This is a genomic window from Candidatus Sulfotelmatobacter sp. (assembly GCA_035498555.1).
Classification (GTDB): domain Bacteria; phylum Eisenbacteria; class RBG-16-71-46; order RBG-16-71-46; family RBG-16-71-46; genus DATKAB01.
Genome location: DATKAB010000045.1, coordinates 1 through 57,671 on the forward strand (window position 1 = coordinate 1; position 57,671 = coordinate 57,671).

The 57,671-nt window shown below is 69.2% G+C and carries 39 protein-coding genes and 2 tRNA genes (1 of these 41 running past the window's edge); 27 read left to right on the forward strand and 14 right to left on the reverse strand.

The genetic code is table 11. From position 1 onward, the window contains the following. The 11 genes from VMJ70_03610 to VMJ70_03660 all read right to left on the reverse strand — a co-directional run. Nucleotides 1-1,313 (reverse strand): GH1 family beta-glucosidase (locus VMJ70_03610; GenBank protein HTO90195.1); only part of this gene is annotated, 1,313 nt, incomplete at its 3' end. A 31-nt stretch (nucleotides 1,314-1,344) separates the two neighbouring features. Further along, nucleotides 1,345-3,744 carry a glycosyl hydrolase family 65 protein gene (locus tag VMJ70_03615; protein ID HTO90196.1) on the reverse strand — a complete coding sequence of 800 codons (2,400 nt, stop codon included), beginning with the start codon at nucleotides 3,742-3,744 and terminating at the stop codon, nucleotides 1,345-1,347. A gap of 186 nt (nucleotides 3,745-3,930) precedes the next feature. Further along, entirely contained in the window at nucleotides 3,931-4,764 is an 834-nt protein-coding gene (locus VMJ70_03620; GenBank protein ID HTO90197.1) for a hypothetical protein, read from the reverse strand. A gap of 318 nt (nucleotides 4,765-5,082) precedes the next feature. Then, nucleotides 5,083-8,214, reverse strand: a complete 3,132-nt coding sequence (locus VMJ70_03625) for an efflux RND transporter permease subunit (GenBank protein HTO90198.1) — start codon at nucleotides 8,212-8,214, stop codon at nucleotides 5,083-5,085. Next, nucleotides 8,211-9,263, reverse strand: a complete 1,053-nt coding sequence (locus tag VMJ70_03630; protein ID HTO90199.1) for an efflux RND transporter periplasmic adaptor subunit — start codon at nucleotides 9,261-9,263, stop codon at nucleotides 8,211-8,213. Before VMJ70_03630 ends, VMJ70_03625 begins: the two co-directional genes overlap by 4 nt. A 186-nt stretch (nucleotides 9,264-9,449) precedes the next feature. After that, nucleotides 9,450-10,526, reverse strand: coding sequence for a HupE/UreJ family protein (locus VMJ70_03635; GenBank protein HTO90200.1), 1,077 nt, complete (start codon nucleotides 10,524-10,526; stop codon nucleotides 9,450-9,452). After that, nucleotides 10,523-11,356 carry a methyltransferase domain-containing protein gene (locus tag VMJ70_03640; protein ID HTO90201.1) on the reverse strand — a complete coding sequence of 278 codons (834 nt, stop codon included), beginning with the start codon at nucleotides 11,354-11,356 and terminating at the stop codon, nucleotides 10,523-10,525. The genes VMJ70_03635 and VMJ70_03640 overlap by 4 nt, the downstream gene beginning before the upstream one ends. 9 nt (nucleotides 11,357-11,365) lie before the next feature. Further along, nucleotides 11,366-12,442: an ATP-binding cassette domain-containing protein gene (locus tag VMJ70_03645; protein HTO90202.1), complete on the reverse strand. Its 1,077-nt coding sequence runs from the start codon at nucleotides 12,440-12,442 to the stop codon at nucleotides 11,366-11,368. Nucleotides 12,443-12,449: 7 nt separating this feature from the next. Continuing rightward, a complete protein-coding gene (locus tag VMJ70_03650; protein ID HTO90203.1) occupies nucleotides 12,450-13,583 on the reverse strand; it encodes an FtsX-like permease family protein in 1,134 nt (377 codons plus the stop codon). Next, a complete protein-coding gene (locus VMJ70_03655) occupies nucleotides 13,576-14,781 on the reverse strand; it encodes an ABC transporter permease (GenBank protein HTO90204.1) in 1,206 nt (401 codons plus the stop codon). The genes VMJ70_03650 and VMJ70_03655 overlap by 8 nt, the downstream gene beginning before the upstream one ends. Before the next feature lie 54 nt (nucleotides 14,782-14,835). Then, nucleotides 14,836-16,092 carry a Fe-S-containing protein gene (locus VMJ70_03660; GenBank protein ID HTO90205.1) on the reverse strand — a complete coding sequence of 419 codons (1,257 nt, stop codon included), beginning with the start codon at nucleotides 16,090-16,092 and terminating at the stop codon, nucleotides 14,836-14,838. A 200-nt stretch (nucleotides 16,093-16,292) separates the two neighbouring features. On the opposite strand from VMJ70_03660, the gene VMJ70_03665 reads away from it, so the two are divergent. Both VMJ70_03665 and VMJ70_03670 read left to right on the forward strand, forming a co-directional pair. Next, nucleotides 16,293-18,296, forward strand: a complete 2,004-nt coding sequence (locus VMJ70_03665; GenBank protein HTO90206.1) for a GWxTD domain-containing protein — start codon at nucleotides 16,293-16,295, stop codon at nucleotides 18,294-18,296. Between the two features lie 114 nt (nucleotides 18,297-18,410). Beyond that, nucleotides 18,411-18,806, forward strand: a complete 396-nt coding sequence (locus VMJ70_03670; GenBank protein ID HTO90207.1) for a response regulator — start codon at nucleotides 18,411-18,413, stop codon at nucleotides 18,804-18,806. 172 nt (nucleotides 18,807-18,978) lie between these two features. Here VMJ70_03670 and VMJ70_03675 read toward each other — a convergent pair whose 3' ends face one another. Both VMJ70_03675 and VMJ70_03680 read right to left on the reverse strand, forming a co-directional pair. Further along, entirely contained in the window at nucleotides 18,979-19,794 is an 816-nt protein-coding gene (locus VMJ70_03675; GenBank protein ID HTO90208.1) for an inositol monophosphatase family protein, read from the reverse strand. After that, nucleotides 19,791-22,763 carry an ATP-dependent DNA helicase gene (locus tag VMJ70_03680; protein HTO90209.1) on the reverse strand — a complete coding sequence of 991 codons (2,973 nt, stop codon included), beginning with the start codon at nucleotides 22,761-22,763 and terminating at the stop codon, nucleotides 19,791-19,793. The genes VMJ70_03675 and VMJ70_03680 overlap by 4 nt, the downstream gene beginning before the upstream one ends. Nucleotides 22,764-22,915: 152 nt before the next feature. Between VMJ70_03680 and VMJ70_03685 the strand changes: the two genes are divergently transcribed. From VMJ70_03685 to VMJ70_03705, 5 genes are all read left to right on the forward strand, one after another. After that, a complete protein-coding gene (locus tag VMJ70_03685; GenBank protein ID HTO90210.1) occupies nucleotides 22,916-24,430 on the forward strand; it encodes an ABC transporter substrate-binding protein in 1,515 nt (504 codons plus the stop codon). A 175-nt stretch (nucleotides 24,431-24,605) separates the two neighbouring features. Further along, nucleotides 24,606-29,318 (forward strand): C25 family cysteine peptidase, encoded by a 4,713-nt coding sequence (locus VMJ70_03690; protein ID HTO90211.1) that lies wholly within the window; start codon nucleotides 24,606-24,608, stop codon nucleotides 29,316-29,318. A 78-nt stretch (nucleotides 29,319-29,396) separates the two neighbouring features. Continuing rightward, a complete protein-coding gene (gene gltX, locus VMJ70_03695; GenBank protein ID HTO90212.1) occupies nucleotides 29,397-30,869 on the forward strand; it encodes a glutamate--tRNA ligase in 1,473 nt (490 codons plus the stop codon). A gap of 92 nt (nucleotides 30,870-30,961) precedes the next feature. Next, a tRNA-Gln gene (locus tag VMJ70_03700) sits at nucleotides 30,962-31,035 on the forward strand. A gap of 45 nt (nucleotides 31,036-31,080) precedes the next feature. Continuing rightward, nucleotides 31,081-31,156: transfer RNA gene (locus VMJ70_03705), tRNA-Glu, on the forward strand. Nucleotides 31,157-31,245: 89 nt separating this feature from the next. Here the strand turns inward: VMJ70_03705 and VMJ70_03710 are convergent. Continuing rightward, on the reverse strand, nucleotides 31,246-31,716 hold the full coding sequence (locus VMJ70_03710) for a hypothetical protein (GenBank protein ID HTO90213.1): 471 nt from the start codon (nucleotides 31,714-31,716) through the stop codon (nucleotides 31,246-31,248). Between the two features lie 472 nt (nucleotides 31,717-32,188). On the opposite strand from VMJ70_03710, the gene VMJ70_03715 reads away from it, so the two are divergent. The 20 genes from VMJ70_03715 to VMJ70_03810 form a co-directional block, all read left to right on the forward strand. Next, entirely contained in the window at nucleotides 32,189-34,792 is a 2,604-nt protein-coding gene (locus tag VMJ70_03715) for a polysaccharide biosynthesis protein (GenBank protein ID HTO90214.1), read from the forward strand. Then, nucleotides 34,789-35,748, forward strand: a complete 960-nt coding sequence (locus tag VMJ70_03720; GenBank protein HTO90215.1) for a polysaccharide biosynthesis/export family protein — start codon at nucleotides 34,789-34,791, stop codon at nucleotides 35,746-35,748. Before VMJ70_03715 ends, VMJ70_03720 begins: the two co-directional genes overlap by 4 nt. After that, nucleotides 35,745-38,000 (forward strand): AAA family ATPase, encoded by a 2,256-nt coding sequence (locus VMJ70_03725; protein HTO90216.1) that lies wholly within the window; start codon nucleotides 35,745-35,747, stop codon nucleotides 37,998-38,000. Before VMJ70_03720 ends, VMJ70_03725 begins: the two co-directional genes overlap by 4 nt. 79 nt (nucleotides 38,001-38,079) lie before the next feature. Continuing rightward, entirely contained in the window at nucleotides 38,080-39,660 is a 1,581-nt protein-coding gene (locus tag VMJ70_03730; protein ID HTO90217.1) for an oligosaccharide flippase family protein, read from the forward strand. After that, nucleotides 39,657-40,649, forward strand: a complete 993-nt coding sequence (locus VMJ70_03735) for a glycosyltransferase family 2 protein (protein HTO90218.1) — start codon at nucleotides 39,657-39,659, stop codon at nucleotides 40,647-40,649. Before VMJ70_03730 ends, VMJ70_03735 begins: the two co-directional genes overlap by 4 nt. After that, on the forward strand, nucleotides 40,646-41,659 hold the full coding sequence (locus VMJ70_03740; protein ID HTO90219.1) for a glycosyltransferase family A protein: 1,014 nt from the start codon (nucleotides 40,646-40,648) through the stop codon (nucleotides 41,657-41,659). Before VMJ70_03735 ends, VMJ70_03740 begins: the two co-directional genes overlap by 4 nt. Next, a complete protein-coding gene (locus VMJ70_03745) occupies nucleotides 41,656-43,095 on the forward strand; it encodes an O-antigen ligase family protein (GenBank protein ID HTO90220.1) in 1,440 nt (479 codons plus the stop codon). The genes VMJ70_03740 and VMJ70_03745 overlap by 4 nt, the downstream gene beginning before the upstream one ends. A gap of 71 nt (nucleotides 43,096-43,166) precedes the next feature. Beyond that, entirely contained in the window at nucleotides 43,167-44,102 is a 936-nt protein-coding gene (locus tag VMJ70_03750; GenBank protein ID HTO90221.1) for a polysaccharide deacetylase family protein, read from the forward strand. Continuing rightward, on the forward strand, nucleotides 44,099-45,229 hold the full coding sequence (locus VMJ70_03755; protein ID HTO90222.1) for a glycosyltransferase: 1,131 nt from the start codon (nucleotides 44,099-44,101) through the stop codon (nucleotides 45,227-45,229). The genes VMJ70_03750 and VMJ70_03755 overlap by 4 nt, the downstream gene beginning before the upstream one ends. Further along, complete coding sequence (locus tag VMJ70_03760) at nucleotides 45,226-46,461, forward strand: glycosyltransferase (GenBank protein HTO90223.1); 1,236 nt, start codon at nucleotides 45,226-45,228, stop codon at nucleotides 46,459-46,461. The genes VMJ70_03755 and VMJ70_03760 overlap by 4 nt, the downstream gene beginning before the upstream one ends. Before the next feature lie 5 nt (nucleotides 46,462-46,466). Further along, nucleotides 46,467-47,606: a glycosyltransferase gene (locus VMJ70_03765; GenBank protein HTO90224.1), complete on the forward strand. Its 1,140-nt coding sequence runs from the start codon at nucleotides 46,467-46,469 to the stop codon at nucleotides 47,604-47,606. Then, nucleotides 47,603-48,238 carry a sugar transferase gene (locus tag VMJ70_03770; GenBank protein ID HTO90225.1) on the forward strand — a complete coding sequence of 212 codons (636 nt, stop codon included), beginning with the start codon at nucleotides 47,603-47,605 and terminating at the stop codon, nucleotides 48,236-48,238. The genes VMJ70_03765 and VMJ70_03770 overlap by 4 nt, the downstream gene beginning before the upstream one ends. Nucleotides 48,239-48,243: 5 nt before the next feature. Continuing rightward, nucleotides 48,244-49,155, forward strand: a complete 912-nt coding sequence (locus VMJ70_03775; protein HTO90226.1) for an exosortase/archaeosortase family protein — start codon at nucleotides 48,244-48,246, stop codon at nucleotides 49,153-49,155. Continuing rightward, nucleotides 49,152-49,796 (forward strand): EpsI family protein, encoded by a 645-nt coding sequence (locus VMJ70_03780; GenBank protein HTO90227.1) that lies wholly within the window; start codon nucleotides 49,152-49,154, stop codon nucleotides 49,794-49,796. Before VMJ70_03775 ends, VMJ70_03780 begins: the two co-directional genes overlap by 4 nt. Continuing rightward, on the forward strand, nucleotides 49,793-50,641 hold the full coding sequence (locus VMJ70_03785) for a hypothetical protein (GenBank protein HTO90228.1): 849 nt from the start codon (nucleotides 49,793-49,795) through the stop codon (nucleotides 50,639-50,641). Before VMJ70_03780 ends, VMJ70_03785 begins: the two co-directional genes overlap by 4 nt. Further along, nucleotides 50,638-52,128, forward strand: coding sequence for a tetratricopeptide repeat protein (locus VMJ70_03790; protein HTO90229.1), 1,491 nt, complete (start codon nucleotides 50,638-50,640; stop codon nucleotides 52,126-52,128). The genes VMJ70_03785 and VMJ70_03790 overlap by 4 nt, the downstream gene beginning before the upstream one ends. A 12-nt stretch (nucleotides 52,129-52,140) precedes the next feature. After that, nucleotides 52,141-54,303, forward strand: coding sequence for an XrtA/PEP-CTERM system histidine kinase PrsK (prsK, locus tag VMJ70_03795; GenBank protein HTO90230.1), 2,163 nt, complete (start codon nucleotides 52,141-52,143; stop codon nucleotides 54,301-54,303). After that, nucleotides 54,293-55,696, forward strand: a complete 1,404-nt coding sequence (gene prsR / locus VMJ70_03800) for a PEP-CTERM-box response regulator transcription factor (protein ID HTO90231.1) — start codon at nucleotides 54,293-54,295, stop codon at nucleotides 55,694-55,696. The genes prsK and prsR overlap by 11 nt, the downstream gene beginning before the upstream one ends. Nucleotides 55,697-55,955: 259 nt before the next feature. Next, on the forward strand, nucleotides 55,956-56,672 hold the full coding sequence (locus VMJ70_03805) for a deoxynucleoside kinase (protein HTO90232.1): 717 nt from the start codon (nucleotides 55,956-55,958) through the stop codon (nucleotides 56,670-56,672). Between the two features lie 76 nt (nucleotides 56,673-56,748). Then, nucleotides 56,749-57,671: the 5' portion of a PQQ-dependent sugar dehydrogenase gene (locus VMJ70_03810; GenBank protein HTO90233.1), read on the forward strand. Its footprint extends 247 nt past the window's final position; the window shows 923 of its 1,170 coding nt (coding positions 1-923); its start codon is at nucleotides 56,749-56,751; its stop codon lies beyond the right edge, outside the window.

Below are 57,671 nucleotides of genomic sequence, written 5' to 3' on the forward strand. Positions count from 1 at the left end.
CGGTAGAACCAGCCACTGTCCTTGATGGTGCGCTGCTGGGTCTCGAAGTTGACGTGCACGATGCCGAATCGTTTGGAGTAGCCGCTCGGCCACTCGAAGTTGTCGAGCAGTGACCACACGAAATAGCCGCGCACGTCGACCCCGGCGTCGATCGCCTGCCGCACCACCGCGAGATGCTCGCGCAGGTAGCGAAGGCGGAGCGGATCGCTGATACGGCCGCCGCTCGCGACCGCGGGATCGGCGAACGCCCCGCCATTCTCGGTCACGTAGATCGGGGGGTTGCCGTAGCGATCGCGCACCCAGGAGAGCGTGGTCAGGAGGCTCGGGGCATGCACCTCCCAGCCGGTCTCCATCACCGTTGCGCCGGCCGGCACCACGCGGGCCGCGCAAATCGGGGCGAGCGAGGGCTCGTAACGGGTGAGCGCACGCGTGTACCAGTTGATGCCGAGAAAATCGAAGGGCTCGCCGAGCTTCGCGAAGTCCTCGCTCGGCCATTCCGGCCACGCCGCGCCGAACAGCTCGCGCATCTCTTCCGGATAGCGCCCCAGGTAGACCGGATCGAGATAGAGGCGATTCATGTAGGCGTCGGCGAGGCGCGTGGCGTTCACGTCCTCGGGGCGCTCGCTGGCCGGCTCCTTCGGCTCGAGGTTCACGACCAGCCCGATCTTTCCGGTGCCGGCGGCGCGGCAGGCGCGCACCGCCTCGCCGTGGGCGAGCAGCAGATGGTGGGCAGCGATCGGGGCCTCGTAGAGATTGCGATGTCCCGGCGCGTTCACTCCGTAGAGATAGCCGGCGTCCACGATCACCCAGGGTTCGTTGACCGTGCACCAGAGCCCCACGCGATCGCCAAGGGTCTTGAACGCCAGCGCCGACAGCTCGCCGAACCATTTCGGAGAGTCCGGGTTGAGCCAGCCGCCGCGGTCGTCGAGCGCCGCCGGCAGGTCCCAGTGGAAGAGCGTCGCCATCGGACGGATGCCGGCTTCGAGCAGCGCGTCCACCAGCCGCGAGTAGAAGTCGAGCCCGCGCCGGTTCGCGCGCCCCGTCCCCTCGGGCAGGAGGCGCGTCCAGGCGAGGCTGAAGCGATAGGCGTCGAGGCCGAGCGCGTGCATCAGCGCCACGTCGTCCCTCCACCGGCGGTAGTGATCGCAGGCGACGTCACCGGTCCAGCCGTTGAGCGTCCGACCGGGCGTGTGCGAGAAGCGATGCCAGATCCCGGGCCCGGCGCCGTCAGCCAGGGGAGAGCCCTCGATCTGGTACGACGAGGTCGCGGCGCCCCACAGGAATCCGCGCGGGAATGGGGACCGCGCGTTCAAACGAGGCGGCCCGCGCGGCGACCACGTCCGCTCATCGCGATCCTCTCAAGATCAACGTGACCTGGTGTTCTCGGCCGTCGGCGAGATCGGGGATCCGATCGCCCGCCACCTTCCAGCCGTCCACGCGCAGCTCTTGCTTGCGCCCGCGGCGTACCGAAATCGAATACCGCGCGCCGCGAAACGCCCGCCGCATGGTGAATCCCTTCCAGCCGGGCGGGAGGCAGGGCGCGACCCGCAGGCCGTCCCAGTCGGCCCGGACGCCGAGGATCCAGTCGGAATGGATGCGGAACATCCACGTCGCCGATCCCGTGTACCACGTCCAGCCGCCCCGACCGAAATGTGGCGAATCGGGGCCGTCCACGTTGCCCGGAGTCACGTAGGGCTCGACCTCGTAGAAATCGGGGCGCATGCCGCGATGCACCGGCGAGAACGAGCGGAGCAGGCGCCAGGCCTCGGCCGCGCGCCCCAGCTTGCATTCGGCCTGCACCGCCCACAGGCCGGCGTGCGTGTACAGGCCACCGTTCTCGCGCGCTCCGGGCGCGTAGCGGGTGAGGTAGCCGATGCCGGCGTCGGGAGTGCGATAGGCGGGATAGAGCACGAGCGGCCCGTATTCGCGATAGAGATGGCGCCGCAGCGAATCGAGCAGGGCGGGCAGACGCCGCGGCGGCACGACGTCGCTCAGAATCGCCCAGGTCTGAGCGTTGATGAAGATTCGGCCCTCGTGATTCTGCTTCGAGCCGATCGGCGTCCCGTCATCACGCGTCGCGCGCACGTACCAGCGGCCATCCCAGAAATGCCGGTTCACCGCGCGCCGCATCTTGCCGGCCCCGAGTGCGTAGCGGCGCGACACCGCGGCGTCCCCGCCCGGCCGCCGCCTCTCGAGCTCGACCCAGTCCTCGAGGATCCCGATCAGGAAATGGGCGAGCCACACGCTCTCCGAGCGGCCCTTGGCGCCGATGGCGGACAGGCCGTCGTTCCAGTCGCCGGCGCCCATGCGCGGGATGCCGCGCGGCGACAGCCGCTGCCAGAACGAGTCGATCGCGCGGCGGCAATGCTCGTAGAGCGTGCCGACGTCGCGCGACGGCTTGCCGTCGTCACCCAGGAACGGCACGCGTTCGTCGAGCGATCGCCAGTCGAGCGTCTCGCGCAGGTACTGGAGCGTCAGGAACGGAAGCCACAGCAGATCGTCGTTGAGCGGCTTCTTCGCGCCCTCCTCGGTGAGCGGATGCCACCAGTGCCAGGCGGTGCCGTCGCGGAACTGATGCGCGGCGTGGAGCAGGATCTGGCGCCGCGTGCGCTCGGGCGCGAGCGGGAGCCAGACCTGGCTGTCCTGGAGCTGGTCGCGAAATCCGTAGGCGCCGCCCATCTGAAAGTAGCCGGTACGCCCGAGCAGGCGACACGAGATCGCCTGGTACTTGAGCCAGTGATTGGTGAGCAGGTCGAAGGCCGGATCCGGGGTGTGAACTTCGAGCGGCTCGAGCAGCCGCCGCCAGTGCTCGCGCGTGGCGCGGAGCGCGCGCTCGACCGAAGCCGGCGCGCGGTAGCGGCGAGCCAGCCGCCGCGCCTCGGCGAGCGACTCTCCGATGCCGAGCGTGTACGCGACCTGGCGGGTGCCGCCGGGCGGCAACGTGAGATTGACCTGCAGCGCCGCCATGCCGTCGAGCCACTTGCCGGAGGTGCGGGTGAGGCGCCCCGCCGCGACCGCTTCCGGGCGCGCGGCGCTGCCCCACTGGCCGAAGAACCCGCGCTTGTCGCTCTCCCAGCCGCTCGGGCGCTCGCTCACGGCGTGGAACGCGACGTGCGGCCATTCGACGTTCCAGGGCTGCCCACGTCCGTGCTCGGCAATGGTATTGAGCCGCTTGGTGGCGTAGAGCGCGCGGTCGGCGGCGCGGAAATCGGTCTCGATGAACAGGCGGTGGAATTCCCGGTGGGTGTCGGGCGCCGGGCCGAGGTTCCATTCCAGCGCGCTGGTGAGCGCGAGCCGCCGTCTGCGGCGCGAGCGGTTGGTTAGCGCCACGCGCCAGATCTCGAGCGTCTCCTCGGGCGGGACGAAGATCGTGAGCTCGGCGCGGACGCCATGGATTTCGGATGTGAAGGTGCTGTAGCCGAGACCGTGCCGGCACTCGTAGAAGTCGAACCGGGGCCGCACCGGACTCCAGGCCAGCGACCACAGCTCGCCCGAATCGCGGTCGAGGCAGTAGAGCCACTTGCCCCATTCGTCGCGCACCAGGTCCTGCTCCCAGCGGGTCAGACGATTGAAGGTCGCGTGCGTCATCCACGAATAGCCGGTGCCCGATTGGGTGACGATCGTGCCGTAGCGATCCGGGCAGATGACGTTGGCCCACGGCCGCGGCGTGTCCGGACGCGTGATGACGTACTCGCGGCCGTCCGGGCTGAAATGGCCGTAGCGGGTCTCGAACAGCTTCTTCATCAGGTCTCGCGCGTCTCCCGTCGGGTCCGCGAGCGGCGGCACGCAGGTAACAAACGAAGGCGCGACATTCTAGTCGAGAGTGACGCCGGAGCACACGCCGACATCCGGCCAAGGCACGGCTCCGATGCAAGACGACCGCCTCCGTCCGGCGGAGGCGGTCGTCCGTGTGCGGTGGATACGGGGGAGCTACCGGTACAGCGTCTTCACCTTGCCCCAGGTCGTGGTCTTGGCCGGGGTGACGCCGAGATCTTCGTAGCAGATGTTCATCCAGGTGCACGCCATGCTGTACGGGTTGCCCGAGCCGTCGAGCACCGGCTGGAAGTAGCCGCCCGCATAAGCCGGGACCAACTCGCCCCACAGGCCGTGCGGCGGATCTTCCGCCATGTTGCCGGAGTCGAATGCAATCGGACCGCTCGAATACGGCGTGCCGCCGAGCACCAGGTCGTACTGGATCGTCGCCGGCGAGGCCGAGCTCAGGCCGTTCGGCAGGTAGGTGATCTGCATGTGCGCGATCTGATTGCGGACGTAGTGGATGCCGTAGGCCGCCGTGAAGCTGTAGAACGGAAGCCGCCCGCCGAAGCACGCGATTTCGCCGGTGCCGTAGTTCAGCATGAACTTGCCATCGGCGTCCGGCGACCACCATGGGGCCAGCCGCAGACCGGCCTCGCCCGGCGGGTCGTCGCCGTCGAGCACGACGTCCGCGCAGAAGCGATAGGCGCTGCAGTTCTCGAACTGCGCCTTGGTCGCGCCACCGTCGGTCGAAAAGCTCCAGGTGTGGAGATTCGCGTAGCCGAAGCACGCCAGGTTCTGGTCGTTGATGAAGATCGACGCCGGATAGAGGTTGTTGACGTTGAGCGTTGAAGTCGGGCAGTCGTTGAAGACTCGCGTCGCGATGTTGGCGCCGTTCGGATTCGGGGTCGCGCCCGGACACGAACGACCGTCGCCGGCGTACGCCGCCGAAACGATCGCAAGCGCACAGCCGACGGCGAGAAGCACGGTGGAGTAGCGGATCCGCTGCATACGTTCCTCCTAGAAGGGTGGTGTGGCGATGATGATGCGGATCGAAGTGATGACGACCAGATGCACGGCACGACTCGCGTTCCGCGAGAAGCCCGGCGGCCCGAAGCACCCAGCGCTTCCCTGCTTCATCCCGCGACGGACTCGTGACTTGTCGGAAGTCCGGGGGACGGGGGAGCTGGCGGGCGCCAACGCCCATCGCGGTACATGAAAACGATTACATGGCACCCATCTCCCGTCAAGAAAATGATTTCGAACGGGGGCCGGAGCGAGTTCGATGTCGTCGAACATCGCACGCAGCGCTAAACAAGGCTGCCCGGATCAGTGGCTGAGCTGGGGTGCGGCGGCGGCCCGGGCGAGCTCCGCCGCCCGAGTTTCGGCGGCGCGCCGCACCGGGGAGAAGCGCGCGAGCAGGGTGTAGACCACCGGGACCACCACCAGGGTGAGGAAGGTCGAGAACAGCATGCCCCCGACCACCGCCATGCCGAGCGGCTTCCGGGACTCGGCGCCGGCGCCGAGCCCGAGGGCGATCGGCAGGATGCCGAAGACGGTGGCCAGCGCCGTCATCAGGATCGGGCGCAGCCGGATGCGCGACGCGCCCACCACCGCCTCGACGATCGATTCTCCGCGCGCACGGCGCTGATTGGCGTACTCGACGATCAGGATGGCGTTCTTCGTGACCAGACCGATCAGCATGATCAGTCCGACCTGCGAAAAGATGTTGATGGTCATGCGGAATACGAACAGCGTGAGCAGCGCTCCGAACACCGCCAGCGGCACCGAGAACAGGATGGTCATCGGGTCGATGAAGCTCTCGAACTGGGCGGCCAGCACCAGGAAAATGAACGCCAGCGCGATCACGAACAGGAAGTTGAGTCCGCCGCTCGATTCGGCGTATTCGCGAGAGTCGCCGGCCAGATCGGTGTGCACGCCGGGGGGAAGCACGCGCCGCGCAATGGCGCGAAGATCGTCAAGGGCCTTGCCGATCGTGACCCCCGGCGCGAGGCTGGCGGTGATGGTGGCCGAGCGCACGCGATTGAAGTGATTGAGTTCTCGCGGCGCGACCTTTTCCTCGACCCGCACCACGCTCGAGAGCTGCACCAGCCCCCTGGGCCCGCGTACGTAGAGATCGTTGATGATGCCCGGGCTCGCGCGATCCTCGCGCGGGAGCTGCAGCATGACGTCGTACTGGTGATCGCCCCGCTTGAAGCGGGTCACCTGGCTGCCGCCGAGCAACACCTGCAGCGTGTTGCCGATGTCGGCCACCGACACGCCCAGTTCCGAGGCACGATCGCGATCGATCTGGACCTCGAGCTGCGGCTTGTTGAGCTTGAGGTCGGTGTCCATGTTCACCAGGTATCCGAGCTTCTGCGCCTCGCCCAGCATCCGGGGGACGCTGGCCGCGAGCTGTTCATAGCTCTCGGCCTGCAGTACGAAGTTCACCGGCTGACCGCCGCCGGTCGAGAGGCTCGGCGGATTGAAGGCGAACGCCAGCACCCCGGGAATCCCGAACAGGCGCGGGAACATCTGCTGCGTCAGCGCCTGCGCGGGCGGGCGCTCTCCGTAGGGCTTGAGCCCCACGAACATGAAGGCGTCGGTGACCGGCCCGAACAGCCCGACCGCGGTGAACATGCGGTCCTTGGCCGGGAGCTGGTCGTACATGCCCTCGACCACGCGCACGTAGCGATCGGTGTACTCGAGCGTCGCGCCCTCGGGCGCGCGAATCACGTTGAAGATCCAGCCGCGATCCTCGGTCGGCACCATCTCGCTCGGAAGCAGCTTGAACAAGCCGCCAATCGCGACGATCAGGAGCGCGGTCAGCCCCAGCATCAGCCGCCAGTGGGAGATGGCGAAGCGCACGCTCCACTCGTAGCTCGACGAGACGCGCGCGAACATCGCGTCGAACCAGCGGCGGAATCGCGACTCTCGCCTGGGCTTTGGACCCGCTTCGCCGGCCGGCGGCTCGGCCCCGTGCTCCCCAGCGTCCAGGAAGCGCGAGCAGAGCATGGGCGTGAGCGTGAGCGCCACGAATCCCGAGATCAGCACCGACACCGCGACCGCCACGCCGAACTCGCTGAACAGGCGGCCGACCCGGCCGCGCAGGAACGCCACCGGCACGAACACGGCCACCAGCGTGAAGGTGGTGGCGACGATCGCGAAGCCGATCTCCTTCGCGCCCTCGAGCGCCGCGCGCAGGCGCGGCTTGCCGAGCTCCATGTGGCGATGGATGTTCTCGAGCATGACGATCGCGTCGTCCACCACCAGACCGATCGCCAACACCAGCGCCAGCAGCGTCAGGATGTTGATGCTGTAGCCGAGGAAGTAGGTCACGGTGAAGGTGCCGATGATCGAAACCGGAATCGCCACCGCCGGGATCAAGGTGGCGCGGAGCGAACCGAGGAAGAGGAAGATCACCACGAACACCAGCAGGATCGCGATGATCAGCGACAGCACCACCTCGTGAATGGAATTCTCGATGAAGGTGGCGGAGTCGTAGGCGACGTCGAGATTCATGCCGGCCGGCAGCAGCTCGCGCAACCGGGGCAGGGAGGCGCGCACCACGTCGGCGACATCGACGGTGCTGGCCTTCTGCTGCTTGACGATGCCGAGCCCAACCGCCGGCTGCCGGTTGTAGCGCGCCGCGCTGCGGTCGTCTTCGGCGCCCACCTGCACGTCGGCGACGTCGCCGAGCTTGACCACCTGGTCACCCTGCTGCGCGACGATGATCGAGGCGAACTGCTCGGGCTGGTCGAGGTCGCCGCGGGTGCGCACCGCGAATTCGCGGCCCTTGCCCTCGACGCGCCCGGCAGGGATCTCGGCGTTGCCGCCCCGCAGCGCGCGATCCACGTCGCTCACCGTGAGGCCGTAGGCGGCCAGCCGCTGAGCGTCGAGCCAGATGCGCATCGCGTACTTGCGTTCGCCGCCCACCACCACCGCCCCCACCCCTTCCAGCCGCTGCAACCGCTCGGCCAGCTCGTTCTTCGCGAAGTCCGACAACTCGAGGGTGTTGTAGCGCTCGCCGTACAGCGCGAGCCAGATGATCGGCTGCGCGTTCACGTCCTGCTTCGCGACCACCGGATCGTCGGCGGTGATCGGCAGCTGGCTGCGAACGCGCGCGACCCGGTCGCGGACGTCGTTGGCGGCCTTGTCGACGTCGCGATTGAGATTGAACTCGATGGTGATGTCCGAGCTCTGCTCGGCCGACGACGAGGTCAGCAGCTTGACGCCCTCGATCGTCGAGAGCTGCTCCTCGAGCACGTCGGTGATCTCGGTCTCGACCACCTGCGGGTTGGCGCCGCGGTAAAACGTGCTCACCGAGACGATCGGCGAATCGATGTCCGGGTATTCGCGGACCGGCAGGAACGAGTAGGAGAGCGCACCGAACAACACAATGGCGAGGCTCATTACCGTCGCCAGCACCGGGCGCTCGATCGAGACTTCGCTCAGCTTCATCGCGCCGCGCTTCCGCTCGCCGGTCCGCCGCCCGAGTCGCCCGCCGCGCCGACCGGCATGACGTGCGCGCCGTCGTAGAGCTTCTGGTGTCCGGCGCGGACCACCACCTGCCCGGCCTCGAGGCCGTGCAGGATCTCCACGCGCGCGGAATCGCGGGTGCCGAGGCGCACCGGCGCCTTGCTCACGGTGCTGTCGCGCTTCACCAGGAACACGAAGCTTTGGGTGCCCTCGGCGAACACCGCCTCATCGGGGACGACCAGCGCGCCCGGACGTTCGGCGAACGTCACCGACACGTTCGCCGACATGCCGGGACGCAGGCGTCGCTCGGGGTTGGGGAGCTTCGCCACCAGTTGAACGGTGCGCGTATCGGGATCGATCACGGGATCCACCACCGTGATGCGCCCGGGAAAATGTTGGCTCGGGAACGCCGGCGCCATCGCGTCCACCGCGATGCCCGGGCGCAGCAGCCCGGCGTAGCGCTCGGGGGCCGCGAAGGTCACTTTCATTTCGTCCACGCGCGCGAGGTCGGTGATGACTTCGCCCTCGCGCAGGTAGGCGCCGGGAGAAACCCGGCGGCGCCCGACCAGCCCCGAGAACGGAGCGCGAATCCGCGTCTTGTCGAGCCGAGCCTTGGCCAGCGCTTCGTTGGCGTCGGCGACCTTGAGCGCGGTCTTGGCGTCGTCCATCTCCTGCGGCGAGATGGCGTTCTGCTCGAGCAGCTTCTCGGAACGCTTGAAGTTCGACTCGGCCTGCTCGCGCTGGGCTTCCGCACGTTCGGCATCGGCGCGGATTTCGCGGTCGTCGAGCCGCGCGAGCTGGGTGCCCTTCTCGACCGCCTGGCCTTCGACGAAGGTCAGCTCCTCGACCACCGCGCTCAGCTCGCTCACCACCTCGATCTGCTCGTCCGAGGCGATGCCGCCGAGCGCGTGGAACTGGTCGCGGACGGTGCGCGACTGCACGGTCGCGACCTCGACCGGGGTGGGCGGCATCTGGAAGCCGGTCTTGCCGGCACCGGGGGCGCATCCGGTAAGCAGGAGACCGAAACTCAAGCCTGCCAGGGGCACTCTGCGCGGCTTTGGGATCACCTTCGCCACCATACCTTTCTATTGCACGTCTGGCCACTGGCCCGTTCGAACTTCGAGAGTTGCTCGACGCACGCGGCGAATGGGCGCCCCAGCGCGGGGCGCGCGTCCGGAGTCGGGCCACGGATTCCGGCCTGTGCGACCGCATACGCTTCAGCTCGCAAAGAAGATGCGCTGCACCAGCCAGAAGCTGCCGGCGGCGGTGACCAGCACGGAGCCCCAGACGCTCGCGCGAGCGCCGACCCGCGGCCATCGCCACCGGATTCCGGAGAGCAGCGGCGCCACCGCCAGGACGATCGTGAGCTGGCCGAGCTCGACCCCCAGATTGAACGCGAACAATGCCGTGCCGAGCGCCGCGCGCGGGAGTCCGAAATCCTCGAGCACGCTGGCGAAGCCGAATCCGTGCACCAGGCCGAATGCGAACGCGATCCAGGCACGATGGTCGCCGGAGTTCCGCGCGCGAAGATTCTCGACCCCGACCGCGACGATGCTGAGCGCGATCGCCGGCTCGATCACCCGCGAGGGTGGGTTCACCACGTGCAGCGTGGCCAGGGCCAGGGTCAGACTGTGAGCCACCGTGAACGACGTGACGATCTTCACCAGACGGCGAACGCCGCCACCGAGCAGCAGGAGACCGATGACGAACAGGACGTGATCGGGTCCGATGAAGATGTGGTGGATTCCCGCGCCGGTGAAGGTGCGTAGCACCCGCCACAGACTCTGGCGGCCGCGGGTGAAGTAGGCGGCCTCGGGATTCCCCGCGTCGAGCACCGCCTGATGAGTGAGCGCTTCGCCCTCGTAGACGTCGAGGTAGGTCTGGTGCTCGACCTCATCCGTGAACAGCGGACCGCGCACCTCGACTCGGCCGGCGCTCGCGCCGCGCGCGTGAAACGTGAACAGCAGCAGCGGTCGATCCGGAACGCGCGCGATGCCGCGATCGAAGATCGGCTCGATCGCGCGCCCGTCGAGCCGGACGTTCAGCCGAGCGCGCAGGGCGCGGACCAGCGCCTCGCGGTGCTGATTCGCGAACCGCAGATCGAGCAGCGATTCGGGCGAATCGATGGCCGTGACGCGACCGAGATCCACGACGTGAGCGAGAATCCGGCCGGAGAGCGAGTCGCCGCCCAGGTGAAGGTCGAGCGCGCTGAAGGGCTGATCGTGCGCCACGGCCGCCGGGGCTCCCAGCAGGAGAGCCAGGAATGCGGCCACCGCCGCCCGCTGCAGGCTCAAGCCGGGCGCCTCGCCCACAATCGCGCCGTGATCGGGCCCCGTGACGGGGAAGGCTCCTCGTAGCGCAGCACCTCGAGACCGAGCGACTGGAACGATCGCGCCAGCTCGCCGTCCTCGAGCAGATACTGCGGGCGCTTGGGCCGCCCGAACTTTTCCTGTCCGACGCGGTAGGTCTCGTAGACGAGATGTCCTCCCGGAATCAGCGCTCGCGCCATGGCCGGAAACAGCGGGCGGTGCAGAAAGCGAAAGCACGTGACCAGCGCGTAGCGCGATTCCGGGAGCGTCGGCCGGCCTCGTTCGAGATCGGCGACCACGGTGCGGAGCTCGGCCCCGGCGCGGCGCGCCAGATCCGCGGCGCGCTCGAGCGCTTCGGGCGCCGCGTCCCAGGCCTCGACCGTGAAGCCGCGTTCGGCGAGGAACGCGGCCTCGCGCCCGGAGCCCGCGGCCAGATCCGCGGCCAGGCCGCGTGGGAGCTCGTCGATCCGCTCGACCAGGAATGGCGCCGGCCGCCAGAGTCGAGCCGGCGGACCGGCCTCGAGCTCCAGCGTCGCGGTCGAAGCGAGCGGCGCCGCGAGCCAGCCGACCTCCGCGTAGCCCATGGACTCGAGCGCCTGCGCCGCACGCCGCGCCTGCTCGGCACTCGCGGCGAGCACCGCCACCGCCATGTCGCGCGGCGGCAGCTCGGCGCGCCGCGGCAGCAGCTCGTCGGCGGGCAGGTGGCCGCTGCCGCGAAGATGCCCGGCGGCGAATTCCGATTCGAGGCGCACATCGAGCAGCGCCACCTCGGCCCCGAGCGCGGGCAGGTCGGCGGGAGCGAGCGGTCCGTTCATCCGGCGGGGCTACGAGATGATCGGCAGCTCGCAGCAGTGGCCGGGAGGAATCGGGCGGCCGTGCGGGCAGCGGCGAGGGTGGCCGAGGAAGGTGCAGATGCTGTTGGTGACCTCGCGATCGATGATGTGCTCCATCCGGCAGGCGGCCAGCTCCATCTCTTCGCTGGACAGGCGCATCGCCGAGGAGAACAGCACTTCGGCCAGACGCCGCCGGCGCACCAGATCGCGCGCCGCCGCGCGCCCGCGCTCGGTGAACTCGAGCGAACCGTTCCTCTGGATCACGAGCCCGCTCTCGGTCATGCCCTGAAGCGTGCGGCGGTTGTCGACCACGTCGGGCACCTGCACGCGGCGGGCTTCGGGAAGGCGGCCTTCTTCGGACAACGTCCACATCTGGACCAGCACCTCGTCGTAGCGCCGTTCGATCTCCTGATCGCTGACGGTGAGGTCCACCAGTCGGCCGTGCGACAGCTCGACGCGGCGATCCGCCAGGTTCCCGACCTTCGCCGCGTGAGTCACGGTCACCAGCGTGTGGCCTTCGGCGTGCAGGCCGCGCAACAGTTCGAGCACGCGATCCTCGTTCTCGGCGTCGAGGTTGCCGGTCGGCTCGTCGGCCAGGATCAGGCGCGGCCGATTGATGAGCGCGCGCGCGATGCACACGCGCTGCTGCTCGCCGCCCGAAAGGCGCGAAGCCAGGTGTCCGGCGCGCTCGCGCAGTCCGACGCGCTCGAGCGCGCGCTCGGCTTCGCCGGCGTCGGACACCGAGTGGTAGTGCTGTGCCACCATCACGTTCTCGAGCGCGGTGAGGTAGGGAAAGAGATGGAACTGCTGGAAGATGATGCCGACCTTCTCGCGCCGGAAACGCACGCGCGCCGCCTCGCTCATGCGCGTGAGATCCTCGCCGGCGACCTCGACCCGACCCTCGGTGGGGCGATCGAGCGCGCCGAGCAGGTTGACCAGCGTGCTCTTCCCCGAGCCCGACGGTCCCATCACGGCGAGCCACTCGCCGGCGCGGATCTCGAGATCCACCTGATCGAGCGCGCGCAGGGCACCGTAATGTCGCGACACCCGTTCGAGGCGAACCAGCACGCTCAAGTCATTCCCCCTTCAGCACCCGCGCCGGCTCGACCGCCAGCGCCATCCGAATCGGGCCGAACGAAGCCGCCGCGGCCACCAGCAGCGCGAGCCCCAGCACCATCGGCGGCACCTCCCAGCGAACCGCGATCGAGGCGTGGAACACCTCGCGACCAATCAGTTCGGCGAAGCCGAGCCCGATCAGCCACCCGGCGAGCCCTCCGAGCAAGCCGATGACCGCGGACTCGCCGCACAGCACCCGCACGATGTCGCTGTGAGCCGCGCCCAGCGCCTTCATCAGCGCGATGTCGCGCCGCCGCTCGAACGCCAGGTCCATGAGCGTCCCGAACGCGCACAGCCCGGCCGCCAGCAGTGCCGCCAGCGTCACCATCGCCATGAGTCGCTTCATGCGTGCGAGCAGGCCGGCTTCGGTGTCCGACAAAGCGTGAAGCGGGAGCACCTGGAACTCGCCGGCACGATCGAGCGCGTGTATGGACTCGATCGAGATCCCTTCCGGCAGCCGCGATTGCACGACGCTCGCGCGGCCCTCGAGCCCGGCGAGCGCCTGCGCGTCTTCGAGCGGGACCCACCACGCGTCGTCGTCGGGACCGCCGGCCTCGAGCGTGGGACCCGCGGGGAGCGTCAGGGAGCGAGCGCCCAGCGTCACCGTGAGCGGCTGGCTCGGGGCGATGGCGAGGCGCGAGCGCAGGCGCGCACCCATCAGGGCCGGACCGTCACCCGGCTCGATACGCCACGAAGGATGGAGCGAACGGGCCGTGCCGAGATCGGCGCCGATCACCTGGAGCGGGCCCGATTGGCCGCGCGCCACCACGTAGAGGAGCGGCGCGGCCGCAAGCCCCGCCGCGCTGAGGCGCGCGCGGACCTCGCCGGCGTCGAGATAGCGGCCGGCCGCTTCCTCGCGCTCGAGCCCCGCGCCCTGTGCGACGCGGCGCGGCTCGGGCACGACCAGCAGATTGGGGCCCAGGCTCCGCAGCTCACGATCCAGCTTGTGCGTGAGGTCCCTCGACAGATGAAGGAGCGCCGAGGCCACCGAGACTCCGATCGCGACTGCCGCGATCGCCAGCAGGGCGGTGCCGCGCCGGCGCCACAGCGAGGCGCGAAGCAGCCGTCCTTCCATGCCCCGCCGGTCAGCCATGGAGCACTGTCGCCGGATCCACTCGCTGCGCGACGCGCAGCGGCGCGAGCGTGCCGGCCACCGCCACCAGCATCGCGAGCAGCATCGCTACCGGCAGCATCAAGGGCTGGACGGGGGAGTGAGCTCCAAAGGTCGTGCCCCGCAGCAGCGTCGCGCCGAGCGTGCCGAGCAGGAACCCGCCGAGCCCGCCCGCGCAGGCGACCAGCAGCGACTCCCCGAGCAGGAGTGCCGCGATCTGGCCGGTGCCGGCGCCGAGCGCCCGCAGGAGTCCCAGCTCGACGCTTCGCTCGATGACCGAAGCCATGGTGGTGGAGAGGAGCCCGAGTGTCGCGGCCGCCAGCGCCGCCAGCGCCAACAGCAGCATGAGCAGGCTCAGGCGCCGCACCACCTGCGCTTCGCCCGCCACCACTTCGGACATCGGCAGCACTTCGGCGTCGCCCACCTGCTCGCGCAGCGAACCGGCGACGTTCCCCGGATAGGCGGTGCACATGTAGCGTTCGTAGCCCTGCGGGTCGCGCCGCGCGTCGGGAGGAGGGCCGCCCGGCTGCGGCAGCACCAGCGCGCTGAGCCACACGCGATCCACCTCGCCGCCGCGGCCGCCCAGCTCTTGCACGCGCTCGAGCGGCGCCCAGGCCAGTCCGTCCTCGAGTCCGCCCGCCGCCACCACGCCGCTCACCAGCCAGTGATCCGCGCGGCCACCGCACGACACCTCGACTCGTTCTCCGGGATGCAGCGCGACCCGCGAAGCGAGCGACGCGCCCAGCGCGATCTCGTTCGAGCCCTCGCGCGGCCAGTGGCCGTTCACCCGCCAGTTCGGGCGCAGCGCGGCCAGTCCGGTGCGCCACTCGCCGGATCGAGTCGGCACCGAATGCGCGAACCACGTGCCGAGCAGGGTCACCGGCCGGCCGCCGAGGGTGGCGGCGATCGCGCATTCCGGCGTCGCTTCGAGCAGGTTGTTGCTCCAGAAGGAGCGCTTCAGGCGCGCGACGGCGTCCGAGTCGAGCGCGGCGCCGGCGCGCGCCGGTTGATAGGACGCGCCGCCCAGGTCGAGCGGCCAGCTCGCGCCCTGCGGAAGAACCACGAAGTTGGGGCCCGAGGTGCGCAGCGCACGGGCCAGGTCGTCGCCCACCTGAAGCGCGAGCGTAGCCAGCGCCGTGGCGACCGCGACCCCGACCGTCACCACCAGGAATGCGAGCATGGCGCGGCCTCGGCGGGCGAACAGTGAAGCCAGAAGCAGTCTGCGAAACATCGCTCACCGCCCCTTGAGGTGGGGAAGCTCCGCGCGCAGGTCCTGCGCCGACACGACCAGCCGTCCCGGCTCGGCTCGCGAGGGAAGCGGGATGGGATTGCATCCGCCGCCCTTCTGGAGCGAAGAGATCGCGATCGGCGAGGTGCAGTTGCGGCACACCACGCTGCCGCCGTCGAGGAAATAGCCCTTGTCGCCGCAGATCGAACAGGCGTCGAAGCAGGTGACGGTGCGGTTCCCGGCGCTGAGCGCAAAGAAGCGGACGGTGCCCTCGGGCAGCGCCACTTCGTAGAAATGCATCTTGCCGTCGGCGAGCGGCGCGGTGTCGACGTGCGCCTCGCCGTTCTCGAGCGCGAGCGGCAGCGCCGGCTCCCTGGCCGGAAGGCGCGAGCTGCGCACGAACGCGACGCTCAGAAGGCCCACCACCAGCACCGCGAGGATCCCGGTCCAGCGGCGCCGGCGCGCGTCACGCTCGCGAGCCGCGCGGAGGAGCCGCGCCTCGGGGCCTTCGCCGGCCACCGACGTCTGGGGGGGCAAGCGTCCCGGGCCGAACAGCAGCCATCCGGCGGCCAGCGCGACCGTGAGCGTGAACAGCAGCAGCTCGTTCTTGACGATCGGCCCGATCACCGCCATCTCGACGCGGCTCGACGGCAGGATCTCCGCTTCCGACAATTCGTGGAGCCCGCCCACCAGCAGCTGGATGCCGATCAGCGTGAGCACCGCCGAAGTGAGGGAGAAGAACGGCCTGAGCGGCACGCGCAGCGTGCCGCGCGCGAACAGGATGCCGAAGCCGGCGGCGATCGCGAGGCCGGCGAAGGCGCCGAGCCAGCGGCCGAGCCCGGCGCTATTGAGGCCGGCGGCCGACAGGAACACCGCGGTTTCCGCGCCCTCGCGCAGCACCATCACGAAGGCGAACAGGAAAAGTCCGGGACCGCCGCCGCCGGGCGTCGCGGTCGCGCGCGCCACGCCGCTCTCGATCTCCTGCTTCATGCGCGGAGCGCTGCGCCACATCCAGTACACCAGGCTGAACACCAGCAGGGCGCCCACCAGCATGGCGATGCCTTCGCTCAAATCCTCGTTCCAGGTGAAGCGCGTGGCGAGCCAGGCGAATCCGGCCGAGGCGACCAGCGCCACGCAGGCTCCGGCCAGCAGCCACGAGCCGAGGCGTTCCAGGCCCTGGCGCTTGAGCAGCGTGAAGGCGATGGCCAGCACCAGCGCGGCTTCGACGCCCTCGCGAAGGGTGATGACCAGCGCTTCAAACACGGGGGAGGACCCGACCCGGGGAAGAGTTCATCTCAAGGACGCATGCTGCCCGGACGGTCCACGGGCGTCAAGATCGGTCGATCTTCCCCGGGGGGATGCGGGGTTTCGTCCCGCGAGCACGCCGGCTGGACAAGTCGTTGTTGATCTTTGGCCGCGTCCTTCCGATACTCGATTGTCGCCGGGCTCGCCGAGGACTGTTCGTGCTTCGAACTCGATCGTTCGTCTCCCTGCTGGTGATGCTCCTCTCGCTGCTGTGGGCGCCGGAGCCGGCGCACGCCGTTTCCGCGCGGACCGAGCGCCGCGCCGAGCGACTCGTCGATCGGGCTCGCCGCCATGTCGCCCAGAACACCAACGAGGACCGGCACGCCGCCATCCAGGACCTCGAGGACGCCACCCTGCTCGATCCACGCAGGCCGGAGTGGGATCTGATGCTGGCGCGCCTCTACTACCAGTGCGGGTTCTACGGCCTCGCGCGGCACCGATTCGAGAAGGTCGAGCACTACGAACCCGACGATCCCGACGACCGCTTCGGACTCGGACTCGCCTGGCGGCAGGATTGGCTCAAGTACCAGCTTCCTCAATCGCGCGAGCGGGCGATCGTCAATTTCACCGAGGCCGCCCGGCTCGACCCACACAAGCCCGACGCGTGGATCATGCTGGTCCCTCTGCTGATGGAGAAGTCCGATCCGCGCGCCGCGTGGGTCGCGGCCCGTCATGCGCTGGACGCGGATCCCAACCGCGCCGACGCCATGGTCGCGGAAGCCTATGCATCCTTTCGGCTCGGCAACGTCGCGCACGCCGACAGCGCGTTCGCGGTCGCCGTCCCGCGCCTGCCGCGCAACGTCCGCCTGCGATACGAGGACATTGCGCCGGTCGCGACCGAACGGGACACCTTGCACCTCTCCCGCATGTGGCCCAAGGATCGCGCCGCCTACATCAAGCGCTTCTGGCGCGAGCTGGATCCCGATATCGCCACTCCCGAGAACGAGGCGCAACTCGAGTACTGGTCGAGAGTGACGCACGCCTATCTCCTCTACTACGACGCGAGGCGCGGCATCTGGGATCAGCGCGGCGAGATCTTCGCGCGTTACGGGCCGCCGGCGCTGCAGCGCTTCGATGACGTCGGCGATACGCTCAACTTCGGCAGGCTCACGCAATTTCCGATGAACGTGCTCGATTGGGACTACCCCGATCTCGGCATGCACGTCCGGCTGCAGGATCGCATGCTGAACGGCTTCTACCTGCCCTACATCGACATGGGCATTCTCGAATCCACCATCATCGAGCCCGAGCCCGATCCCGATTCACTGGCGCGACGCTACGATCTGATGGGAGTGAGCGGCGGGCGCGGCGTGTTCCACCGGCTCCCGCCCGGCACGAGACCGATTCCGGTGGAGGGGGCGCTGGCGCGGTTCGAGGGCAGCGCCGGCCCACGGCTGGTCGCCGATTTCGAGGCTCCCGGCGACCCGGGCGACTCGCTGGTCGCGACCTGGGTGGTGCGCGACTCCGCTCAGAACGAGCTGGCGCGAGCCTCGCACACGCTGGTGCCCTCGGCCTGTCTTCCGACTGAGGCGCAGGTCGCCGAGTTCGATTCCTCCCTGCCTCCCGGCCGTTACGAGGTCGGGATCTCGGTGGTGGGGCCCAACGGCCGGCGGGGCGTCTTTCGCGATTCGGTGACGTTGAGGCCGGCCGGCACGCGGTTGTCGCTGAGCGATCTGGTCGTCACCTGCGGCGTGCCGGACGCGGGCACGCTCGACCCGCACGACCCATCGGTGCGCATCGAGCCCAACCCTTACGCGATCATCGATGTCGGCACGCCGCTCACCGCGTACTTCGAGATCTATCACCTGCAGCCGGATGCCGAGGGTCTCGCGCACTTCGAATACCAGTACACCGTGCGCTCGCTCGAGCACGACGAACGCATCTGGGTGCAGCGGCTGTTGGCGCCGCGACCGCTCCCGCCGATCCCGTTGAGCGAATCGCGCGAAGAACAGCAGGTGGGGGGGCTGCGTCGCCAGTTCGTGAGCATACCCCTCGAGGCCATGCCGGTCGGCCACTACCAGCTCTCGATCCGGGTCCGCGACCTGATCGGGGCGCGAGAGGCGACCGTGGCCCGTGACTTCTACCTCCAGAAGCCGATGCCGCCGCAGACCGCAGGAGGCGTCGCGTCGGGCGCGATCAACGGGAGCGAGAGCCAGCGCTGACTCTTCGGCGGCGCGATTCCCAGACGCAGTCGCCGGTCCCGAGAAATGGCTCCAGAAGTGCGGCCAATCTTCCGATAACCCACGCGAACCGGACTCGCCTGCGAGAGGACCCCGATGCCCAACGCCAAGCCGCGCATTCTGATCGTGGACGACGAGCTCGACCTCGTCTCGGTGCTGCGCATGGGCCTGGAAATCGAGGGCTTCGAGGTGATCGAGGCCATGGACGGCGAGGAGGGGCTCCGGCGTGCCCGGCAGGATCGCCCCGACCTGATGGTCCTCGACCTGATGCTGCCCAAGATGGACGGCTACAAGGTGTGTCGCGCGCTCAAGTTCGACGAACGCTTCAAGAGTCTGCCGATCATCATCCTGAGCGCCCGTTCGGGCGAGGCGGATCGCAAGCTGGCGTTCGACATGGGCGCCGACGTGGTGATCCACAAGCCATACGAGATGAGCGAACTGGTGGCGAAGATCCGCCACCGCCTGGAACAGGCCGCCAGGCGCGCGGCCTGAGGATCGTGCGCCGAAGATCGCAGTCGGCGCGTGGCAGCCCTTGGAGCCAGAGGATCCTGGCCAGGTCTTGCGCCGTCGTCGCCGAAACCGACAGAATGGCTTGGACTTCCGCCGGCCAACTGCAATCTTCGGAGCAAGCCCCAATCTTCGGAGTAAGACCCGGCGTGGGCTTTCAGGGCCGTCCGCTCCCGGCGCCCGCGGTTCCCAAGACCGCCAGCATCTCGTCGTGGAGTCTTCCATTGCTGGCGAGGATCTCTCCGCCCTCCAGTTCGAAGCGGCCGCCGCGGTAGTCGGTCACCCGTCCGCCCGCCTCGGTGAGGATCAGGGTCCCGGCCGCCATGTCCCACGGCGAGAGGCGCGCTTCCCAGAACCCGTCGAATCGTCCCATCGCGAGGTAGCAGAGATTGAGCGTCGCCGAGCCGTCGCGGCGCACGCCCTGCGCGACGCGCAGGAAGGCGTGAAATGCCGGGAGCACGCGCTCCGGGCGCTCGCGCACATCGTAGGGGAAGCCGGTGACGAGCAGCGCCTGCTCGAGCCGCTCGATGTCCGAAACGCGGATCGGCGCATCATTGAGAGTCGCGCCCCGGCCGCGCGCCGCCGCGAACCGTTCGTTGCGAACCGGATCGAACACCACGCCGGCCACGCGCTCGCCATCGATCTCGGCGGCGATCGAGACCGCGAAGAACGGATAGTTGTGCGCGAAATTGGTGGTGCCGTCGAGCGGATCTACGATCCAGCGCAGTCCGCCGCCGCGGTTCCCATGGGAGCCCGACTCCTCGGCCAGCACCGCCGCTCCGGGAAATTGCTCGCGAATGCGGGAGAGGATCCGATCTTCCGAGCGCCGGTCGTAGTGGGTCACCAGGTCGATGCGTCCCTTGTGCTCCGGACGATGCGCGCGCCCGTAGCCCTCGAGCAGAATCGCACCGGCCTCCTCGGCCATCGCCAGCGCCGCGTCGCGAAGGCCGGCGGCTTCGGCGGCCGCGCTCACGAGCTGCGACGCACCGCGCTGAAGCGGCAGATCTGGCGGTAGTCGCAGCGGGCGCAGGTCCGCGAATCCGGTTGTGCGTCGAACCTGGCGCGCCGGATCCCGGCCGCCGCGGTCTCGACGCGCTCGCGCGCCCGCTCGAGATGTTCGGGCTCGACTTCGGCGGAACCCACCGTGCCCGAGGCCACGAAACTCAGTTCGACCCGCGCCGGCATCTTCTGCCGGGTTTCGAAATAGGCCAGCGCGTAGAGCCCGAGCTGCCCGTCACGCAAGTCGGACGCGACTCGCTCCTCGGCCTTCTCTTCCTCCTCGACCTGCGACGTCTTGTAATCCACCAGCACCACTCCGTTCTTCCGCTCGTCGATCCGGTCCCAGCGCCCATTCACCTCGTCTCTGCCGATGCGGAAGTTGAACTCGCCTTCCACGAGCACCGGCCTGTCTCGCGAAGCGAGCTCGTTGCGCACGAAGCGCTCGAGGGCCTCGCGACCCTGAGCCTTCATGCGCTCCTCGTGCGCGAGATTGCGGAACCCTTCGCTCAGCCACTCGCTCTCGTAGACCGCCAGCACCTCGTGAATCGTGATGGGAATGCCCCTGAGGCGCGCCTGATTCCAGACCTTGATGCCCTGGTGCACCGCCGAGCCGTACATGAGAGTCGGATTGCTCGGCAGCGGTACGCACGCCACGTATGCGTAGTAGTACTGGAGCGGGCAGTCGAGGAAGCTCCGAATCTGTGAGTGGGAGAGCCTGAGTAGCGCTTCCGCACCAATCGGCGCGGGCTCGGAGGTGGGCGGATCGGGTACCGGCGCGTAACGAGCGATCGATTCGAGCGCCGAGGCGCCCTTCGCCCCCTTTGCCGGTTCGGGCAGCCCGAGCGCTTCGCGCACGAACCGGCTCAGTCGGTCCGCGCGCCTGCCCCCCTGGTCCTGCGCGTGGCATAGCACCAGCCGGTCGCGCGCGCGCGTCATTCCGACATAGAACAGCCGGCGCTCTTCCTCATAGTGCTCGAGCTTCTCGTCCGAACCCGCCGCGTGGCGCAGCTCGCGAGGAAACTCGAGTGGCTCGCCCTTTGGATACTGGGGAAAGCGTTGCTCGGTGAGATCCACCAGGTAGACCACCGGAAATTCGAGCCCCTTCGCGCCGTGCGCCGTGAGCAGGCTCACCGCCTGCTCGTCACCTTCGACGTCGGCGGCGGTGGGGTCGTCGCCCAGCTCGATCAACAGATCGAGATGGGGCATGAACTCGCTCACCAGATCGCGAGTCAACAGCCGCCCGACCCGAGTGGTGATCGCGAACAGCTTGTTGAGGTTCTGCGCGCGTTCGAGATTCTCGGCGCCGGTCTCGGCCAGCGACTGCAGCATGCCGCTGTCGCGCACGAACGCGTACAGAACCTCGGACGTGGGTCGCGAAGTCGCGATCTGCGAGAGCTGGTGATGGAGCGCCGCGAAACGGCGGATCGCGTCACGCGTATGCTCACCGAGGTCGGGATCGCCGTCGACGGCGTCGATCGCGATCCTGAGCAGCGGGCGATGCCGCGCGCGCGCGCGCGCGTTGAGCGAGGCCAGGTCGAGGCCGTCGGCGCCGAACAGCGGATCGCCGAGCGCCATGAACGGCCAGCGCCCATCGTTTGGGTTGGCCACCGAGCGCAGCACGTTGAGACACAGGTTCACTTCCGGCCGCGCGTAGAGCCCACGCATTCCGACGCGCCGGAAGCGGATCCCGCGCGCGCGCAGCGCCTCGGCAACCGGATCGAGATGATGATGGGCGCGCGCCAGCACCGCGAAGTCCGCGGCTGAGGCGCCGGCCGCGATCGCTTCCTCGATCTCCAGGGCGATGGATTCCGACTGGTCGCTCGCCGTCTGGAACGGATGGAATTCGACGCTGCCGGTGGGAGCTTCGCGATCCGAGTCACGCGGCTGAGCGATCAGTCGCTTGTCGAGTCCCAGCCGCGCTTCGAGCCGATCGGGATTGTTGCCCTGGATCAGGCGATGAGCAGCGTCGAGGATCGCCTGCCCGGATCGGTAGTTGCGATTGAGCAGCACGCGCCTCGCGCCGGGGAAGCTGTCGAGGAACCCCATCAGGTTCTCGACCTTCGCTCCCCGGAAGCGATAGATGCTCTGATCGTCGTCGCCAACCACCGTCAGATTGCGAGCGTCGCCCGCCAGCAGGCGGATCAGTTCGAACTGAACGTGATTGGTGTCCTGGAACTCGTCGATCAGGATCCAGCGAAAGCGCTCCTGGAACTCGCGTCGCAGGTACGGGCGCTCGCGCAGCAGGCGAAGCGCGAGGCCGATCTGCGAGCCGAAGTCGACCCTCCCGGCCCGCATCAGCAGATCAGTGAAGCTCCCGTAGGCGCGAGCCAGCTCGAGCTGAGCTTCCGCGCGATCGCGCAGGAGCTCGTCCCGCGCCTGAGCGGCGAGCTGTTCTGCGAACGCCAGGTACTGCCCGGGGCTCACGTCTTCGTTGCGTGCGCGATCGAAGACGCCGAGAAGCGCGTGTAGATGCGAGTCGGGATTGCTGAGCGGGAGATAGCGCTTGAGTCCCAGCTCGAACAGGTGCTCGCGCAGGAACACCAGGATCTCGGCCTGGCTCTCGACCCGCAGCTGCGAGGTGAGCCCCAACTCGATGGCGTGCTCGCGCACCAGCCGGTCGCAGAATGCGTTGAACGTCGCGATGGTCGAGCCGACCAGGCCGATCGGCACCAGCACGTCGACGCGAGACTCCATCTCGGCGGCGGCCCTGTCGGTGAAGGTCAGCGCCAGGATCTGTTCGGGCCGCGCGCGCCTGGTGGCGATCAACCAGGCGATGCGGCGCGTGATCACCTGCGTCTTGCCGGTGCCGGCTCCGGCCACGATCAGCAGCGGCCCTTCGCCGTGAGTGACGGCGCTCCGCTGTTCGTCGTTCAGCCCCTCGAGGATCTCGCCGGCGCCGGGGTTCGCGGAATTCGAGGCGGCGGGCGCGACGCTCGTGCTCATGCTCGAACGCTAGCATCCGGGTAAACGCAGGGCAACGAACCCACCGGCGATCGAGTCGGCCTCCGATCCGGCCGGCTGCTACACTGCGCGCGATGGAGTCGGCCAGGCGTACCAGGGAGGGAGCGACGCGAAGATCGTGCGCCGTGGGTGGCGTGCTCACGACGTTCGCGCTCCTCCTCCTTGGTCTCGCGCTCGGCGGCTGCGGCTCGCGATCGAGCGGCCCTGGCACCGTCTTCCACTGGTGGATGGCCCGTCCCGCGCCGAGCTTCGATCCCGACGGTCCCTGGGACCCCGCGCGCGCCGCGATCGAGCGCCTGCTCACCCGTGCGCTGGTGGAGGAGGATTCGCTCGGCCGCCCGCAGCTCTCGGCCGCGCAGCGCCTGACCATCTCTCCCGATCGGCTGCGCTACACGTTCGAGCTGCGCGAGGACCTGCGCTTCACCGACGGCTCGCCATGCGGCAGCGGGAATTTCCGCGAAGCCCTGCAGGCCGGGCTCGCCCGGCGCGACCACTCGACGCGAGTCTGGGAGCTGGGGGAAGTGCGCGGCCTCGAGGCGGTGCGCGCCGGGCGGCCGCTGCCGGCGCTCGGGATCGAGACGCCCGACCCCCGGACGCTGGTGATCCAACTCGCGCGGCCCGACTCGATGCTGCTCGGCCGACTGGCCGTCCCCGGCGCCTGTTCCGCATGGGCTCACCGCGACTCGGCCGACAGCTGGTCGCACGCGATTGGGCTCGGCCCCTATCGCGTGCTGCGCTCCGACGGCCTCCGCCTCGTGATGCTCGGCGATGGCGGCTCCGGGCCCGATACCATCGCCATCCGTTTCGGACTCGGCGGCGCTCGAGCGCGCGCGCAGCTCCGCGGAAAGGACGTGGATCTCATGTGGCCCTGCCCGCCCCGACTGCTCGACGAGCCCGCGCCCGCCGGCTACCGCGCGGTTTCCCGCCCGGCTTCGCCTTCCCGCTGGCTGGCCCTGGTGATGCGCGCCGACGTGCCGCCCACCACTCGGCTTCCCGCGCGCCGAGCGCTCGCCCACGGTTTTCCGCGCGGTGAACTGCCACGGCAGGCCGGCTACGGCGCTCGCGAAGTGAACGAATGGATGCCGGGAAGCGGGCCGGCGCAGCTGCCGAACCTGGATCTGGGCCAGCTCCAGAGCTGGCTGGAGCGCGGCAAGCTCGGCCGATCCTTCCACATCACCATGGCGTTCGATGCCGACGCGCCGACCTCCGACCTCGCGCGCACCCTGCAGGGGGAGTGGGCGCGCCATGGCCTGTACGTGGACCTGAAGCCTCTGCGCGGCCAGGCGTTTCGCGACGAGGCTTTGTCCGGCCAGGCCCAGGCCTTGCTGGTCGAATACCAGGCGCTGACCGCGGGCGCGCTCGGGAACCTGGCGCCGCTGGTCATGCCGCTGCGCGGTCCGGCGGTCGGGACTTTCCGGACCGGCTGGCGGACCCGCGAGTTCGACCCGTGGCTGGCGCCCCGGCGAGCCGCGCCGCCCTTCAGCCCGGGGTACGCGGAGCGGCGCCTCGAGGAGGAAACCATCGTGCTTCCGCTGGCGCAGCTGTCCTGGGCCTGGTTGAGCCGGGAAGGCGGGCCGGTCGTGTCATTTCACCCGCGCTTCGGGCCTTCCGGCGCAACGCCTGTGCTGGTTCCAAACGTCAAGCGTTAGACCGTTGACCCGGGTTCAGACGCTCTCTTATCTTTGATCCGACTCAAGTCTCAGCCGTCCCTCAGTTCCGGTCTCTGCAGCCTGAGATGCTCCTCCCGGTGACCGCCGCCACGGGAGCGCCTCCACCGGGCCGCGCACCCTACAGCTCTTGGATCCGACACCCGGGGAGCAAACCATGAAGTATCGCCGTCTGGCGTTCGCGACCATCCTGTTCGCAGGATGGGGACTGACGGCTCCCGCCCTGGGAGCCACGCTGCTCGAGCATGAAGTTCGATTTGGTCCCGATCGCGTGCGCCTCGAGAACCGCGATGGCCACGTGGGGCTCGTGACGCCGGGGGCCGTGCCCGAGCCGCGCGCCGGACGTCCCGATCTGCCCTGGTTCGGGGAGCGCGTGGATCTCCCGGCCGGCGTGAAGGTCGCGAGCGTCGAGCTGGTCTCGATCGAGACCGAGCCGGTCGCCGAGCACGTGACGATCGAGAGCGCGCGGATTCCGCAGGCCGGCTCCCAGGCGGTGGTGCGCAGCGCGCCCGACCCGGCGGTGTTCGCGTCTGCTCAGGCTCAGCCCGAGGTGCCGGTCGAGCTCGGCTATCAGGGCTACCGGCGCGGGCGTCACGAGGCCTGGCTCCGGGTCTCGCCGGTGCGCTGGACGCCGAGTTCCGGGCACCTCGAACGCGTGACCCGGATGGTGGTCCGGCTCACGCTGGTGGACGACTCGCATCCCGACATGGTTCCACGCGAGCGCGTGGTGAGCGAGTGGGAAGCGGCGGTGCCCGGCCAGTCCGCTCCGATCCTCGCCAAGAACGCGATCACCTCGCTGGCCCCGATCAAGGGCCACCCGCGCCGCTTCCAGGCCACGCAGATTCCATCGCTGCTCGGCAGTCCGGTCGAGTACGTGATCATCACCAACCAGGCGATGTCGGCACAGTTCCAGCAGCTGGCCGACTGGAAGACCCAGTCGGGAATTCCCGCGGTGGTCCGCACCATCGAGTTCATCCGCCAGCAGTATCCGGGCGCGGCCGACGACGCCGAACGCATGCGGATGTTCATTCGTGACGCCTATTCGCGCTGGGGAACGAAGTGGGTGCTGCTCGGCGGCGACACCGACGTGCTGCCGACTCGTTATGGCTACACCACGTTCTATGGCGGCAACTACATCGCGACCGATCTCTACTTCGCGTGTCTCGACGGCAACTGGAATGCCGACGGCGACAGCATCTACGGCGAGGGGTATTTCTCGTCGGACACGCCCGGCGACAGCTGCGACCTACTGCCCGACGTGTTCGTGGGACGGGCGCCGGCCAGCACGCCGGCGGATGCGCAGCAGTTCGTCAACAAGGTCTTCCAGTACAGTCGCACTCCGGTCGGCGACTACGAGAACACGATTCTGTTCTTCGCCGAGGTTCTGTTCCCGCAGGACTTCCATCCCGGGGACTTCATCACGCTCGACGGTGCCGAGCTGGTGGAGGAGGTCTTGCCCTATCTCGATCCCCATCCCGAGCTTCACTTCGGCCGGATGTACGAAAACTACGCCGACACCAGCTATCGCGCCGGCGCGCTCCCCGAGACCCGCGTCGCGGTGCTCGATTCGCTGGATCGCGGCTACAACCTGGCGGTCCACGTCGGTCACGGGTATCGCAACGTGATGTCGGTGGGCGACGCCACCATCGACAATGGCGATGCCGGCAGCGTGACCAACGGCAACCGCCTGTTCAATCTCTACGCGATCGATTGCACTTCGAACGCCATCGACTTCCCCTGCATTGGCGAGGCGTTCATCAAGGCCACCAACGGCGGGGCGGTCAGCAACATCGGCTCCACCAATTTCGATTTCCCGACCGCGGGGCGCGTCTATCAGGACGCCTACTTCCAGCTGGTGTTCGACGACAGCGTCACCTCGATCGGCGAGGCGGAGGCCGATCAGAAGCTGGCCTACGTGCCGTACTCGGTCTACGACGGCGTCAACCGCTGGACGCAGTTCACCCTGCTCCTGCTCGGCGATCCCGAAATGCACATCTGGACGAACAAGCCGCGAACACTGACCGTCTCTCACAATCCGGGCATGGCGGTGAGCGACAGTCAGTTCACGGTGCACGTCCAGATCGGGGCCACGCCGCTGTACGGAGCCAGCGTGACGCTCTACAAGGCCAACGAGGATCTCGAGACCGCCACCACCGATGGCGCGGGCAACGTCACGGTGCCCTTCCGGCCCGACAGTCTCGGCCAGATGACGGTGACCGTCACCGCGTTCAACTGCAGGCCGTATCAGGCCACGATTACGGTCGGCGCGAGCTCGCTGCCGCTGGTGGCCGATCCCACCTTCACGATCGACGACGACAACTCGGGTGGGACCTCCGGAAACGGCAACGGCATTCTGGATGGCGGCGAGACCGCGGACGTGCACATCCCGCTTCGCAATAACGGCGGAAGCACCGCCCCGTCAGTGACGGCGACCCTGTCGACCACCGATCCCTACGTCACGATCGTGACGCCAACCCTGAACTATGGGGCGATCGCGTCGGGCGCGATGGTCAATCCGAGCTCGGGATTCCGCTTGAGCACGCCCTACAGCATTCCGGATCAGCGCGAGATTCCTTTCAGGCTGACGGTGCTGGACGGTGCGGGACATTCGCGAATCGAGAATCTCCAGATCACGGTGCATGGGCCCGAGATCGAGCATTTCCGGCACACCGTGCTGGACGTGGGCGGGAATTCGAATGGGGTTCCCGATCCGGGCGAGACCGTGAGCTACTACCTGGTGCTCCGGAACACCGGAACCGGCATCGCCCCCGGCGTCACGGTCAAGCTGCGGAATTACGATGGGCTGGCGCCCGTGCTCGACAGCACCGCGACCTTCGGCGACATTGCGCCGGCGACCGACGTGTCGGGCGACGCGGTGACGTTCCATCTCAACAGCTCGGCCGCGAAGCTCGAACTCCGGATTTCCGACGCCTACGGGCTGCTTTCCACGCAGACCCTCGACATGGGGATCCCGGTGGTGCCGCTCCAGCCGGCCGCGGTGGGTTCGGCGACCAGCATCGCGCTCCAGTGGCAGCTCAGTTCGTCTCCCGACCTGCTCGGCTACAACGTCTATCGCGCCACCGCCAGCGGCGGGCCCTACAGTCGCGTCAACCCGGTGCCGACGGGGCGCACCGCGTATTACAACGACGAGGGATTGAACCCGCTCACGCCCTACTTCTACAAGGTGAGCGCGGTCGATTCATCAGGGAACGAATCGGGGATGTCGGCGATCTCGTCGGCCAGCACCAATCCCCCGACTCACGCCATCTTCCCGATCCCGATGGGGCAGACCACGCCGTCGTCGGTGGCGATCGAGCACGTCTATTCCGGCTATCCGCAGGACATTTTCGCGGGCGCCGATGTGCTGTACGCCTGGCATCCCGACGGCAGCAGTCCGGTGGACGCCGACGGCCAGGGCACGACCTCGGGAGATTTCACCAAGCTCGGCAAGTACTACGCCGCCGGGCCCTCGATCGCCGACCTGGATGGTGACGGCATTCCCGAGATCATCGCGCCGACCTGGACGGACACCAGCCTCTACGTCTTCACGCCGGCGGGCGCATTGAAGCCCGGCTGGCCGGTGCACTTCCACGATCCGATCTGGTCGTCGGTGGCGGTGGGCGATCTCAACAACGACGGCCAGCTGGAAATGGCGTTCGGGTCGAACGGCTACAACTTCTACGTGATGAAGGCCAACGGCACCGAGTGGCTGAACGGCGATGGAAATCCGGCCACCACCGGCATCTTCAAGGTGCTGGGCCAGCCCTACAACTACGGCACCCCGGCGATCGCCGACATCAACGGCGACGGCTATCCGGAAATCATCTACGGCAGCACCGACGGCAACCTCTACGTGTGGGATCGCTTCGGCAACAATCTGCCCGGCTTCCCGGTCAACCTGGGCGCGGGCATCACGGCCTCGGTGGCGGTCGGACCGCTCGATGGGCCCGGCGACACCCAGCTCGAGATGGTGGTGCCGACCACCGGCAATCAAATGTACGTGGTGGAGCCCAACGGCTCGATCCGGCCGGGCTTCCCGTTCTTCTTCAAGGCCTCGGGCAGCAGCAAGAGCCCATCGCCGGCGCTGGCCGACATGAACGGGGATGGCTTCCTCGACATCGTGGCTGCTTCGACCAACGGCGGCATCTATGTCGTCGATCGCAACGGCGGTCTGGTGTTCCCGTGGTCGAACATCCGCTACAGCTCCCTCACCAACGGTGCTTCCGAGAGCAGCCCGGTGGTCGCCGACATCAACGGCGACGGCCTGCCCGACGTGATCATGGGCGGGGAGGACCAGACCCTCGCCGCGCTGGGGAACAACGGGCAGATGCTGCCGGGCTTCCCGATCGTGCTGGGGGGCGAGATCCGCGGCACGCCAGCGGTGTGCGACTGCGACGGCGACGGCAAGACCGAGATCGTGCTGGCCGGCTGGGACAAGCTGCTGCACGTCTGGGACTACGACTTCCAGTTCTCGCCGGGACACGTTCCGCCATGGCCGCAGTTCCATCACGACGCGCGGCGCACCGGGCTCGCCACCACTCCGATCCTGACCGGTGTGAACGATCCCGCGAGTGCGGCGCCCGCGGCGGTGGAGTTCGCGATCCCGGCGCCCAATCCGGCGCGCACCGGGACGCGGTTCGACTACGCGATTCCGTCGGATCGGGCCGGCCAGTCGCTCGACCTCTCGATCTACGACTTGAGCGGCCGCCGCGTGCGCACTCTGGCTTCGGGGCCCGCCAAGGCCGGCCGTTTCACCGCACGTTGGGACCTGCGCTCCGACGCCGGCTCGGTTTCGCGCACCGGCGTCTACTTCGCCCGCTTCCGCCTCGGCTCGGAAGAGCGCGCACACAAGCTCGTCGTCATGGAGTGAGCGCGTTCGACATCGCTTGACCGCGCGCGGCGCGCCCCCTAGGGTGGCGCGCCGCCGCGTTTATCCCGGGGACATTCGATGAGCGTCCGCGTTCGATTCGCGCCGAGCCCGACCGGTCACCTGCACGTGGGCGGCGCGCGCACCGCGCTGTTCAACTACCTCTTCGCTCGCGCGAAGGGCGGCGTCTTCGTCCTGCGCATCGAAGATACCGACGTCGCTCGCTCGACCGACGAATCGCTCTCGGGGATTCTCCAGAGTCTGCGCTGGCTCGGCCTCGGCTGGGACGAAGGCCCCGGCGCCGGCGGCGATCACGGCCCCTACCTCCAATCGGAACGCGCCGCGTACTACCGCCGGCACGCCGACGCGCTGCTCGAAGCCGGGCGCGCCTATCCCTGCTTCTGCACGCCGGAAGAGCTCGAAGCGCGCCGCCAGCGCCAGCTCGAGCGCGGCGAGCCGCCCCGTTACGACGGCCGCTGCCGCGGGCTGGATGCCGCGGCGCGAGCGGCGCAGCGGGCGGCCGGCCGCAAGTCGGCGCTTCGATTCGCGCTCGACGCGTCGGGGGAGACGGGCTGGGACGACGTGGTGCGCGGGCGAGTCGCGTTCCAGAACGAGGTGCTCGACGATTTCGTGCTGCTGCGCTCGGACGGCGGCCCCACCTACAATTTCGCGTGCGTGGTCGATGACCACGAAATGGAGATCAGTCACGTGATCCGCGGCGACGATCACATCTCCAACACGCCGCGGCAGATCCTGCTGTATCGGGCGTTCGGCTGGCCGACGCCGGTCTTCGCGCACGTCCCGATGATCCTCGGCCACGACGGCTCACGGTTGTCGAAGCGCCACGGCGCGACCTCGGTCGAGGCGTTCGGCGAGCTGGGTTACGTGGCTCCGGCCCTGGTCAACTTCCTGGCGCTGCTCGGCTGGTCCTACGACGGACAGCGCGAGCTGTTCACCCTGGGCGAGCTCGAGCGCGTGTTCTCGCTCGAGCGGGTGGGCACGAATCCCGCGATCTTCAATCTCGAGAAACTCGAATGGATGAACGGACAGTACCTGAAGCAGATGAGTGTCGACGAACGCACGCGTCTCGCGGTCGATTGGCTCGAGCGACATGGTTACGATCTGAGCGGTCGCGCCGCGGAGTGGAAGGCGACGCTGATCGGCTCGATCGGCGACCGCTTGAAGACCCTGGCCGACGCCGAACGTTACGGCGCATTCGCGCTGCGTGAAGAGCTGGAAATGGATCCCACGGCATGGTCCGAGCTGATCGGCAAGGACGAGGTCGGGCCGCGTCTCGAATCCCTCGCCTCGCGGCTCGAGGCGCTGGCCGAGTTCTCGCTCGCCGAGACCGAGCGCGTGACGCGCTCGCTCGCCGCCGAGCTCGGCCTCAAGGCCGGCGAGCTGATCGGGATCGCGCGCGTGGCGCTCACCGGGAAGAAGGTGAGTCCCGGAATCTTCGAGGTGATGTGGCTGTTGGGGCGCGATCGCTGTCTGGCGCGACTCCGCTCGGCGGCGCGAGGATGGAGCGAAGCGCGCGCCGGTTCGAGCGCGTGAGCGCGATCCGCGGGCCCCGCGCCAGGCAACGAAACAGGCCGCCGGTCTTGCTGGGTCCGGAGGCCTTTGCTAGATTCCCGGGCCGTTTCTGCTGCCCGGTGGTGTAACGGTAGCACGACTGGCTCTGGACCAGTTAGTCGAGGTTCGAATCCTTGCCGGGCAGCCACCTCGCATCGCAGCGGCCGACGCGGCTCGCCACCCAGACAATCGAGGCGCTATCGTCTAGGGGTCCAGGACAGGTGGTTCTCAGCCATCAGACCGGGGTTCGAATCCCCGTAGCGCTACCATTTGCAGCACGCCGCGAACCCGCCGGGCTCCTTCGCCCCGGCGGGTTCCGTCGTTGAGACGGATTCACGCGTTCGTTCCGCTCACTTCTTCACTTCTCCGGATGATCGAGGGTGCGAAGCCGGGGGATGTCGTTCTCGTCAACCCAGAGGCTCGCGCGACTGCGGCCGTCGGCGCCGAATAGCGACAGGCGCGGCGTTCCCTCGGGCAGCACCGCCAGCTCGACGCGGCGCGTGTACAGGGTGTCGAGCATGCGCAGGCTGAGCGTTCCGTCGCGACGCAGCGCCCACAGCGCGCGCGCCTTTCCGCGGTCGTCGTTGAGACGGAACGCCGGAGTGCCGTCCGCCCACAGCGACCATTCGGCGCGTGGCGGCTGCCCGGGCTCGCGCAGCACGATGCGGCGCGCCGAGTATTCGCCGGTGCCGGGCAGAATACGTTGAGCGACCTCGAGCACCGCGAGCAGGATCAGCAGGATGACGATTCCGGCCCAGCGCTCCTCCCGGCGCTCGAGCCGGGCGAGGCGCTCGTCCATGTCGAGCGCCGGGTGTTCGGGTGTGGGCATGAGGAGGTCTCCATCGAGTGGGGCTGCCGGAACTCTCGCGTCCACCGAAGCTTCGCGGGACGCAGAGCGCGAGCCGTGACACGCTGCGCAATCTGCCACAGCGACGCGCAAATTGCATGACGTAACGGGGCTAACGCTTTATGGGGCAGTCCATTGACAGCCCGTTCGGGGGTCCCTACAATCGCCCTCGTCCGAGCTTGCAGACCCTTTCGACGCTTGAAGTTCTTGTCATGACGGGCGGACCTTCCGCGAAGTTCGCCCGCAGGCAGGCCGGCCGGTTCTCAGGACGCGACTCCCTCCTCCGGCCGGGCTGCCTCGATCACTCGGGCACGAACCTCGCAGGAGTCCCTACGACACCGTACGTACCGGTCAGGGCCCGTTCGACCCGCCCGAGGGGAAGGACCCCTCTTTGAGCGGGAATTCCGATTTGGCCCCCAAGCGAACCCGGCGTCCGGCGTCGTCGAGGACGCGCGTGGGCCTCAGGCAAACCCCGAGATTCTTCCTGCTCACCCTGGGCTACGCCCTGGTGGTGAACGCCTGCTTCTTGATCGCGCTGTTGCTCCGCTTCGAGGGCAGCATTCCGGCGCGCTACTGGCACGGCTGGCTCCAGGTCGCGCCGTGGTTCACGCTGCTGTCGCTGATCGGCTACCGCGTGTCGGGGCTCTACCACGGGCTCTGGCGGTACGCGAGCACCGTGACGCTCTTCCAGGTCTTCAAAGGCGCCACGCTCTCGGCGCTCGCGCTGTTCATGATCGACCTGTTCAGCCGCGATCCATCGTTCCCGCGCAGCGTCATCCCGATGATGTGGGTCTGGCAGATCGTCATCCTGGGCGCGATGCGGTTTGCCTGGCGCCTGTCGCGCGAGCGCGTGCTCGGACCGATCAGCAGCTCGCGCGCCGTGCGCACGCTGGTGGTCGGCGCGGACCCCACCGGCGTTCATCTCATCCAGGAAATGCGCCGCACCGCCGAGGGGCCCGACCACCTGGTGCCGGTCGGATTCATCGACGAGGATCCGCGGCTCACCGGCGGCCTGGTCGAGGGGATCAAGGTGCGCGGCACGATCGCCGACCTGTCGCGCGCGATTCAGGAAGCGCGCGCCGAGATGGTGGTCGTCTCCGACGCCGACATGCCGGCCAAGGTGGTCCGCGAGATCGCGCGCTTCTGCGCCGAGGCGAACATCCGCATCAAGACCCTGCCGGGCCTCTCCGATCTCCAGCACGGCCGCACCACGCTGTCTCAGATGCGCGACATGCGGATCGAGGACCTGCTCGGCCGCCAGCCGGTACAGCTCAACCTCGGCGAGCTGGCGGACTTCCTGCGCGGCCAGCGCGTGATGGTGACCGGGGCGGGCGGCTCGATCGGCTCCGAGCTGGCGCGCCAGGTGGCGGGTTTCGAGCCCGCCGAGATCGTGCTGCTCGATCACGCCGAGAACGGGCTTTACTACGTGCACCACGAGCTGGTCGCGCAGCACCCCGCGCTGCGCATTCATCCGGTGGTCGCGGACATCCAGGACGCGGCCGGCGTCGAGCTCGCGTTCCACCGCTTCCGCCCGCACGTCGTGTTCCACGCCGCCGCGCACAAGCACGTGCCGCTGCTCGAGGCCAACCCTCGCGAGGCGGTGCTCAACAACATTCTCGGCACCCGCAATCTGGTCGAAGCCGCGGATCAGAACGGCGTGGTCAAGTTCGTGTTGATCTCCACCGACAAGGCCGTGAATCCGACCAGCGTCATGGGCGCCTCCAAGCGGGTCTGCGAGATGATTCTGCAGAGCCGCTCGCAGCGGAGCCGCACGCGTTTCGTCGCGGTGCGCTTCGGCAACGTGCTGGGCAGCGACGGCTCGGTGATTCCGCTGTTCCAGAAACAGATCGCGCGCGGCGGACCGATCACGGTGACGCACCCGGAGGCGCGCCGCTACTTCATGACCATCCCCGAGGCCGTGCGTCTGGTGCTGCAGGCGGGGGCGATGGGCCGCGGCGGCGACGTCCTGCTGCTCGACATGGGCGAGCAGGTGAGAATCGTGGATCTCGCGCGACAGTTGATCCGCATGTCGGGCATGCGCGAGGGCGAGGACATCGAGATCCTCTTCACCGGCCTCCGGCCGGGCGAGAAGCTCTACGAAGAGCTGCACTCCGACGCCGAGCGCACCCGCATCACGCGTCACGAGCGCATTCTGGTCTGGGAGCTCGACGCCCGCCGCGAGGACGAGCTGAACCAGGAGGTCAACGAACTGATCGCGCTGGCGCGCCGCGGCGCGGCCGAGCCCATCAAGCACCAGCTCCATCGCCTCGTCCCCGAGTACGTCGAACCACAGCTCTCGCCGGTGCTGCCCTCGGAAGCGGCGGCGCCGGTCGTCGAGCTGCCGGGTGCGCCTCAGCCCGACCGCTCGGCCGCCTCCGAGCGCGACTGGGGAGAACTGGCGCGTCGCGTCGCGGAAGCCACCTTCGCCGGCGTGCTGCTGGTTGCCGCCGCTCCGCTGTGGGCGCTGCTGGTGTTCGAGGCGCGGCAGCGCGGCCATCGCGAGGTGCTGAACCACGAGACGCGCATCGGCATGTCGCGCCGGCGCGGGCAGCGCCGCGCGCTTCGCCGCGACACCGCCATCGATCGACGCAGCATCGAGCGTCGTACGCAGGACCTGCTGGGCGCGCCCATCCGCTGCGCGCGATTCCGCAACGATCTCGGGCCCCTCAGCCGGTTCGTCGCCCGCCGGCGACTCGACAAGCTCCCCTATCTGCTCAACGTTCTCCGTGGCGAAATGGCCCTGGTGGGCCCCAAGCCGGAGAAGGAGGAACTCGTGCTCCGCTGGGCCGGGGTGGTTCCCGACTACGACCGTCGCTTCAGCGTGCTGCCCGGCGTGACCGGGCTCGCGCAGGTGTCGCTGTGCTCGGACTCGGATGCCGATGGCGTGGCCCGCCGGGTCCAGTACGATCTGTATTACATTGATCACCGTACGCTGCTGCTCGACCTGCGTACCCTGTTGCGCACGGTTCGGGTGGTCTGGCAGAACCCTCGCCGGCTCTCGCCAGCCCCGCAGGGAAGAATCGCGGCGGGCGCCGCGGTCAAAGGAGTGACCCAATGAGGCGAAGCCGCAGAGCCGCGTGGCGGTGGTGGCCGGCGCTGATCGCCATGGTCGCGCTGGTCATTCCGGCTCGAGCCGAGGAGTACATCCTCGGTCCGGAGGACGTGGTGCAGGTTTCGGTCTGGCTCCATCCGGAGCTCGACAAGACCCTGCCGGTGGGCGCCGATGGCAACATCACCTTCGCCCCGATCGGCCAGGTGAAGGCGGGTGGGCTGACCGCCAAGCAGCTGGGAGACCGGCTGGCGGACCGCCTCTCGAGCTACCTGCGCCAGACCACCACCTGCACGGTGACCATCACCCAGTTCCTGAGCCGCAGCGTGTACGTGGTGGGGGCGGTCAACCGACCGGGCCGCTATGGATTCGAGACCATGCCCGGGCTGGTGGACCTGCTCAGCCAGGCGGGCGGGGCGGTCGCCGGAGCGGATCTTTCGCGGGTGCAGATCCTCCGCCGCGAGGGCGAGTCCCGTCGCGTCATCAACGCGGACGTGGCCACCGCGCTGCAGAGCGGGATCGGGACCGACCTTCCGGAGCTGAAGCCCGGCGACACGGTGGTGGTCAACACCTCGGGCGGGGGCGCCTACTCGGGCGGCCCGGGCGACGCGATCTCGATCATGGGCGAGGTGATGAAGCCCGGACTCTATCCGGCCGGCTCGGGCCTCGATCTGTGGGTGCTGATGGCGCAGGCGGGCGGATTCACTCCCAACGCCAATCTGAAGAAGGTCCGCATCATCACCCAGGCCGACCAGGGCTCCCAGGTGAGGGTGTACGATCTCGACACCGCGGCGTGGATTTCGGGCGGGAAACCGGTGCTGGTCAAGCCCGGCGAGGTCGTGTTCGTGACCTCCAGGCACACCAATCCGATCTGGGCGGCGTTCGTCACCATTCTCCCGATCACGCTCAACATCCTCAACGTCGCGCTGGCCGTCGAGCTGCTGAACGGAAACGTGCATCGATGACGAACGAAGCCGCACCCGCCTCGAGATCGAGCTTTGACTACCACGAGCTGCTGCGAGTGGCGTCGCGCCGCCGCTGGCTGCTGGTCATTCCGTGGGTCGCGGCGCTCGGTCTCGGAATCGCCGCGGCCTTCCTGCTCAAACCCGTGTACTTCAGCTCGACCACCATGCTGCTCGAGAAGGCGACCCAGCTGTCGGGGCCGCTCGGCGGCATGGTCGGGGGCGGCGACAATTCCGACCAGCAGGCCGAGGTGATGCGTGACGAGGTGCAGAGCAGCCTGTTCCTGCGCAGCGTCATCACCGCCGCCGGCCTGAAGAGCGATCCGGCGACGAGAGCGTGGGCGCTCAAACAGGGTGGACACATTCCCGGCGCCTCGGAGGACGAATCGATCGAATCGTTCCTGATCGATTACCTGCGGGAAGCCATCACCATTCGCCGCCAGCGTGGGAACATCTTCGTCGTGACGGTCGGTGACTACAGCGCCCCGCGCGCCCGCAAGCTGGCCGAGGGAGTCGCCGATCAGTTCGTGCTGTCCTCCAAGGCGGCGCAGCTCGAGGCGGTGCGCGCCACTCAGGAGTTCAGCGTCGAGCAGCAGCAGATCTATCGTCGGCGGCTCGACGAGGCCGAGTCGAAGCTCGAGGCCGCGCGTCGCGCGAACGTGGCCACCACGCTCACCGGCGGCGTCGTCACGGCATCGAATCTCCAGCTCGCCCGCTCGCTGCTCGACCAGGCCAATTCCGAGGTCGATGAGCAGAAGCAGCTGGCCGCGCGCCTGAAGGGGCAGTTCCCGAGCGAGATTCGGGAGAACGACCCGGCCCAGCTCTCGAGCGCCAATGCCACGCGGCTGGTCGCGCAGATCGCCTCACTCGAGAGGCAGCTGGCGACGGTGCAGCTCGGCCCCACCTCGGACGGCGGCGCCTCGGCGCGGCTCGACATCAGCCGCAAGGTCGCCGAGCTCGAGACCGAGCTCACCAACAACGCCGCGCGCGCGCTGCCCACGCTCGGGCCGGACTCGCGCGATCTGCTGGTCCGTTATCGCCTCGCCCAGGGCGACGTCGAGGCGCGACAGTCGCGTCGCGACTTTCTGAAGGACGAGATCGACACCTACGAGAAACGCACGGTCTCTGGACCCGATCAGGACCTGGCGATCGCGCACCTGCAGGAGGAGGCCGACAACGCGCGCGCGCTCTACAACTCGTTCCTGCAGCAGTCGGCGGCGGCGCAGATCTCGGAGGCGTTCCAGAACGCCAAGGTCAGCGGCCATTTCGAGGTGCTGGAGCCGGCCAACCTGCCGCGCACTCCGGGCAAGCCGAATCGTCCGGTACTGATCCTCCTCTCGTTCCTGGTCGGCGGCCTGATCGGCGTGGGCTCGATCCTGTTCGTCGAGCAGCACGACCAGTCCATGAAGAACGCCGAGGAAGTGGAGAGCCTGCTGGGTCTGCCGGTGGTGGGCGCGATCCCCCGGGTCGAGGAGCTGCAGCGCTCCTCGCGGCGTTCGCGCGGCACTCCGGCGACGCCCGGCGTCGCTCCGGCCACGCCGGCGCGCGATCGCGGATTGCTGCATCGTCTCAAGGTCGAGAGTCCACTCGGCCTGGAGTTCCGCCGCATCTATCTCAATCTGGCGCGCACGCGCGGCCGATCGCTGCCGCGCACCATCGCGGTGACCAGCGCGACGCGCGGCGAGGGCAAGACCACCAGCACGGCGTGCCTGGCGCTGACTCTGGCCCGCGAGCTGCGCGAGAAGATCCTGCTCGTGGACTTCGATCTGCGGAGCCCCTCGCTCCATCGCGCTCTCGGCCTGCCGGGCGCGAGCTGGGGGCTGGCGCAGATGCTCCAGCATCGGAATTTCGACGAGCGATTCATCCGCGCCACCGTGCAGCCGGGGCTCGACTTCCTCCCGGCCGGACGTAGCGAGCGGCCGGCCTCGGAGCTGATCGACACCGCCAGCGTCGAATGGTTCCTCGAGGAGGCGAGCTCGCGCTATCCGCTGGTGCTGATCGACGCGGCGCCGAATCTCGCCGTGCCCGACGCGCTGATCCTCGGCCGCGCGGTGGAAGGCGTGCTGTACGTGATCAAGGCCGGCAGCACGGTGCGCAAGGCGGCCGAGTACGGTGTCAAGGTTCAGCGCGAGGCGCGGGAAAACCTGCTCGGCGTCCTGCTCAACGACGTGGGCGAGATCCTGCCGCAGTACTACGGCTATCGCGCCAACACCTACGGGTATTCCTCCGAGGCCGCGGGCGGCGGAGATCACTAGGCGGCGGGCCCGCCCGCCGGTCCCGAGCGCGGGCGTGGCGCTTTCAGGCAGAGACTAGTCGCTTCGGAGGATCCGCGACGTGCGAAGCATCCGCGTCCTGCGAAACGTCGTCACCAACTACCTGCGCCTGCTCCTCGGCGGCCTGATGGGCTTCCTCATCACGCCGGTGATGGTGCATCTGCTGGGCGATCGCGACTACGGGCTGTGGATCACGGTCTTCTCGTTCACGGGCTACTTCGGCCTGATCGATCAGGGCATCCGGCCGTCGCTGGTGCGCTACGTCTCGCGCGACCACGCCCGCGGCGACCGCGAGGCGTTGGAGCGGACCATCAGCAGCGCGCTCGGGCTGTTCTCGATCGCCGGCGTGCTGACGCTGCTGGTCACGGTGGTGGTGGCGAGCGAGTTCCACCGCTGGTTCTCGGTGAGCGCGATCCCGGGGCGAGAGCTGTTCGAGGTCGTGATGATCGCCGGGGGATCGGTGGCACTCGGATTCCCGCTCGGCGTGTTCGGCGCCGTGCTTTCAGGGCTTCAGCGCTATGACCTCGGCAACGCGATCGGCATGGGCATCGCGGTCCTGCGCGCGCTGGTGTTCGTCACGGTGCTGCGCATGGGCGGCGGCCTGGTGCAGCTGGCATGGGCGTCGCTGATCATGAACCTGCTGGGTCACGCGCTCTCGATGGCGCTGGCGCTCCGGCTGCTGCCCGGTCTTCATCTGGGCCCGAGCCGGGTGGACCGCGCGACCTTGCGCGTGATCGGCGCCTACAGCGGGGTGGCGTTCGTCGGCGCGCTGGCCTCGAGCATCGCCTTCCAGACCGACGCGCTGGTGATCACCGCCTTCCTCAGCGCCGCGGCGGTGACGCCGTTCGCGCTCGCTGCCGGCCTGGTCGAGAACGTGCGCTCGATGGTCTACTCGGCCACGTTCGTGCTGTCGCCCACCGCCAGCGAGATGGAGACCCGCGGGGAGACTACCCAGCTCCACGCCATGCTGCTCGCCGGCGCCAAGTACTCGGTGCTGCTGAGCTGGCCGGTGCTGTTCGGACTCCTGATCTTCGGCGAGAACTTCCTGGTCACCTGGGTGGGGCCGAAGTACGCCACCGCGCATTCCTGGCTGCGATTGTTCACCGCGCACGGCCCGCAGGCCTCGGCCGGGCAGGTCCTGGCGATCCTGACGCTGCCGACGCTGCTGTCGCTGCCGCAATCCACGGCTTCGGCGTTGCTGTTCGGGGTGAGCCGGCACCATGGCGTGGTGGCGCTCTCGCTCGCCAACGCGCTCGTCAACCTCGGGCTGTCGCTGTGGTGGGTGCATCCCTGGGGCCTGGCCGGCGTCGCGCTCGGGACGGCGGTGCCGCTCGCGCTGCTCTCGGGAGTCGCGACCGCGGTGTACGCGTGCCGCGAGCTGGGACTCTCGGTGGCACGCTACCTCTGGGAGGGCATGGGGCGAGCCGGGATCGCGAGCCTCGCGTTCCTCCTGCCGGCCGCCGCGGTCAACGCGCTGTGGCATCCGATGGGGTGGATTCCTCTCGCGCTGTCGGGCGGAGGCTGCTGGCTGGTGTTCGCGGCGTGCGCCTGGTGGGGGGTGGTGGATCCGCCCGAACGTGCGCGCTGGGGGCGCATGCTCTCGGGTCTGATCGGACGGGCGCCGGTGGCGGGAGGCGCATGATGCGGGTCAGTGTGCTGCTCAGCGCCTGGAACGCCGAATGGTGCATCGAGCGTTCGCTCGACAGCGTATTCGCGCAGACGCGCGCCGCCGACGAAGTGGTGGTGGCCGACGACGGCTCCGAGGACGGCACCGTCGCATTGATCGAGCGCCGTTATGGCACGCGCGTGCGTGTACTGAGACTCCCGCATCGCGGGCTGACCCCCAGCCGCCGTGCTTCGTTCGAGGCCGCGACCGGCGACTGGCTGGCCGTGCTCGACGCCGACGACTGGTGGGAGCCCGCGAAGCTCGCGCGACAGGTGGCGTTCCTGGAGGCCCACCCGGAGCTCCGCTGGTGCGGGACCGACGGCGTCTACGTCTCGGCCGAAGGCGTGATCCGCGACTCGTGGTTCTCGGACTATTTCCATCCGGTGCACGAGCTGCACGGCGATCTGCTGCCGCTGCTGATCGAGCGCTGTTTTCCGCTGGTGAGCAGCATGCTGATCGAGCGGGAGGCCTACGCGGCGTCGGGTGGGTACGATCTCGCGATTCCCTATTCGCAGGACTACGCGCTGTGGCTCAAGCTGGCCTCGCGCCATCCGGGGGGCATGCTGGCGGAGCCGCTGATCCACTACTGGTCGAGTGCCGGTCAACTCTCGCGGCGGCTCGAGCCCCGTTATCGCGACGATCTCGCGCTGATGCGGCGCGTGGCGAACGGCGAGTTCCGGCGCGATCCCGGGCTGCAGCGGCGGGGCGCCGAACGCGCCGCGGCGATCGCGTTCGACCTCGCCATCGTCTGCCTGCGTGATGGGCGCGTGGACGAGGCTCGCGCGCTGCTCGCCGACGCGCGCCGCCACGGTCCGTTGCGGCGGCGGGTGCTGGCGTGGGGTGGCAGCCTCGCGCCTCGAGCCGCGCTCCGGCCGCTGATGCGATCGGGGCTGCTCAAGCGCGCGGTGGGAGGGGCGCGTGCCGGCTCGCCCCGCATCGCCAACTCGCCCGAGGCGGCGCCGTGAGCGCGCCGCTCGAATTCGCGGTGGCGATTCCGGCGCACGACGGGCTGCCGGACGTGCTCGAGGCGGTCGAATCCGCGCTGGCGCAGAAGCTCCCGCCGCGCGAGATCGTGGTGATCGACGACGCCTCGAGCGACGGCACCGGCGCGGCGATCGAGGCACGCTTCGGTTCGCGCGTGCGCGTGGCGCGGCGCGAGCTGGGAAGCGCGGCTGCCGCCCGCAATGCCGCCTGGCGCGAAAGTCGGGCGCCATGGGTCGCGTTCCTCGACGCCGACGACCTCTGGTATCCGGACAAGCTCGCGGTTGCCGCCGAACACCTGGGCGCCGTGCCCGAAGCCGCCTGGTTTTTCAGCGACGGCGCGTTCCGCACGCTCGAGGGGGCGTTGCATCCTTCCTGGCTCTCGATGTGGGCGGATCTCGAGGACGACTACGTCGGACGACCGGTCGCCGCGCTGATCGAGGTGAACTTCATCCTCACCTCGTCGGTGGTGGTGAAGCGCGAGCTGCTCGAGGCCACCGGCGGGTTCGACACGCACCTGAGCCACGCCGAGGACCTCGATCTCTGGATTCGCCTTGCGCGGCGTGCGACGGTCGCGGCCAGCGCTCGCTCGCTGGTGCGCTACCAGCATCGCGCTGGCGGGCTGACGCGCCAGCTCGGCGCCCGACTGATGGGAGACGTCACCCTGTTCTCGCGCCTTGCGGAAGACCGCGAGCTCGCACCCGGGCTGCGCCGGCGCGCGCGCCATCGCGCGGCGCTCGCGCGCTACAAGCTGGCGGTGGCGGCCCTGCGCGAAGGCCAGCCGGCCGCGGCGCGCGGCCATCTTTCCGGCGCGTGGCTGTTCCCCGAGCGGGCGCTGCCGGTGTCGCTGCTGGCCATGGCCAGCCTGCTTCCGCCGTCGCTGCTGGGTCGGCTCAGACGACAGACCTGGGCGACGCGCCCGGTGGTGGCTCCCATGGGCCGGCAGCGACGCGTGGCTCTGCGCAGCGCGGCCGCGGAAGGGGTGAAGTCGTGAGTGTCGAGCCTCGCGGGCGCCCGATCACGACCATCGAGCAGGCGCGCACCGACGCGCAGCGTCAGGCGCGCAGCTTCTCGAGCGTGATCGTGCTGATGGTGGGGATTGCGCTGGCGGTGCTGGTGGTCGGGGCCTACGTGTTCCTCGACTACCACCTGCAGCAGGATCCTCATCGGCTGGTGAAGCTCACGGTCGGCGGCTCGCTGCTGGCGTCCATTCTGCTGGTGCCGCACGTCGGGCTGTTCACCGTGCCGCTGCTCACCCCGTTCATCCTCTGGCTGCCGAAGATGCCGATTCCGGGCGTGAACACGCTCAACATCCTGATGGTCTCGGTGTTCTTCAGCTTCACCCTGCCCCGGGTGCTCCAGCACCAGCCGGTGTTCCGCAACGGCGCGGTCGGCTGGTGCCTGCTCGGCATCCTCGGGCTCGCCGGCATTTCCATCTTCCGCGGCGAGGCCTATCCCACGGGGTACGAGTACGACGCCGGCAAGGCCGGCATCGAGCTGTTTCGAACCGCGATGTGCTTCAGCGTGTTCTTCATCGCACTCGCCATGATCCGCGGTGATCGTCAGCGTCGATTGATGACCTGGGCGGTGGTGCTCGGCCTGATGGCCGAGGCGCTGATGACCATCAAGATGGGCCGCAACTTCCGCGGCCGTGCCAGCGGCTCGATCTCCCAGCCCAATGATCTGGGGGCGTTTCTGGCGATGTTCACGGCCTTCGCGGCCGCGGCGTTCTTCGGCTTCCGGCGGTGGTGGGCGAGGGGCATCGTGGCGCTGGCGGTGCTGTCCGGCTGCGCGGCCGAAGTGCTCACGGTGTCGCGCGGCGGCATCCTCGCGCTGGGGCTGGCGCTCGGCTACGTGGCGCTGCGGTCGTCGAGGGTGCTGAGCGTGCTGCTGCTGGTCGCGGTGATCAGCAGCCCGGCCTGGGCGCCCGACTTCCTCAAGGAGCGCGTGGTGGGAACGCGAGTGCAGAGCGAGGACTCGGACGAAGCCGAGCTGGAGAATTCGTCCGCCGAGCGCGTGGCGACCTGGAAGGCGATCGGCGACCTGCTCGCCGACCACCCGATCGAAGGCGTGGGATTCACCGGATTGAACAACGTGCTGGCCATGATCAGCACCACTCAGGCACTCGACATCAAGGACTCGGCCCACAACAGCTACCTGCGCTTCCTCGGCGAGATGGGAATCGGCGGCCTCGCGCTGTTCCTGTGGACATTGTGGACCTGCTGGTCGCTGGGCGCGACCGGCATGCGGGTGGCCGGGGACCATTTCAGTCGCCAGCTCGCGCTTGGCCTGTGCGGCGCGACGCTGGCCATGGCGGTCTCCTGCATGTTCGGCGACCGATTCTTTCCGGTCACGCTGGGCGGCAATTTCTGGGTGGCCGCTGCGCTGGTGACCGACGTCGTGGACGAGGCGAAGAAGAGGCCGGCATGAGCGGGCGGTTGCTACGCTGGCTTCTGAGCCTGTGGCCGCGCTCATCGCGGAGCGTGCCGAGGTTGACGATCGTGCGCCATCACCGCGTATACGACGACCATGAGCGGCCACTCTACCGGTTGGGGGTGAGCGCCTCGGTTCTCGAGTCACAGCTGCGCGCGCTGTCGGTTGCCGGCCTCGCGCCGCTCACGGTGAGCGAGGGCCTCGCGCGGCTCGCCGAGTCGCGCACCGGCCACTGGGTGGCGATGAGCTTCGACGACGGTTACGCCGATAACGTGTCGCGGGCGCTTCCGCTGCTGAAGGCCGCGGGAGCGCGAGCCACCTTCTATCTCACCGCGGGATGGATCGACGCTCGCCGGCCCGCCTGGTGGGACGAACTGGCGTACGCGCTCGAGCACGCGCGGGTTCCCGAGTGTCGCTGGACGTCCGATCAGGGGCGGGTCGTGTCGCTGCGGCTCGCGACTCCGCGGGACCGCGCCGATTCGTTGAGGAAGCTCTTGCCCGAAATGAGAGTGCCGACCGAGGCTCGCGCCCGATCACTCGAGCGCCTGCGCGAAGCCACGGCCGCCGCCGGCGAAGCGCCCTGCGAGTTCGCCGACTGGAGCGAGGCCGCGCGGCTGCTCGAAGCCGGCATGGAGATCGGCGCCCACACGCTCACCCATCCCCATCTGAGTCTGCTCGATCCGGCCGGGCAGCGACGCGAGATCGAGGGCTCGATCCGCCTGATCGAATCGCGGCTCGGAAGCCCGCCGACCGGATTCGCATACCCGGGCGGCGATCTCGACGAGCGCTCGGTCGCGATCGTCCGCGACGCGCGGCTGGCACACGCGGTCACGACCTCGCGCGGCGACGTCACCCCGGGCGCGGATCGGCTGCGGCTCCCGCGCCGCGGGCTGTCGGAGGGCGCCTGCCTCGGACCCACCGGCGTCTTTTCGACGCGTCTCACGCTCGCCGAGGTGCGCGGGGCCTTTGACGGGCTGCGCTCTCGCGTGGAGGCTGCGGCATGAGCGCGCGCCCGGTTCGGCTCCTGTTCGTGGTCGGCAATTTCGCCGCCGGTGGTGCGGAACGACACCTGCTCGAGCTGTGGTCGCGCATCGATCGCACGAAGTTCGCGGTCGAGATCGCCTGCTTTCGCGCCGAAGGCCGCTTCTGGCCGGACGTGAAGGCGCTGGGCTGGCCGGTCCACGAGCTGAAGGTGGGGAAGCGGGTCTACGACTGGACCGGGTTCCGCGGCCTGTTGCGACTGATCCGAGTCACGCGGCGGTCGAAGCCCGATGTGATTCATGGCTATCTGTTCGGCCCGAACCTGTTCGCGGTGCTGGCCGGCCGCGCGGCCAGGGTTCCGGTGGTGGCGGTGGCCAAGCGCAACATCGATGCGTTCGAAACTCCACGCCAGGTTCGCGTCCAGCGCTGGGTGCACCGGAACGCCTCGCACGTCACTGCGGTGAGCGAGAAGGTGGCCGAGACCGTGGTGGCGATGGGGGTGCCGCGGGCTCGGATCACGGTGATCCCCAACGGCGTGGATCTCTCGCGATTCGCGCACGCGGGCGGCGACCGCGCGAGCCTGGGCGCTGCGAATGGCGAGCTCGTGATCGGCAGCGTGGGCTGCCTCGCGGCGCGCAAGGACTACGGCACGCTGCTCGAAGCGCTGGCGACGCTCGAACGCTCGGGACGTCGCTTCCACGCGGCGCTGGTCGGCGACGGCCCGGAGCGCGAGGCCCTCGAGCAGCGCGCGCGCGAGCTGGGAGTTTCGGCGCGCACCACGTTTCTCGGCGAGCGCGCGGATGTCGAGCGCCTGCTCCCGGCCATGGACGTGTTCGTGCTCTCCTCGCGCGAGGAGGGCATCCCCAACGCCCTGCTGGAGGCGATGGCCGCCGGGCGGCCGTCGGTGGCGACCGCGGTCGGCGGCACGCCCGAGGTGCTCGAGGACGGCGTCACCGGCTGGCTCGTGCCGCCTGCCGATCCGGCCGCGCTGGCGGCCGCGCTCGAGCAGACGCTGGCGGATCCCGACGAGGCGCGCCGGCGGGGCGAGGCCGCGCGCCGTGCCACCGAGGAGAAGATGAGCATCGATGCCATGGTCAGGCGCCACGAGGAGTTCTACCGGCGAGCGGTCGACGGGGAGCGGCGGCCGTGAAATCGATCGCCTACGTCACCACCACCTTCCCGACTTTCGCCGCGTTCCTGGAAGGGGAAGTGGCGCGATTCCACCGCCGCGGCGCGCGCATCCGCGTGTTCACGCTGCGCCCGCTTCGGGGCAACTACCAGTCGGATCACGCCGCGCTGATTCCGCTCACCACCTTTGTCGGATCACCCTTCGATCTCCGCGCCTGGGTGGCGCTGTTCGCGTGGTCGCTGCGCCGGCCACGCGTGCTGTTCCCCGAATTCGCGCGGGTGATGTGGGCCTCGCGGGGATCGCTCTACGCGCTGGCCGGCCACCTCTTCTGGCTGCCGGCCGCGGCCCGCGTGGCGACGCTGGTCGAGCGGGAGAACCTCGAGCGCGTCCACGGCGCGTGGGCGCATTTCCCGGCCACCGTGGCCTATCTCGCCGCGCGCCTGACCGGGCGGCGCTTCAGCCTCGCCGGCCACGCCGGTTCCGATCTCTATCGCACCCAGGCTTTTCTTCGCGAGAAGACGCTGGCGGCGGATTTCGTCACCACCTGCGTGCGCGGCAACCGGGACATGCTGCGCCAGCTGGCCGGCCCGGCGGCGCGCGTCGAGTGGATCTACCACGGCGTGGATCGTTCGCGCTTCAACGGCGCCGGCCGAGCGCGCGGCGCCGACCCGCTGCTGCTCGCGGTCGGCCGGCTGGCCGAGACCAAGGGCTTCGACACCGCGGTGCGAGCCCTCGGCGAGCTCAAGCGCCGCGGGCTGGTGCCACGCCTGCAGTTCGTGGGCGATGGTCCGGATCGACCGCTGCTCGAGCGCCTGGCGCGCGAGCAGGGCGTCGCCGACCAGGTCGAATTCCGCGGCTGGCTCCAGCAGGGCGAGCTGCTGCCGCTCTACCAACGCGCCTGGCTGCTGCTCGCGCCGAGCCGCGTGCTCGCCAACGGGCGGCGCGACGGCATTCCCAACGTGATCGTGGAGGCGCTGGCCATGGGCCTTCCGTGCGCCGGAACGCGCGCCGCGGGCCTCGAGGAGGCGATCACTTCGGGCGTGAACGGCGTGCTCGCGCCGCCCGACGACCCGGTGGCGCTCGCCGACGCGGTCGAGCCGCTGTTGCGCGATCCCTCGCGTCTCGATCGGATGAGCGAGGCGGCGCGCGGTCGCATCCTCAGCGAGTTCGACGCCGAGGCGAACTTCGAGCGGCTGTGGAACCTGTTCGAGACCGACGGGGCGTCCCTGAGCCCATCGGCCGCGGCGTCGTGAAGCGCATGCGCGTCCTGCACGTGATCGAGGCCATGCATCAGGGCGGCGCCGAGTCGCTGCTGGTCGAGCACGCCCGGCGCGCCGGGCCCGGCGTCGAGGTGTTGATCTGCGCGCTCAATCGCGGCGGGCCGGCGCTCGAGGCCGCGCGCGTCGCCGGAGCGCGGGTCTTCCTGCTCGAGAAGGGCGGCGCGCGCTGGAGCGGACTCCAGGCTCTGATCGCGCTCATGCGCCGGGAGCGCGTGGACGTGGTGAACGGCCACAATCCCACCGGGGGGCTCTACGGCCTCGCGGCGGCGCGTTGGAGTGGCGTTCCGGTCGGCATCCGCACCGAGCACAGCCTGCACGCCCCGGGCCGGCACTCGCCGATCTATCCGGCGCTGGAGCGCGCCGGCACCTGGATGGCGGATCGGGTCATCTGCGTCTGCGAGGCGGTGCGTGAGAGCCACGTCTCGCGGCTGGGCTGGGCGCGCGAGCGCTTCATCGTGATCACGAACGGGATCTCGGAAGCGCCCCCGGCACGTCCGCGCGAAGCGGTGCGCGCCGAGCTCGGGTTCGGCGCAGAGACGCCGCTGGTGATCGCGGTCGGCAGCCTGACCCGCCAGAAATCCCAGCACGTGCTGCTCGAGGCCATGGCGCGGCTCCAGCAACGCGAGGCGCGCCTGCTGCTCGCTGGCGAGGGCCCGCTGCGCGAGGACCTCGAGCGGCGCGCGCGCGAGCTGGCGCTGGGCCAGCGGGTGCGCTTCCTGGGCGCACGTCTCGACGTCGCCGATCTCTACGCGGCCTCGGACGTGTACGCGCTGCCGTCGCAGCGGGAAGGGCTGTCGATCTCGCTGCTGGAATCCATGCGGGCGGGAATCCCGGCGGTCGCAACCCGAGTGGGTGGCAACGGCGAGGCGATCGAGGACGGCGTCAGCGGACGACTGGTTCCGGTTCACGACCCCGCGGGAATGGCCGCCGCGCTCGACGCGCTGATCGCCGACCGGGCCGGCGCGCGCGCGATGGGAGCCGCGGCCGAGAAGCGCTGGCGCTCGCGATTCACCGCCGAGCGCATGGTGCGCGAGACCGAAGCGTTGTACCGCGAGCGCCTCGCGCGGCGCGCACCCGGCGAACGACGCGCGAGCGGCGAGGCGGAGCACGTCGCGTGAGCCGGGCCCTGGAAGACGCTCCTCGTCCCGGGCCGCGACCGATCGCGCCGCTGCCGGCCGGCGCGTATGGCGGCGTGAAGCGGGCCGCGGACGTGTTCGGCGCGACCCTCGGACTGGCCGTGGCGGCGCCGCTGATGTTGCTGATCGCGATCGCGATCCGGCTCGACTCGCCGGGGCCGGCGCTGTTTCGGCAGCGTCGCATCGGGCGAGGCTCGCACGAGTTCGAAATCGTGAAGTTCCGTACCATGCGGGTGGGCACGCCCGACCTGGCTTCGCATCTGCTCGGTCCCGGCTCGAGCCGGGTGACGAGGCTCGGCTTCTGGCTGCGCCGCGCGAGCCTCGACGAGCTGCCGCAGCTCTGGAACGTTCTCAAGGGCGACATGACGATGGTGGGGCCGCGTCCGGCGCTCTACAACCAGTACGATCTGATCGCGCTCCGCCAGCAGGCCGGTGTGGACGCTCTGAGGCCCGGGCTCACCGGCTGGGCGCAGGTGAACGGTCGCGACGAGCTCGCCATCGAGGAAAAGGTGCGCTACGACCGCTGGTATCTGGAGAACGTGAATCCCGGCCTCGACGTCTCGATCCTGGTACGCACGCTGATCACGCTGTTTTCCTCCCGCGGAGTCTACTGAACCCCGTGAGCGCGACCCCCACTTCCGCGGCCGGCGAGTCCCACCGCAATCCGCCCGGGGCGCGAGCGCGGATCTGGCTCGCGGCCCTCCCCGTCGCTGCGTTGTTCGCCCTCGCCTACGGCCGGACGTTCGCCGCGTTGTGGGATACCTGGCTCCACAACGACAACTACTCGCACGGGCCGCTGGTGCCGGTGGTGAGCGCGGTGCTGGTGTGGAGTCGCCGGAAGAAGCTCGCGCGGCTTCCCATCGAAGGTCGCGCCTCGGGGCTCCTGCTGGTCGCGGCCGCGTGCGCGTTGCAGATCGTCGGCATCCGGACCGACGTGCTCGCGCTGCAGGGCTGGTCGGCGTTGGGGCTCCTCTTCGGCCTGAGCCTGTCGCTGCTCGGGGCGGCCTGGACGCGCGCGCTTGCTTTTCCGCTCGCGTTTCTGGCGTTCATGTTGCCCTTCCCGGCGGTGTTCGTGAACCAATTGAGCTTCGCGCTCAAGGAGATCACGGTGCGAATCTCGACTCGGGCCGCGGAATGGCTGGGCGCGTCACTGCTCCGGGACGGGATGACGCTCTACCTTCAGAGCGGCGAGCTGCGGATCGAGAACCCGTGCAGCGGATTGCGTTCCCTGATCGCGCTGCTCGCCACCGGCGCGCTGTTCGCGGGAATCCAGCGAGGGGCCTGGTGGCGGCGGGCGTCGTTGTTCGCGCTGGCCCTGCCGATCGCGGTGCTGGCCAACGCGGCGCGCATCACGCTGTTGATCGTCATCGGGCACTACCTCGGCGTCGAGCGTGCGGGCGGTCTGGTGCACGACGTTTCCGGCTACCTGCTGTACGCGCTGGCCGTGCTGGCGCTGCTGGGAGCGCGCGCGCTGCTCGAGCCGCGCGCGCACGAGCCGCGGCCGCCCGCGCTCGAGGCGATGGCTCGATGAAGCGCTACCTGCTCTCGCTCGTGCTGCTGTTGCTCACGGCGATCTATGTGCTGGCGCATCCGCCGGTGAACCTGGCCCTCGGCCGCGCGGTGCTGTCGCGGGTGCCGCAGGTGCTGGGCGACTGGAACGGGACCGATCTCTCGTTCGAGGACGCGGTGGTCGAGGAGCTGAAGGCCGACGATCTCATGATCCGCAGATACACGCGCGGCGACCAGCTGGTCTGGCTGTGCATCGTCTATCACCAGAATCGCCGCTACGGAGCGCACGACCCGCACCTCTGCTACGAGTCGCAGGGCTACATCATCGAGGGTGAGCATCAGGCGCCGATCGCGACCGGGGCGCACGGGGAGATCGTGGCCAACTGGTTCGTGGCGTCGCGGCCCAAACACCCGCGACTGGTCGCCTACTGGTGGACCACCGAGGGGCTCGACACGCACGATGTCGCCGAATTCCGGCGGCGCATGGCGATGTCCGGGATGCTCGAGAACCGGTCGTGGGGCGCGTTCGTGCGCGTCGAGACGCCGATTCGCGACGACGACGAGGGCGCCGCAACCTCGCGCCTGCAGGCCTTCGCGACCGAGGTGGCTCGCGTGCTGCCGCGGGTGTTCGCCGACAGCACCGGGGCGGCGCGCCGCGGATGAGTCTGTTCGAGCAGGTGGCCCTCGGCATCCAGGCGTTGCGCTTCACGGTGCTGGCCCTGTTCCGTCCGCGGCTGTGGGCGCCGTGGCTGATGCTGGGCGCCGTCGAGGTGCTGGTGGTGGTCGCGCTCTGGCAGTTCGCGCACCCCGCGTTCTCGTGGTTCATGGCGCCCCTGCTCTCGAGGCTGGCCGGCGAGCCGGCGCTCCACTATCCGCGCGTGTTCGAATTGATGCCGGAGTTCTTCGATCGCGCCGACGTGGCGGTGGGAGCGCTCCTCGGCTCGGTCGCGATCGGGATCGCCACGCCACTGTTCGCCGGACAATTCCGGGGCGAAACGCCGCGCGTCGGTGAGGCGCTCGCCCAGGGCCTGCGCCGCTCGCCGGCGCTGATCCTGGTGCAGCTGCCTTTCAATGTGCTGGTGACCGGAATCTCGCTGGGCGTTTCCGCATGGCTGGCGCACCGTGGCGGCGCGGGACTGATCACGCGCGCCGCCGAGCTCGGCGTCACCGGCGGCTCGCTGGCGCTGCAGGCGTCGTTCTTCTACGCGGCCGCTCTCGTGATGCTCAAGGGGAGGAGCGCGCTCGAGTCGCTGCGCGAACTTCCCTCCACCTGGCGCCGTGGCTTCGTTCCGGCATGCGTGGTCGGGGCTCTCACGCTGCTGCTCCTGCTCCCGCTGCACTGGCTCTCCGGGCAGGACGACCTGGTGGTGGCGCGAGGGCGACCCGAGCTGGTCGGCTGGTTGACGCTGCTCGAAGTGGCCGGAGGACTGCTCAACTGGTTCCTGCTCACGGGCAGCGCGACCCTGATCTTCCTGAGCGCTCTCGACCGCCCGGACGACGAAGCATGAGGACTCCGGCGCGTCTGATGGGGGCGGCGCTGCTCGCCGTGCTCCTCGCCGGCTGCGGCCATCAGCTGCTGTGGGAGCGCTGGCAGGCCGAGCGCGCGTTCTGGCAGGCCGACCGCGAGGTGGCGCGGATCTTCGTCAATCCGCGGGTCGCGCGCCCCGAGGACTATCGCCGCGCCGAATCGGCCTTCGCACGCATCGCTCGCATCTTCCCGGCCGAGGCGTGGGTGGCGCGGAGGGAGCCGATGGCGCGCGAGATCGCCGAGATCTCGGGCCGCGCGACGCTGGCGCTGGCGCGACTGGCCGAGCTGCAGGGGCGTTCCGCCGAGGCGCTGTCGGGATACCGTCGGGTCATCGAGGAATGGCCGGACTACGATCGCCTCAGGCTCGACGCCCTCGAGCACCTGGGAGACGCGCTGGAGTCGAACGGTGACGGCGAAGGCGCGATGCGCGCATGGGAGCGTATGGCCCGTGAGTTCGCCCCGCTCGACTCCGCTCGAGACGAGGTCCGCCCGGCGGTGCTCGAGGCGCCGCTCGCCCTGGCCGTGATCTGGGAGCAGCGCGGCGATCGGGCGCGTCGCGACTCGACGCTGGTCGCGGCCGAGCTCCGGCTCGAATCGTCCATGAGGCGGGTGAGCGGCTCCTCGGCCTCGGTCGCGCTGCTCGACGCGATCGCCCGCGGCCGGGAGCTGCGCGGTGACGTCGGAGGGGCACTCGATGCCTGGCGGGAGACGCTGAGCGCCGGCGGGGCCGACACCGCCCGCGCGTCGCGCATCATTCAGCTCGGCGAGCGCGAGCTCGAAGCGGGACGGGCCGACTCGGCGCGGGTCTACGCGCGCTGGGGCGCCGAGTTCGATGGGCCGCCACGGCTGCGGGCGCTCGAGCTGCTCGCCCGGAGCTTCGAGCGCGGTGGGGAGCCCGACTCGGCGCTCGACGTCTACGCCGGCATCGTGAGTGAATTTCCGCACAACGACGAGGCCACCGCGGGGGCGAGATACCAGCGCGCCCTGATCCTCGAGCGGCTCGACCGTTGGGCGCAGGCGCGTTCCGAGTTCGGCGCGTTGTGTGCCGCGCAACCCACGCATCCCCTGGCGCTCGAAGCCTGGACGCGGGTGGTGGAGCACTACCGCAAGCTGGGCGAATCGGAGCTGGCGCGAATCGAGGCCGATCACGGGCTCGCGGCGCTCGATCTCCTGATCTCCACCCAGCACGACGATGCGGTCCGGCTGCGCTGCTTCGAGGCGCGCGCTTCCGTGCAGCTCGCCGACGACCGGGTGCGCGACGCAGCCGAAACCCTGCGCGGACTGTGGGCGGCGGCTCCGGTCACGGTGGCGGGCGCCCGGCTCGGTGCGGAGGCGGCGCGCCGGGCCGGAGCCGACCTGCACGATGCGGCGCTGGCGGGCGGCTTGTGGCAGATTCTAGCCGAGCGGTCTCCCGACCCGGACATCCGGCGAGAGGCCGGCAGGGCGCTCGGCCGACCGGTTTCGTAGCGGAGCACGTCGATGGACCTCACTTCGTCCCCCGTCCAGATCAGTCTGGTGATGGCCAGCGCGCTGCTGGCCACGGTGATCGGCGTGCTCGCCACGTTGCGCCGCGGCCACTGGCTGACGACGCTGCTGTTCGCCTCGGCGTTCCTGTCGATCGCCGCGTTCCAGACCGGGACGCTCTTCATGCTCCAGGCCGGCGACGCCACTTCGGCGCGCAACTGGGCCACCTATCTGGCCGGAGTCTCGGCGCTGGCCTCGTGGCTCTGGCTGTCGCTGAGCGTGGTGCTGGCCCGGACCGATCCGTGGGAGCAGATCCGCAATGCGGCCGCCTATCTGGCGCTCGCCCTGATCGGCTGCGTGGCGATGTTCTCGCTCGCCGTCAATCCCAGCATCGTCCACCAAGTGGTCGGGCTCGGCGGGAACGCGGTGATCCTGCTCGGCGGCATGGGCAAGGTCTACCTGATGTACCTGGTGGTGGCGATGGTGGCGGTGCTCATGAATCTGGAGCGCATGCTCCGCTCCGCCACCGCCACATTGCAGCGACGGTTGCGGGCCATGGCGCTGGCCTTCCTGGTGGCGATCCTGAGCGAGCTGCTGGTGGTGTCGGCCGGCCTGCTGTTCGGCGGCATTCGGGTCTCATGGCTGGCCGCGACCTCCGTGCCGCTGTTCGGTGCCGGCGTGGTCACGGCGCTGGCGCTGGCGCGCCGCCGGCTCTCCGACATGAGCGTGCCGCTGGCGCGTCCGGTCATCTACTACTCGTCGGTCTCGCTCACGCTGGCCGGCGCCTTCCTGCTCAGCATGGCGGTGCTCTCGAAGGTGCTGCCGGTCCTCACCCCGGAGTGGAAGCGCGTGGTGAGCCTGTGCTTCTACCTGCTGGTCGGCGGCGGCGGACTGCTGCTCACCGTCAGCCCGCGCAGCAGCCGCGCGATCAAACGCTTCATCGATCGAAACTTCTACGCCAATCGCTACGACTATCGCCGCGAGTGGGAGCGGGTGAGCGGAGCGCTCACGCCGGGAACGCGACTCGAGGAGATCTCGCGCCAGGTGGAGCAGCTGGTCACGGCGGTGTTCGAGCCCCATCGCGTCGCGGTCTACCTGCTCGACGAAGCCGATGGCGTGCTGCGCCGGATCCATGGGCCCGCGGCGATGCCGTCCCAGCTCTCGGCGGACAACCCCTTGATGATCGAGATGACCCGCACCCGGCGGCCGGTGGTGTTCGATCGGCTCTCGAGCGATCTCGACCTGATCCCGGTCGCGGCCGAGAATCGCGACGCCATCCGCGCGCTGGACGCCGCGGCCTGCGCGCCGCTCATGGTCGGCGATCGCCTGATCGGAGCGCTGTGGCTGTCCGCCAAGCGCACCGATGAGGACTACTCGGAGGAGGACGTCGAGTTCCTGGGCGCGATGTCGCGGCAGATCGCCGCGACGCTGTGGTTCGCGCGCCAGGCCGAGCAGCTGGCCGAGACCCGGCAGCTCGAATCGCTCAATCGGCTCGCGAGCTTCGTGCTCCACGACATCAAGAATCACATTTCGGGGCTTTCGCTGGTGGTCGAGAATGCACGCCGTCACATGAGCGATCCGGAGTTTCAGCGCGACGCCCTGGCGGTGGTCGAGCGCACGGTCGCGAGCCTCTCCGAGCTGATGCAGCAGGTGGCGAGCGTGGGGCGCAGTCTGGAAGTGCGCCCCGAGCCCTGCGACCTGCTCCAGCTGGTGGAGGAGTCGCTGGCCGGCGCCGGATTGCGGCGCGGCGAGCACGACGGCATCCAGGTCTCGGTCACCTGTCGCGCCGCTGAACAGGTGGTGCTGGACCGGCGCCAGATGAAGCGCGTGCTGACCAATCTGCTGACCAACGCGCGCGAGGCGCTGAGCGGTTCCGGTCACATCGACCTGCTCGCCGAGGTCGAGGCTCCCGAGAACGGCCGGGGCGGGCGCGTTCGCTTCGAGGTGCGCGACGACGGCCGCGGCATGAGCGAGGAGTTCATCCGCACCGCCTTGTTCCGGCCGTTCGCCACCACCAAGAGCGAGGGGCTGGGACTCGGTCTCGCCCAATCCCGCAGCATCGTCGAAGCGCATGGCGGTCGCATCCGCGTGGCCAGTCAGCCGGGCGACGGCACGCGCTTCGAGATCACGCTGCCGAACCAGGTCGCCGCCGTCGCCGAGGCCGGGCATGGACGCTGAACGCGTGTTGATCGTGGACGACGAGGAGTCGATCCGCAACCAGCTGCGCTGGGGTCTCGCCGACGAGTACGAGGTGTTCACCGCCGGCAGCGCCGAGGAAGCGCGTGATGCGCTCCGGCGCCACGCTCCCGGCGTCGTCACTCTCGACGTCACCCTGAGCCCGGCGGGCGGGCCCGCCGAGGAAGGCATGCGGTTGCTCGACGAAATCGTGGATCGTTATCCGTTCACCAAGGTGGTGATGGTGACCGGGAACGACCGGCGCGAGAATGCCCTGGCCGCGATCCGGCGCGGTGCGGTGGACTGGTACGCCAAGCCGATCCAGCTCGAAGAGCTGAAGGTCATCCTCAAGCGTGCGCTTCACATCCTCAAGATCGAGCGCGCCCAGGAGCCGGAACGGCTGGGGGCGCGCCGCTATCACCAGCTGATCGGCGAGTCCGAGGCCATGCGCAGGGTCTATGCGCTGATCCAGCGGGTGGCGCCCACCGACGCCACCGTGCTCACGGTGGGGGAGAACGGCACCGGCAAGGAGCTGGTCGCGCACGCGATCCACGAGGCAAGCCTTCGGCGCGACGCGCCGTTCGTGCCGATCAACTGTGGCGCCATTCCCGAGACGCTGCTCGAGAGCGAGCTGTTCGGGCACGAACGTGGCTCGTTCACCGACGCCTATCGCACGCGTGAAGGGCGAGTGGAGCTGGCGGCGGGCGGAACGCTGTTCCTGGACGAGATCGGCGAGCTGCCGCCGCCGCTTCAGGTCAAGCTGCTCCGCTTTCTCCAGGATCGTGTGGTGGAGCGCATCGGCTCGCGCGAGTCGACCCGGGTGGACGTTCGGGTGGTCGCGGCCACCAATCAGGATCTCCAGGCCGGGATGGCGGCCGGCAAATTTCGCGAGGATCTGTTCTACCGCCTGAGCGTGGTGACCATCGCGGTGCCCCCGCTGCGCGAGCGGGGCGATGACATCCGGGTGCTGGCCGAGTACTTCCTGGATTTCTATTCGCGGCACCACCAGCGGAAGGTCAAGGGCTTCAGCCAGTCGGCGCTCCGCGCGATCCTGCAGCATCGCTGGCCGGGAAACGTGCGCGAGCTGGAGAATCGCGTGCAGCGCGCCGTCATCCTGGCCCCGGACGCGACGCTGCGGCCCGAGGATCTCGAGCTGGAAGAAGTGAAGGAGAACTCGCCCCGCACCCTGCAGGCGGCGCGCGACCGGGCCGAGCGCTCGAGCATCGACGAGGCCATGACCCGCAACGCCGGCAACGTTTCGCGAGCGGCACGCGATCTCGGCATCAGCCGGCCCACGCTTCACGACCTTCTCAAGCGCCACGGGCTGGACGCCGGCTCCTTTCGCCGGGCCGGGGCCCCGGAGGGCGGGGGCGCCGACACCGAGGAGGAGGGCTGAGCCGCGCTACAGCCACGATCGAACCGGCCGGAAACAGTTCACCCCGCTCCGGACACTCGCGGAGCGGGGTGACTTTCAAATGGGGGACGTCGTTCTCAGCATCGCGGGCCGCACGCGAGTGTCATCGAACTAGCCCCCCAACTACCATTGCGTGCCCCGTATGAGATGTTTTCGCCGTCGGGGGGGTTCGGATATTTTCTCGATTCGGGCTCGTGAGCTCTTTTTTTTCTTTCAACCTGGCTGGTGAGGACGGTTCGCTTTGCAGCGTCCAAAACTTTCTGAACACGATCCTGACATTCATGGCGGCCCTGTCACCTCTCAGGGCTATTTTCTCGCAATTGCCGGGAACATCGGGGTGGGGAAGACCGAGCTGACCAATCGGCTGAGCGCCGAGCTGGGCTGGCTCGCCTACTACGAGCCGGTGATCAAGAACCCCTACCTCGACATGTTCTACGCCGACATGCCCCGCTGGAGTTTCCATCTCCAGATCTACTTCCTGAGCGAGCGCTTCAAGGCTCAGGTCCAGATCGGCCAGAGCGCCCTGCCCTTCATCCAGGACCGCACTATCTACGAAGACTCGGAGATCTTCGCCCGCACGCTGCACGAGCAGGGTTCGATGACCGAGGTGGACTACCGCAACTACACCGCCCTGTTCTCGGTGCTCGCCTCCTACCTGAGGAAGCCCGACCTCGTCATCTACCTCAAGGCGAGTCCCGAGGTGCTGATGAAGCGGATCGAGAGGCGGGGACGGGCGAGCGAGGCCGGGATCCAGATCGACTACATCACCCGGCTCAACAACGCCTACGACGACTGGATGAAGCGGGCCCGGGCCGAGCTCGAGGTGCTCGAAATCGACACCGATCAGATCGCCCTTCAAGGGGAGACGCCCGCCTTCCGACAACTGGTGGAGGATCTCAAGCGCCGCTATCCCCGGCAGGCCGAGCTCCCGCTCGCCGCGCCGGAGGATAAGCGCTAGGCTCCGACCCACTCGAAATACGCGACTGCAGGCGTTCCGAGTTCGGCCGCGAGCTCGAAACGGAGGGCACGATCACATGACTCGAGGCCGGCGACTCGCGTTTCTGCTCCTGCTTGCGGCCGCGAGTCTGTTCGCGTGCTCGGAGAAGCACGGCTCCAGCTCCACCGCCCCGCCGGTGACGCCGGCGCTCAAGCTCCAGAGCATCTCCACCGCCCTCAGCACTCCCGTGTTCCTGACCGCGCCGCCCGCGGACTTCACGCGCCTGTTCGTGGTCGAGAAGCCGGGGCGGATCCGCATCATCAAGAACGGCTCGCTCCTCCCGACCCCGTTCCTCGACATTCACTCGCAGGTCTCGACCGACACCGAACAGGGGCTGCTCGGGCTCGCGTTCGATCCGGGCTACGCGGCCAACGGCCGTTTCTACGTCAGCTTCAGCGACCTCTCGTGGAACGAGCACGTGGTGCGCTATCACGTGAGCGGCAACCCGGATGTGGCCGACCCCACGCCGCTCGACAGCGTGCTCTACACCCCGCACCCCGACACCAATCACAACGGCGGCATGCTGGCCTTTGGCCCCGATGGGATGCTGTACGCGAGCTTTGGCGATGGGGGCGGGGGCGGCGACACCTATCACCACAGTCAGACCACCGACGATCTGCTGGGCTCGATCTCGCGCATGGACGTCCACAACGTTCCCGCGGTGCCGGCCGCGGGAAATCCCGACTTCGGAGCGGGGGCGCGTCCGGAGATCTGGGACATCGGACTTCGCAATCCCTGGCGCTTCAGCTTCGATCGCGGCACCGGCGATCTCTACATCGGGGACGTCGGTCAGGATGATCACGAGGAAATCGACATCTCGACCGCGGCGGGCGGCGGCGGCAAGGGGGCCAATTACGGCTGGAACATCATGGAAGCGGGCGAGTGCTATCCGCCGGGAAGCGCCTGCAGCAGCGCGGGCCTCACGCCGCCGATGCTCGAGTACGATCACGGCGAAGGCTG

Coding starts and splice junctions, on each gene's coding strand:
- VMJ70_03615 (HTO90196.1), bottom strand. CDS start 3,744: ATGAAGAAGCTGTTCGAGACCCGCTACGGCCATTTCAGCCCGGACGGC.
- VMJ70_03620 (HTO90197.1), bottom strand. CDS start 4,764: ATGCAGCGGATCCGCTACTCCACCGTGCTTCTCGCCGTCGGCTGTGCG.
- VMJ70_03625 (HTO90198.1), bottom strand. CDS start 8,214: ATGAAGCTGAGCGAAGTCTCGATCGAGCGCCCGGTGCTGGCGACGGTA.
- VMJ70_03640 (HTO90201.1), bottom strand. CDS start 11,356: ATGAACGGACCGCTCGCTCCCGCCGACCTGCCCGCGCTCGGGGCCGAG.
- VMJ70_03650 (HTO90203.1), bottom strand. CDS start 13,583: ATGGCTGACCGGCGGGGCATGGAAGGACGGCTGCTTCGCGCCTCGCTG.
- VMJ70_03655 (HTO90204.1), bottom strand. CDS start 14,781: ATGCTCGCATTCCTGGTGGTGACGGTCGGGGTCGCGGTCGCCACGGCG.
- VMJ70_03670 (HTO90207.1), top strand. CDS start 18,411: ATGCCCAACGCCAAGCCGCGCATTCTGATCGTGGACGACGAGCTCGAC.
- VMJ70_03680 (HTO90209.1), bottom strand. CDS start 22,763: ATGAGCACGAGCGTCGCGCCCGCCGCCTCGAATTCCGCGAACCCCGGC.
- VMJ70_03690 (HTO90211.1), top strand. CDS start 24,606: ATGAAGTATCGCCGTCTGGCGTTCGCGACCATCCTGTTCGCAGGATGG.
- gltX (HTO90212.1), top strand. CDS start 29,397: ATGAGCGTCCGCGTTCGATTCGCGCCGAGCCCGACCGGTCACCTGCAC.
- VMJ70_03710 (HTO90213.1), bottom strand. CDS start 31,716: ATGCCCACACCCGAACACCCGGCGCTCGACATGGACGAGCGCCTCGCC.
- VMJ70_03720 (HTO90215.1), top strand. CDS start 34,789: ATGAGGCGAAGCCGCAGAGCCGCGTGGCGGTGGTGGCCGGCGCTGATC.
- VMJ70_03725 (HTO90216.1), top strand. CDS start 35,745: ATGACGAACGAAGCCGCACCCGCCTCGAGATCGAGCTTTGACTACCAC.
- VMJ70_03735 (HTO90218.1), top strand. CDS start 39,657: ATGATGCGGGTCAGTGTGCTGCTCAGCGCCTGGAACGCCGAATGGTGC.
- VMJ70_03755 (HTO90222.1), top strand. CDS start 44,099: ATGAGCGCGCGCCCGGTTCGGCTCCTGTTCGTGGTCGGCAATTTCGCC.
- VMJ70_03765 (HTO90224.1), top strand. CDS start 46,467: ATGCGCGTCCTGCACGTGATCGAGGCCATGCATCAGGGCGGCGCCGAG.
- VMJ70_03780 (HTO90227.1), top strand. CDS start 49,152: ATGAAGCGCTACCTGCTCTCGCTCGTGCTGCTGTTGCTCACGGCGATC.
- VMJ70_03785 (HTO90228.1), top strand. CDS start 49,793: ATGAGTCTGTTCGAGCAGGTGGCCCTCGGCATCCAGGCGTTGCGCTTC.
- VMJ70_03790 (HTO90229.1), top strand. CDS start 50,638: ATGAGGACTCCGGCGCGTCTGATGGGGGCGGCGCTGCTCGCCGTGCTC.
- prsK (HTO90230.1), top strand. CDS start 52,141: ATGGACCTCACTTCGTCCCCCGTCCAGATCAGTCTGGTGATGGCCAGC.
- prsR (HTO90231.1), top strand. CDS start 54,293: ATGGACGCTGAACGCGTGTTGATCGTGGACGACGAGGAGTCGATCCGC.